The 57,252-nt window shown below is 71.8% G+C and carries 49 protein-coding genes and 3 pseudogenes (2 of these 52 cut by a window edge); 42 read left to right on the top strand and 10 right to left on the bottom strand.

Annotated features, from left to right (window positions below; genetic code table 11):
• Positions 1-2,822 carry the 5' portion of a tetratricopeptide repeat protein gene (locus tag ABZX30_RS05280; RefSeq protein ID WP_355929054.1) on the bottom strand. The gene continues 133 nt to the left of window position 1, outside the view, so the window shows 2,822 of its 2,955 coding nt (coding positions 1-2,822); the start codon lies at positions 2,820-2,822; its stop codon lies beyond the left edge, outside the window.
• Positions 2,819-4,672: an HSP90 family protein gene (locus tag ABZX30_RS05275; RefSeq protein ID WP_355929051.1), complete on the bottom strand. Its 1,854-nt coding sequence runs from the start codon at positions 4,670-4,672 to the stop codon at positions 2,819-2,821. Before ABZX30_RS05275 ends, ABZX30_RS05280 begins: the two co-directional genes overlap by 4 nt.
• Positions 4,673-4,844: 172 nt before the next feature.
• On the opposite strand from ABZX30_RS05275, the gene recG reads away from it, so the two are divergent.
• The 8 genes and pseudogenes from recG (at position 4,845) to mutM (ending at position 12,186) form a co-directional block, all read left to right on the top strand.
• Entirely contained in the window at positions 4,845-7,064 is a 2,220-nt protein-coding gene (gene recG / locus ABZX30_RS05270) for an ATP-dependent DNA helicase RecG (protein WP_355929049.1), read from the top strand.
• 106 nt (positions 7,065-7,170) lie between these two features.
• Positions 7,171-7,764: pseudogene (gene rsmD, locus ABZX30_RS05265) on the top strand (16S rRNA (guanine(966)-N(2))-methyltransferase RsmD); the annotation flags it as partial.
• Positions 7,765-7,790: 26 nt separating this feature from the next.
• Positions 7,791-8,270, top strand: a complete 480-nt coding sequence (coaD, locus tag ABZX30_RS05260) for a pantetheine-phosphate adenylyltransferase (RefSeq protein WP_355929122.1) — start codon at positions 7,791-7,793, stop codon at positions 8,268-8,270.
• Positions 8,271-8,368: 98 nt separating this feature from the next.
• Positions 8,369-9,442, top strand: coding sequence for an ATP synthase F0 subunit B (locus ABZX30_RS05255; RefSeq protein ID WP_355929046.1), 1,074 nt, complete (start codon positions 8,369-8,371; stop codon positions 9,440-9,442).
• Positions 9,443-9,575: 133 nt separating this feature from the next.
• Positions 9,576-10,226 (top strand): DUF177 domain-containing protein, encoded by a 651-nt coding sequence (locus ABZX30_RS05250; protein ID WP_355929043.1) that lies wholly within the window; start codon positions 9,576-9,578, stop codon positions 10,224-10,226.
• A 2-nt stretch (positions 10,227-10,228) separates the two neighbouring features.
• Positions 10,229-10,402, top strand: a complete 174-nt coding sequence (gene rpmF / locus ABZX30_RS05245; protein WP_007493396.1) for a 50S ribosomal protein L32 — start codon at positions 10,229-10,231, stop codon at positions 10,400-10,402.
• Positions 10,403-10,421: 19 nt separating this feature from the next.
• The gene (rnc, locus tag ABZX30_RS05240; RefSeq protein ID WP_355929041.1) at positions 10,422-11,240 is read left to right on the top strand and encodes a ribonuclease III; all 819 of its coding nucleotides are present in this window, start codon (positions 10,422-10,424) and stop codon (positions 11,238-11,240) included.
• Between the two features lie 85 nt (positions 11,241-11,325).
• A complete protein-coding gene (mutM, locus tag ABZX30_RS05235) occupies positions 11,326-12,186 on the top strand; it encodes a bifunctional DNA-formamidopyrimidine glycosylase/DNA-(apurinic or apyrimidinic site) lyase (RefSeq protein ID WP_355929119.1) in 861 nt (286 codons plus the stop codon).
• On the opposite strand, the gene ABZX30_RS05230 is transcribed toward mutM, so the two are convergent.
• Complete coding sequence (locus ABZX30_RS05230; protein ID WP_355929038.1) at positions 12,159-12,563, bottom strand: helix-turn-helix domain-containing protein; 405 nt, start codon at positions 12,561-12,563, stop codon at positions 12,159-12,161. The two genes, mutM and ABZX30_RS05230, sit on opposite strands and share 28 nt — an antisense overlap.
• A 227-nt stretch (positions 12,564-12,790) precedes the next feature.
• Positions 12,791-13,909: a CAP domain-containing protein gene (locus ABZX30_RS05225; protein WP_355929035.1), complete on the bottom strand. Its 1,119-nt coding sequence runs from the start codon at positions 13,907-13,909 to the stop codon at positions 12,791-12,793.
• A 170-nt stretch (positions 13,910-14,079) separates the two neighbouring features.
• On the opposite strand from ABZX30_RS05225, the gene ABZX30_RS05220 reads away from it, so the two are divergent.
• The 4 genes from ABZX30_RS05220 to ABZX30_RS05205 all read left to right on the top strand — a co-directional run bounded on the left by ABZX30_RS05220 (position 14,080) and on the right by ABZX30_RS05205 (position 20,665).
• Complete coding sequence (locus ABZX30_RS05220) at positions 14,080-14,361, top strand: acylphosphatase (protein ID WP_355929032.1); 282 nt, start codon at positions 14,080-14,082, stop codon at positions 14,359-14,361.
• A gap of 385 nt (positions 14,362-14,746) precedes the next feature.
• Positions 14,747-14,950: a hypothetical protein gene (locus tag ABZX30_RS05215; RefSeq protein ID WP_058922942.1), complete on the top strand. Its 204-nt coding sequence runs from the start codon at positions 14,747-14,749 to the stop codon at positions 14,948-14,950.
• Between the two features lie 242 nt (positions 14,951-15,192).
• Positions 15,193-19,017, top strand: coding sequence for an AAA family ATPase (locus ABZX30_RS05210; protein WP_355929029.1), 3,825 nt, complete (start codon positions 15,193-15,195; stop codon positions 19,015-19,017).
• A 229-nt stretch (positions 19,018-19,246) separates the two neighbouring features.
• Positions 19,247-20,665 carry a sugar porter family MFS transporter gene (locus tag ABZX30_RS05205; protein WP_355929026.1) on the top strand — a complete coding sequence of 473 codons (1,419 nt, stop codon included), beginning with the start codon at positions 19,247-19,249 and terminating at the stop codon, positions 20,663-20,665.
• A gap of 201 nt (positions 20,666-20,866) precedes the next feature.
• Here the strand turns inward: ABZX30_RS05205 and ABZX30_RS05200 are convergent, their stop codons facing one another.
• The gene (locus ABZX30_RS05200) at positions 20,867-21,838 is read right to left on the bottom strand and encodes an LLM class flavin-dependent oxidoreductase (protein ID WP_355929023.1); all 972 of its coding nucleotides are present in this window, start codon (positions 21,836-21,838) and stop codon (positions 20,867-20,869) included.
• A gap of 247 nt (positions 21,839-22,085) precedes the next feature.
• Between ABZX30_RS05200 and ftsY the strand changes: the two genes are divergently transcribed.
• The gene (gene ftsY / locus ABZX30_RS05195) at positions 22,086-23,285 is read left to right on the top strand and encodes a signal recognition particle-docking protein FtsY (protein ID WP_355929021.1); all 1,200 of its coding nucleotides are present in this window, start codon (positions 22,086-22,088) and stop codon (positions 23,283-23,285) included.
• A 172-nt stretch (positions 23,286-23,457) separates the two neighbouring features.
• Here the strand turns inward: ftsY and ABZX30_RS05190 are convergent, their stop codons facing one another.
• On the bottom strand, positions 23,458-24,111 hold the full coding sequence (locus ABZX30_RS05190) for a bifunctional DNA primase/polymerase (RefSeq protein WP_355929019.1): 654 nt from the start codon (positions 24,109-24,111) through the stop codon (positions 23,458-23,460).
• Between the two features lie 478 nt (positions 24,112-24,589).
• Between ABZX30_RS05190 and ABZX30_RS05185 the strand changes: the two genes are divergently transcribed.
• The 6 genes from ABZX30_RS05185 (at position 24,590) to ftsH (ending at position 34,437) form a co-directional block, all read left to right on the top strand.
• Entirely contained in the window at positions 24,590-26,068 is a 1,479-nt protein-coding gene (locus tag ABZX30_RS05185; protein ID WP_355929016.1) for a hypothetical protein, read from the top strand.
• A 400-nt stretch (positions 26,069-26,468) separates the two neighbouring features.
• Complete coding sequence (locus tag ABZX30_RS05180) at positions 26,469-27,809, top strand: ammonium transporter (RefSeq protein ID WP_355929013.1); 1,341 nt, start codon at positions 26,469-26,471, stop codon at positions 27,807-27,809.
• The gene (locus ABZX30_RS05175) at positions 27,806-28,144 is read left to right on the top strand and encodes a P-II family nitrogen regulator (RefSeq protein WP_030990174.1); all 339 of its coding nucleotides are present in this window, start codon (positions 27,806-27,808) and stop codon (positions 28,142-28,144) included. Before ABZX30_RS05180 ends, ABZX30_RS05175 begins: the two co-directional genes overlap by 4 nt.
• A 35-nt stretch (positions 28,145-28,179) precedes the next feature.
• Positions 28,180-30,627, top strand: coding sequence for a [protein-PII] uridylyltransferase (locus ABZX30_RS05170; protein ID WP_355929010.1), 2,448 nt, complete (start codon positions 28,180-28,182; stop codon positions 30,625-30,627).
• A 207-nt stretch (positions 30,628-30,834) separates the two neighbouring features.
• On the top strand, positions 30,835-32,388 hold the full coding sequence (ffh, locus tag ABZX30_RS05165; protein WP_355929007.1) for a signal recognition particle protein: 1,554 nt from the start codon (positions 30,835-30,837) through the stop codon (positions 32,386-32,388).
• A gap of 114 nt (positions 32,389-32,502) precedes the next feature.
• Positions 32,503-34,437 carry an ATP-dependent zinc metalloprotease FtsH gene (ftsH, locus tag ABZX30_RS05160; RefSeq protein WP_355929004.1) on the top strand — a complete coding sequence of 645 codons (1,935 nt, stop codon included), beginning with the start codon at positions 32,503-32,505 and terminating at the stop codon, positions 34,435-34,437.
• A gap of 111 nt (positions 34,438-34,548) precedes the next feature.
• On the opposite strand, the gene ABZX30_RS05155 is transcribed toward ftsH, so the two are convergent.
• Positions 34,549-35,382, bottom strand: a complete 834-nt coding sequence (locus ABZX30_RS05155) for a methyltransferase domain-containing protein (protein ID WP_355929002.1) — start codon at positions 35,380-35,382, stop codon at positions 34,549-34,551.
• A 199-nt stretch (positions 35,383-35,581) separates the two neighbouring features.
• On the opposite strand from ABZX30_RS05155, the pseudogene ABZX30_RS05150 reads away from it, so the two are divergent.
• From ABZX30_RS05150 to ABZX30_RS05065, 18 genes and pseudogenes are all read left to right on the top strand, one after another.
• Positions 35,582-35,932: pseudogene (locus ABZX30_RS05150) on the top strand (proline--tRNA ligase); the annotation flags it as partial.
• Between the two features lie 374 nt (positions 35,933-36,306).
• A complete protein-coding gene (locus ABZX30_RS05145) occupies positions 36,307-36,909 on the top strand; it encodes a hypothetical protein (protein ID WP_355928999.1) in 603 nt (200 codons plus the stop codon).
• A gap of 282 nt (positions 36,910-37,191) precedes the next feature.
• Positions 37,192-37,611, top strand: coding sequence for a 30S ribosomal protein S16 (gene rpsP, locus ABZX30_RS05140; RefSeq protein ID WP_020942484.1), 420 nt, complete (start codon positions 37,192-37,194; stop codon positions 37,609-37,611).
• 5 nt (positions 37,612-37,616) lie between these two features.
• Positions 37,617-37,856 (top strand): RNA-binding protein, encoded by a 240-nt coding sequence (locus tag ABZX30_RS05135; RefSeq protein WP_005479813.1) that lies wholly within the window; start codon positions 37,617-37,619, stop codon positions 37,854-37,856.
• 106 nt (positions 37,857-37,962) lie between these two features.
• Positions 37,963-38,505 (top strand): ribosome maturation factor RimM, encoded by a 543-nt coding sequence (rimM, locus tag ABZX30_RS05130; RefSeq protein ID WP_355928997.1) that lies wholly within the window; start codon positions 37,963-37,965, stop codon positions 38,503-38,505.
• Complete coding sequence (trmD, locus tag ABZX30_RS05125; protein ID WP_355928995.1) at positions 38,505-39,338, top strand: tRNA (guanosine(37)-N1)-methyltransferase TrmD; 834 nt, start codon at positions 38,505-38,507, stop codon at positions 39,336-39,338. The genes rimM and trmD overlap by 1 nt, the downstream gene beginning before the upstream one ends.
• Before the next feature lie 134 nt (positions 39,339-39,472).
• On the top strand, positions 39,473-39,823 hold the full coding sequence (rplS, locus tag ABZX30_RS05120; RefSeq protein WP_061925786.1) for a 50S ribosomal protein L19: 351 nt from the start codon (positions 39,473-39,475) through the stop codon (positions 39,821-39,823).
• Between the two features lie 45 nt (positions 39,824-39,868).
• On the top strand, positions 39,869-40,567 hold the full coding sequence (gene lepB, locus ABZX30_RS05115) for a signal peptidase I (protein WP_355928994.1): 699 nt from the start codon (positions 39,869-39,871) through the stop codon (positions 40,565-40,567).
• A pseudogene (gene lepB, locus ABZX30_RS05110) lies at positions 40,560-41,651 on the top strand (signal peptidase I); the annotation flags it as partial. The gene lepB (ABZX30_RS05115) and the pseudogene lepB (ABZX30_RS05110), both read left to right, overlap by 8 nt.
• Complete coding sequence (lepB, locus tag ABZX30_RS05105; protein ID WP_355928991.1) at positions 41,542-42,447, top strand: signal peptidase I; 906 nt, start codon at positions 41,542-41,544, stop codon at positions 42,445-42,447. The pseudogene lepB (ABZX30_RS05110) and the gene lepB (ABZX30_RS05105), both read left to right, overlap by 110 nt.
• Before the next feature lie 255 nt (positions 42,448-42,702).
• Positions 42,703-43,482 carry a signal peptidase I gene (gene lepB, locus ABZX30_RS05100; RefSeq protein WP_355928988.1) on the top strand — a complete coding sequence of 260 codons (780 nt, stop codon included), beginning with the start codon at positions 42,703-42,705 and terminating at the stop codon, positions 43,480-43,482.
• Complete coding sequence (locus tag ABZX30_RS05095) at positions 43,472-43,996, top strand: NUDIX hydrolase (protein ID WP_355928985.1); 525 nt, start codon at positions 43,472-43,474, stop codon at positions 43,994-43,996. The genes lepB (ABZX30_RS05100) and ABZX30_RS05095 overlap by 11 nt, the downstream gene beginning before the upstream one ends.
• A gap of 56 nt (positions 43,997-44,052) precedes the next feature.
• Positions 44,053-44,361 carry a DUF2469 domain-containing protein gene (locus ABZX30_RS05090; RefSeq protein ID WP_003965949.1) on the top strand — a complete coding sequence of 103 codons (309 nt, stop codon included), beginning with the start codon at positions 44,053-44,055 and terminating at the stop codon, positions 44,359-44,361.
• Between the two features lie 89 nt (positions 44,362-44,450).
• A complete protein-coding gene (locus tag ABZX30_RS05085) occupies positions 44,451-44,825 on the top strand; it encodes a YraN family protein (RefSeq protein ID WP_355928983.1) in 375 nt (124 codons plus the stop codon).
• Position 44,826: 1 nt separating this feature from the next.
• The gene (locus ABZX30_RS05080) at positions 44,827-46,452 is read left to right on the top strand and encodes a YifB family Mg chelatase-like AAA ATPase (protein WP_355928981.1); all 1,626 of its coding nucleotides are present in this window, start codon (positions 44,827-44,829) and stop codon (positions 46,450-46,452) included.
• Positions 46,449-47,609 carry a DNA-processing protein DprA gene (gene dprA, locus ABZX30_RS05075; protein WP_355928979.1) on the top strand — a complete coding sequence of 387 codons (1,161 nt, stop codon included), beginning with the start codon at positions 46,449-46,451 and terminating at the stop codon, positions 47,607-47,609. The genes ABZX30_RS05080 and dprA overlap by 4 nt, the downstream gene beginning before the upstream one ends.
• Before the next feature lie 311 nt (positions 47,610-47,920).
• A complete protein-coding gene (gene whiG / locus ABZX30_RS05070) occupies positions 47,921-48,763 on the top strand; it encodes an RNA polymerase sigma factor WhiG (protein ID WP_355928976.1) in 843 nt (280 codons plus the stop codon).
• A gap of 174 nt (positions 48,764-48,937) precedes the next feature.
• Positions 48,938-49,495, top strand: a complete 558-nt coding sequence (locus ABZX30_RS05065; protein WP_355929117.1) for a helix-turn-helix domain-containing protein — start codon at positions 48,938-48,940, stop codon at positions 49,493-49,495.
• Positions 49,496-49,525: 30 nt separating this feature from the next.
• Here ABZX30_RS05065 and ABZX30_RS05060 read toward each other — a convergent pair whose 3' ends face one another.
• Positions 49,526-50,113: a peptidoglycan DD-metalloendopeptidase family protein gene (locus tag ABZX30_RS05060; RefSeq protein WP_355928974.1), complete on the bottom strand. Its 588-nt coding sequence runs from the start codon at positions 50,111-50,113 to the stop codon at positions 49,526-49,528.
• A 284-nt stretch (positions 50,114-50,397) separates the two neighbouring features.
• Between ABZX30_RS05060 and rpsB the strand changes: the two genes are divergently transcribed.
• From rpsB to ABZX30_RS05035, 5 genes are all read left to right on the top strand, one after another.
• Positions 50,398-51,312, top strand: coding sequence for a 30S ribosomal protein S2 (gene rpsB / locus ABZX30_RS05055; RefSeq protein ID WP_355928972.1), 915 nt, complete (start codon positions 50,398-50,400; stop codon positions 51,310-51,312).
• A gap of 190 nt (positions 51,313-51,502) precedes the next feature.
• On the top strand, positions 51,503-52,339 hold the full coding sequence (gene tsf / locus ABZX30_RS05050; RefSeq protein WP_355928969.1) for a translation elongation factor Ts: 837 nt from the start codon (positions 51,503-51,505) through the stop codon (positions 52,337-52,339).
• A 216-nt stretch (positions 52,340-52,555) separates the two neighbouring features.
• Entirely contained in the window at positions 52,556-53,314 is a 759-nt protein-coding gene (gene pyrH / locus ABZX30_RS05045; RefSeq protein ID WP_067010707.1) for a UMP kinase, read from the top strand.
• A gap of 139 nt (positions 53,315-53,453) precedes the next feature.
• A complete protein-coding gene (frr, locus tag ABZX30_RS05040) occupies positions 53,454-54,011 on the top strand; it encodes a ribosome recycling factor (protein ID WP_067317050.1) in 558 nt (185 codons plus the stop codon).
• A complete protein-coding gene (locus ABZX30_RS05035; protein WP_355928965.1) occupies positions 54,011-55,177 on the top strand; it encodes a phosphatidate cytidylyltransferase in 1,167 nt (388 codons plus the stop codon). Before frr ends, ABZX30_RS05035 begins: the two co-directional genes overlap by 1 nt.
• Here the strand turns inward: ABZX30_RS05035 and ABZX30_RS05030 are convergent.
• Together ABZX30_RS05030 and ABZX30_RS05025 are read right to left on the bottom strand one after the other, a co-directional pair.
• On the bottom strand, positions 55,098-56,444 hold the full coding sequence (locus ABZX30_RS05030; protein WP_355928962.1) for a PP2C family protein-serine/threonine phosphatase: 1,347 nt from the start codon (positions 56,442-56,444) through the stop codon (positions 55,098-55,100). The genes ABZX30_RS05035 and ABZX30_RS05030 overlap by 80 nt on opposite strands.
• A 193-nt stretch (positions 56,445-56,637) precedes the next feature.
• A protein-coding gene (locus ABZX30_RS05025) for an IclR family transcriptional regulator (protein ID WP_355928959.1) crosses the window boundary here: on the bottom strand, positions 56,638-57,252 show its 3' portion. The gene runs 249 nt beyond the window's last position; only the last 615 of its 864 coding nucleotides appear in the window; the start codon falls outside the window, past its right edge — the gene reads right to left on this strand; it ends in the stop codon at positions 56,638-56,640.

The raw sequence follows: 57,252 nt of genomic DNA, 5'->3' as shown, positions 1-57,252 counted from the left end.
GCCGGGCGGCCCAGGTCCGCCGCCAGCCAGCCTGCGGCCAGCTCCGCGCCGGTACGGCTGTGCAGGGCGTCCGCGCCGAGCGAGGCGAACACCGCCGCCGCCCGCGTCATCTGGGCGAGCGCGTCCTCCAGTGCGGCCCGACCCGCCGATTCCCCGGCGTCCCCGTCCCCGTCCCCGTCCCCGGCGTCCTCCGGCGCCGAGCGGGCCAGCAGATCGCCGTACTGCCGGTGGGTGTGACCGAGTTCGGCGGTGAGCCGCTCCACGGCTTCCGCGTCGCCGGCCGATTCCAGCGCCCGCGCGCACTCCCGGACCGCGTCCCCCATGAGTTCCCGCGCCCCGCCGGACCCTGACCCGGTGCGCAGCGCCAGCCAGGCGCGGGCGCGCAGGCTGCGGACCAGACCGTGGACGTTGCCCAGGGAACGCCACAGGTCGCCCGCGCGCGCGTAGGCCCGGTCGGCGTCGGCGGGCAGCCCGGCCTGGCCGAGGGACTCGGCGGCGAGGTGGGCGAGGGTGGCGTGGTCCTGCTGCTCGGGCCAGTGCCGGGCGATCTCGGCGGCCTTGAGCCGGTGCTCGGCGGCCTCCCGGTGCTCACCCAGCTCGCTCAGGCAGTCCCCGAGCCACCACCGCGTCTGCACCACCGCGCCGTCGCCGTGTGTCTCGGCGGTCAGATCGGCCAGCGCCGACTCCAGCACCTCGGCGGCCTCCGCGCACCGCCCCTGCCGCAGCAGGAAGCCGCCCAGCTGGTGGCGTGCCCAGGCGCCCAGCGTGGCGCCCTCGCCCGCCTCGTCGGCCCAGTGCGCCGCCTCAAGGGCGTGCTCCGCCGCCTCCCTCGGGTCGTCCCGGCCGCCGACCACCTCCGCGAGCTGCAGGTGCAGCTGGGCCCGGCCGATCGCCTCCACATGGGGCCCGCCGTGCGCCATGGCCGCCCGCAGCGCCCGCTCGGCCTCCGCCAGGTCGCCCTGCGCGTGGGCGAAGGCGGCCACCCGGACCTCGTACTCCACCGCGAACCACGGCAGGCCCGCCTCCACGAACTGCCTGGTGGCCCGCCGGAAGAGGTTCGCCGCCGTCTCGGCGTCCCCGGAGTGCTCCGCGAGCTCCGCCAGCATCGCCCGCGCCTCGGCCGCCCGGGACGCCAGCCGCACGTCGCCCCCGACGTGTCCGTCGACGAGCGCCAGCAGTTCCCGCACCGCCCGCCCGACCGCCTCCCCGGCGTCCCGCGGTGCCTCGTGCATCCGGCGCATCAGGATCCGCGCCCGGCTCATCAGCACCGACGCCGTCTGCCGCACGCCGGTGGCGTCCTCGGCGTAGAGGGCGAGGATCCGGTCGTACGGCTCGGCGATCGCCGCGATCGCCTCGTCGATCCGGCCCGACAGGGCCTGGGCGTAGGCGGCACGCGCGCGTGCCGCGAGCGCCTCCCCGGCGTCGCCCGCCTCCGCGTACAGCTCGGCGGCCCGCTCGAACAGCGCGACGCCCTCGGGGCCCCGGCCCATCGCCTCGTGATCGACGATCTCCGCGCGGTCCCGGGCCGCCAGCGGCACGCCCTCGGCGGCCCGGGCGACCGCCGCCCACGCGTCGAGGGCGTGCGGCTGGAGGGAGTCCGACAGCCGCCGGGCCTTGGCCAGCAGTGCGGGCAGGTCCGGCTCGTCCGCGCCCGCGGCCGTGTCCGGTGCGATCGGCGCGGCCGGGCGGGACACGGCGGCCGGCGCGGCCGCGGTGCGCACGCCGAGCGGCAGCCGTTCCACCAGCGGGCGCTGAGCCATGCGCTCGCGTGTCCGGTCACCGACGTACGAGGTGCCGTTGCGCACGTCGAACCGCCCGGCCAGGTCCTGGGCCTCCGCGCGCGCGTGGGCGGCGAGATCCCGCGCGGTCCACACCTTCCCGGCCGGCCCCGGGACCCGCTGCTCGCCGAGCCCCAGCCCGGTCAGGCGGTCCATGAGCAGTGCCACCACGGCCATGAAGTCCAGGCGGCTGCGCGGATGCCCGGTGTCGGTGAAGTAGGCCGGCCGCTCGGCGAGCAGTTCCAGGCCGCGTGCCTCGTTGCCGGTGAGCGCGCAGAACTCCACATGGTCCGCGTACGCGCCGCGCATGCTCTCCATCGGCCGCACCAGCCGGAAACCGCGCAGGTGGTGGGCGCGGGCCTCGTCCACGCGGCCGAGCCGGAGCAGCGGCGTGAGGGAGGAGGCGAGGACGCTGTGCGGCTCGTGGGCGCAGCTGTACTCGCCCTCCAGGACCGGCCGCCACAGGTCGAGCGCCTCGGTGTCCCGGCCGCGCCTGACCTGCCACGTGCCCTGTCCGTGCAACTCGCAGGCGTGGCAGTCGGCCATCCGGTCCCGGTCGGCGGCCAGCCAGGCCGCGTAGGCCCGTTCGGCGCGGTCCAGGTCGCCGGTGTGCGCGGCGACGCTGAACTCGGCGCTGCGCACGGCCCGCTCGGAGTGTCCGGCCAGCCGGTAGCGGTGCTCCATCTCGCCGAGCCACTTCTCGATGGAGGCCAGCGGCACGTGCGGCTGGTCCAGCATCCCGGCCGACACCCACTTGAAGACCCAGTGCAGCGAGTGCGTCTCGTACTCGTCGAAGTCCTCGGGCCGCTCGTCCCACATGCGCAGCAGCCGCGCGAACGGGACGAACATCTTGTCCTTCTCGGAGCTGTAGTTGTAGACCTTCAGCTGGTGCCCGAGCGCCTCGATCACCGCGAGCGGGACGTCCAGCTTCTCCGCCTCGGCGAGCAACTGCTCCGCGCGCGCGTTGCGGGCCGGTCCCTCCGGCTGTTCGGAGTTCTCCGCCATGGCCCGGCGCAGCGCGTCGAAGTCCGTGATCCCGGTCATCGGTGACCGTCCTCCCCGTGTGCGGATTCCCCGTGTGTGGCCCACTCCAGGAGGCCGATGAACGCGCGGTTGAGCAGCGCGGAGTCCGCGGGCCTGAGCGGGCGCTGCGCCATCAGCAGCGCCTGCCCGTACAGCGACTCGGTCGCGGTGCCGATCAGCTCGGGATCCTTCAGGGAAGCGATCCGCCGGATCAGCGGGTTGAGGTGGTTGAGCACCAGACGCGCGCGCGGGGCGCTGCCCCGCAGTGAGCCGAGGATGCCCGCCCACAGGTCGTCGGCCTGGGACTCCGCCTCCGCGCGCGCCTGCTCGTGCCGGGCGGCCCGGTCGTCCAGGTGCAGCGCGGGAACCGAGAGGGGGTGGAAGGCACGCAGGACGACGTCGCACCCCAGCGGGCCGAGTCTCGCCCGCGCCGCGGCCAGGAAGCCGGACAGGGCCAGTTCCTCCGCCGGGTCGACCGCGTCCAGGTGGGCGGTCACGGTGTCCGCGTCCAGCTCGGCGACCACCGTCCCCGGGCGCACCGACGGCAGCGCCTCGACCAGTTCGCTGTCGTAGGTGTAACCGCCGTTGACCACGCCGACGCCCTGCGCGGAGGCGATCGGCGCGACCTGCCGGTACTCCTCGACCGTGCGCGTGAAGTGCACCACGGGGTGGCGCTGCGCGAACTCCTCCAGGGACAGCTGTCCGTCGGTCGTCTCGAACGGCAGCCAGGGCAGCATCGTGCGCAGCATGTCCCTGTCGTGCCGGGCGAGCGACTTCACCCCCAGGTGGTGCACCGAGAGGAAGGCCGACAGCCGTTCCGGATCGCCCGCCGCCAGCGCGGTCAGCCAGGACCGAATCCTTTCGCCGAGCGCTTCCCGTACGGCGGCCAGCGTCTCGTCCTCGTACAGCGACTCGCGCGAGGCCGTGGGCCTGAGACTGTCGGTGTCCAGGACGCAGCGCACGAAGAACGCCCAGTCCGGCAGCAGCTGCTCGGCCCGCTCGGTCAGCAGCATGCCCTTCAGGTGCACCCGGTGGGTGGCGCGCTGGGCGGGGCTGACCGCTGACGGCAGCACGTACGCCACCCCGCGGATCCCGGCCAGCGGCACGTCGAGCTCGATCGAGTCCAGCGGGGTGAAGCCGAAGGTCTCGTGGCAGTGCCGGGCCAGGGCCACCCGGCGGGCGGCGGGGGAGGGGTGGGGGCGGTCCCAGACGGCGGGCAGATCGGTGACCGCCTCGTCGTCCACCCGTACGTCGTAGGGCAGCAGCGAACCGAAGTCCCGTGCCAGCGTCCGGACGCGCTGCGGCGAGAGCCACTCCCCGGCGCCGGCCCGCGCGGTCAGGTGCACGGTGGTGCCCGGCTCGGGCCGGGCCTCGTGGGGCAGCGTGCGCACCGTGTAGGAGCCGTCGTCGCTCGCCGTCCACTCCACCGGCGGTGCGTCGGGCGTCCGGGCGCTGCGGCTGACCACCCGGATGCGCTCGGCGACGACGAAACAGGCCAGCAGGCCGATGCCGAACTGGCCCAGGAAGTCGGAGCGGGCCTCCTGCAGCCCCTCGGCGCGCTTGGAACTGCGGCCGATGGTCGCCAGCAGGCTGTGCACGTCCGACTCGGTGAGTCCGACGCCGGTGTCCTCCACCCGGAGGGCGGCGCCCGTCCCGGAGCCCGTGTGCAGCCGCACCCGTGCCGGGGCGCCGGGCTGCTCGGCGCGCCGCGCGGTGACGGCGTCCACCGCGTTCTGCAGGAGCTCGCGGAGGTAGACCTTGGGGCTGGAGTAGAGGTGATGGGAGAGCAGGTCCACCAGACCACGCAGGTCGACCTGGAACGTGTGAGGTGACGGGGATGCCTGGGATGACTGTGGGGTCTGGGAGTCCATCGTCGCAGCGCCACCGGCGGGGGACTTCAGGGCGGCGCGGGGTCGGGCGGTCCCTCGGGTGAGGAGGTGACCGCGGGGGGATGGCCGGAGCGCGTCATCCTAGAGCCCGAACAGCCCGCCTCACCAGGACTTTCCCAAGACGTATACGGCGTTGTCAGTGCGGTGGTGTGCAATGGATCCCGTGCCCGCACTGGAAGAACCACTGAAACAACCTCTGAAGTCAGTGCTCGGCCCCGCCACCGCGAAGGTGATGGCCGAGCACCTCGGCCTGCGCACCGTCGGCGACCTGCTGCACCACTACCCGCGCAGATACGAGGAGCGGGGCCAGCTCACCCATCTCGCCGACCTCCCCATGGACGAGCACGTCACGGTGGTCGCCCAGGTCGCCGACGCCCGTCTGCACAGCTTCGCCTCCTCAAGGGCCCCGCGCGGCAAGGGCCAGCGCCTGGAGGTGACCATCACGGACGGCAGCGGCCGGCTCCAGCTGGTCTTCTTCGGCAACGGCGTGCACAAACCCCACAAGGAGCTGCTGCCGGGCACACGCGCGATGTTCGCGGGCAAGGTGTCGGTGTTCAACCGGCGACTCCAACTGGCCCACCCGGCCTACGAGTTGCTGAAAGGTGACGGCGAGGAGACCGTCGAGACCTGGGCCGGCGCGCTCATTCCCATCTACCCGGCCACCGCCAAGCTGGAGTCCTGGAAGATCGGCAAGGCGGTCCAGACGGTGCTGCCCAGCGCGCAGGACGCCGTGGACCCGCTGCCCGGCTCCCTGCGCGAGGGCCGCGGGCTGGTCTCCCTCCCCGAGGCACTCCTGAAGATCCACCGCCCGCACACCAAGGCCGACGTCGCCGACGCCCGCGCCCGCCTCAAGTGGGACGAGGCCTTCGTCCTCCAGGTCGCCCTGGCCCGCCGCCGGCACGCCGACGCGCAGCTCCCGGCGGTCGCGCGGCGCCCGCTCCCCGACGGCCTGCTGACCGCCTTCGACGACCGTCTGCCCTTCACCCTCACCGAGGGCCAGCAAAAGGTCTCCCGGGACATCTTCGACGACCTCGCCACCGAACACCCGATGCACCGGCTGCTCCAGGGCGAGGTCGGCTCCGGCAAGACCCTGGTCGCCCTGCGCGCCATGCTCGCCGTCGTCGACGCCGGGGGCCAGGCCGCCATGCTCGCGCCCACCGAGGTCCTCGCCCAGCAGCACCACCGGTCGGTCACCGAGATGATGGGCGAGCTCGCCGAGGGGGGGATGCTGGGCGGCGTCGAGCACGCGACCAAGGTGGTGCTGCTCACCGGCTCGATGGGGGCCGCCGCCCGCCGCCAGGCGCTGCTCGACCTCGCCACCGCAGAGGCCGGGATCGTCATCGGCACGCACGCGCTGATCGAGGACAAGGTGCAGTTCCACGACCTCGGGCTGGTCGTGGTCGACGAACAGCACCGCTTCGGTGTCGAACAGCGCGACGCCCTGCGCGGCAAGGGGAAACAGCCACCGCACCTGCTCGTCATGACCGCCACGCCGATCCCGCGCACGGTCGCCATGACCGTCTTCGGCGACCTGGAGACCTCCGTCCTCGACCAGCTCCCGGCCGGCCGCTCGCCGATCGCCAGCCATGTCGTGCCGGCCGCCGACAAGCCGCACTTCCTGGCCCGCGCGTGGGAGCGGGTGCGCGAGGAAGTGGAGAACGGCCACCAGGCGTACGTGGTCTGCCCGCGCATCGGGGACGAGGAGGACGACCCCAAGAAGGGCGCGAAGAACGGCTCCCCGGAGGACGAGGCCGACAAGCGGCCCCCGCTCGCGGTCCTGGACGTGGCCGGGCACCTGGCGAAAGGCCCGCTGAAGGGCCTGAGCGTGGAGGTCCTGCACGGCCGTATGCACCCCGACGACAAGGACGCGGTGATGCGCCGCTTCGCCGCCGGGGAAGCCGACGTCCTCGTCGCCACGACCGTCATCGAGGTCGGCGTCAACGTGCCGAACGCCACCGTGATGGTGATCATGGACGCCGACCGGTTCGGCGTGTCCCAGCTCCACCAGCTGCGCGGCCGCGTCGGCCGTGGCTCGGCGCCCGGCCTGTGCCTGCTGGTCACCGAGATGCCCGAGGCGAGCCCCGCCCGCCAGCGGCTGAACGCGGTGGCGTCGACGCTCGACGGCTTCGAACTCTCCCGTCTCGACCTGGAACAGCGCCGCGAGGGCGATGTCCTCGGCCAGGCCCAGTCGGGCGCCCGCACGTCCCTGCGCGTGCTGGCCGTCATCGACGACGAGGAGATCATCACGGAGGCGAGGCAGGAGGCGGCGGCCGTCGTGGCGGCGGACCCGGAGCTGACCGGCCTCCCCGCCCTGCGGACGGCCCTGGACGCCCTCCTGGACGAGGAGAGAGAGCAGTATCTGGAAAAGGGGTGAGCCGGAGCGCCCCGGCAGGGGCGCGAGGGGCTGTACTGGACACGCGGCAACCGCCGCGCGAGCGCGACCGGCGACAATGAACCTGTAGCCGCCTACGACCAAGGAACCGAAGATGACCCGCGTGATCGCCGGCACAGCCGGCGGACGCCGCCTGGCCGTCCCGCCGGGCAACGGCACCCGCCCCACCTCGGACCGCGCACGCGAGGGACTCTTCTCCACCTGGCAGTCCCTGCTCGGCGGCCCCCTCGACGGCGAACGCGTCCTGGACCTGTACGCCGGTTCCGGCGCCGTCGGCCTGGAGGCCCTCTCCCGCGGCGCCGGCCACACCCTCCTCGTCGAGTCCGACGCGCGGGCGGCCCGCACCGTCCGGGAGAACGTGCGGAACCTCGGCCTGCCCGGCGCCGAGGTCCGGGGGGGCAAGGCCGAGCAGATCGTCCGCTCGGAGGCCCCGGCAGAGCCGTACGACCTCGTCTTCCTCGATCCGCCGTACGCGGTCACCGACGACGATCTTCGCGAGATCCTGCTCACACTCCGCACGCAGGGGTGGCTCGCGGCGGAAGCCCTCGTCACCGTGGAGCGCAGCACCAGAGGCGGCGAATTCCGCTGGCCGGACGGCTTCGAGGCGATCCGGGCCCGTCGCTACGGCGAGGGAACGTTTTGGTACGGTCGCGCCGCCTCTACGTGCGAAGACGCACGATGACCGGACCGGAGAGCGAGGGATCACAAGTGCGCCGCGCCGTATGTCCCGGGTCGTTCGACCCGATCACCAACGGACACCTCGACATCATCTCCCGCGCCTCCCGCCTCTACGACGAGGTGTACGTCGCGGTGATGATCAACAAGTCCAAGAAGGGCCTGTTCGAGATCGACGAGCGGATCGACCTGATCCGCCGGGTCACCGCCGAGTACGGGAACGTGACCGTCGAGGCCTTCCACGGCCTGCTCGTCGACTACTGCAAGGAGCGCGACATCCCGGCCATCGTCAAGGGCCTGCGCGCGGTCAGCGACTTCGACTACGAGCTGCAGATGGCCCAGATGAACAACGGCCTGTCGGGCGTCGAGACCCTTTTCGTGCCGACCAACCCCACCTACAGCTTCCTCTCCTCCTCCCTGGTCAAAGAGGTCGCCACCTGGGGCGGAGACGTCTCCCACCTGGTGCCGCCGGAGGTCTTCGAAGCGCTCGGCAGGCGGCTCAGGAAGGACTGACGGGCTGACAACCCGTCACCCGGTGTCGGACCGTCACCCCGGGGCCGTACAGTCGTCCCGTCCGTCTCCAACACAGCTGTAGAGAGTGGCGAGCACAGGTGGACGTCCAGAAGAAGCTCGACGAGATCGTCACCGCGGTGTCCGGCGCCCGGTCCATGCCCATGTCGGCCTCCTGCGTGGTCAACCGGGCCGAGCTGCTCGCGATGCTCGAAGAAGTGCGCCAGGCCCTGCCGGGCTCCCTCGCCCAGGCCCAGGAGCTGATCGGCGACCGCGAGCAGCTGGTCGAGCAGGCCCGCCTCGAGGCCGAGCGGATCATCGAGAGCGCGCACGCCGAGCGCGGCTCGCTGGTCTCCGGCACGGAGATCGCCCGCCGCTCCCAGGCCGAGGCGGACCGGATCCTGACCGAGGCCCGCAAGGAGGCCGAGGAGATCCGCGCCGAGGCCGACGACTACGTCGACTCCAAGCTCGCCAACTTCGAGGTCGTCCTCACCAAGACCCTCGGCTCGGTCGGCCGCGGCCGCGAGAAGCTGCTCGGCACCGGGCCCGGCCTCGACGAGGACGGCTACGCGGACGAGGACGCCCCCGAACGCAGCCACGACCCGGAGACCCTGCGCCGCGACGCCGACGCCTACGTCGACACCAAGCTCGGCGCCTTCGAGGCGGTCCTCGCCAAGACCCTGGAGGCCGTCGGCCGCGGCCGCCAGAAGCTGCACGGCCGCATCGCCACCGACGACCTCGGCGCCCTCGCCGACGACTCCGCCACCCGGCAGCACTCCAGCGACGCCGACTACCTCGCCGACCTCGCGGCCCTCGCCGAGCAGGACACCCGGGCCGGACAGCCCGCACAGCCCCAGCAGCAGCCGCAGTACGACCAGCAGCCCCAGCCCGACTACGGCTACCAGCAGCAGCCCGACCCGTACGGCGGCTACCCGCAGCAGCAGGGCTATGGCCAGCAGGACCCGTACGGCTACCAGCAGGCCGACCCGTACGCGTACCAAGGCCAGGGCCAGGGCTACGACCAGCAGCCCGCCTACGACCCGAACCAGGCCCAGCAGGCCCAGCAGTCCCATCAGTCCCAGCCGGGCTACGCCCTCGACGAGACGAGCCTGTTCGACACCAGCATGATCAGCGCGGAGCAGCTCAGGGCGTACGAGCAGGAGCGCGGCCTGTAGCCGAGGCCCCGATTGGGCCGTGAGCGAAAGGTCCAGTATCCTGGCTCTTCGGTCGCGTGCACGTCCGCGATCAGCGCTGCCCCGGCGACACCTCCGGGCGGCGTCCCTCTGAGCTCGAAGATCGAAAGCAGGAATGGCCTCCAACGCGCGCCTCGACCACCGCAACCCCCTCGTGTTCGACACACATGAGCTGGGTCGGCGTCCTGGTGCCCTGCAGCGCCTGACCCGCACGGTCGACGCCCCCAAGGACTTCGGTGTCCAGGGAGTCATCGGAGTGCCGGAAGGCGCCCCGGTGGAGCTCGAACTCCGGCTCGAGTCGGTCATGGAAGGGGTGCTCGTCACGGGCACCGCCCGTGCCACGGCCGAGGGGGAGTGCGTAAGGTGTCTGGAGCCGGTCGGGCTGGAGCTCGAAGCGGACTTCCAGGAACTGTTCACGTACCCTGACGCCGACGACCGGGGCCGTGTGATCGCGGAACCGGGCGACGACGCCGAGGACGACGAGGACAGGTTCTACCTCGAGGACGGACTCTTCGACCTCGAGCCTCTGCTGCGCGATGCGGTGGTGCTCGCACTGCCGATGCAGCCGGTGTGCCAGGAAGACTGCCCGGGCCTGTGCTCCGAGTGCGGAGCGCGGCTCGCGGACGACCCGGACCACCACCATGACGCCGTCGACATCCGTTGGGCGGCTTTGCAGGGACTCGCCGGTTCCACGAGGGACGGCGAGAAGGACGAGATGAGCGGCGCTGACGCGGAAGCGGGCGTCGACGAGAAGCAGGAGAAGTAGCCGTGGCTGTTCCGAAGCGGAAGATGTCGCGCAGCAACACGCGCCACCGCCGGTCGCAGTGGAAGGCTGCGGTCCCCACCCTGGTTGCGTGCGAGCGCTGCCACGAGCCCAAGCTGCAGCACATCGCGTGCCCGTCTTGCGGCACCTACAACAAGCGCCAGGTCCTCGAGGTCTGAGCGGCTGGTGAGAGGTGTGATGTCTGATCCGAAGGAGAACACTTCCCGTCAACGCGGGGGTCGTCCGGCGGACAACACGGCCTCGTCCCACACGCTTCTGGAAGGGCGGCTCGGCTACCAGGTCGAGTCCGCCCTTCTGGTGCGAGCACTGACCCACCGTTCCTACGCGTACGAGAACGGCGGTCTGCCGACGAACGAGCGGCTGGAGTTCCTCGGTGACTCCGTCCTCGGCCTCGTCGTCACGGACACGCTGTACCGCACCCACCCCGACCTGCCCGAGGGCCAGCTGGCCAAGCTCCGGGCCGCGGTGGTGAACTCGCGTGCGCTCGCGGAGGTGGGCCGTGGTCTCGATCTGGGCTCCTTCATCCGGCTCGGCCGCGGTGAAGAGGGCACGGGAGGCCGGGACAAGGCGTCCATCCTTGCCGACACCCTGGAAGCGGTGATCGGCGCGGTCTATCTCGACCAGGGCCTCGACTCGGCGTCCGAGCTGGTGCACCGGCTCTTCGACCCGCTGATCGAGAAGTCCTCCAACCTCGGAGCCGGCCTGGACTGGAAGACCAGTCTCCAGGAGCTCACCGCGACGGAGGGGCTCGGCGTGCCCGAGTACCTGGTCACGGAGACCGGCCCCGACCACGAGAAGACCTTCACTGCTGCCGCCCGCGTCGGAGGCGTCTCGTACGGCACCGGCACCGGCCGCAGCAAGAAGGAAGCGGAGCAGCAGGCGGCCGAGTCCGCGTGGCGGTCCATCCGGGCCGCGGCGGACGAGCGCGCCAAGGCGACGGCCGACGCGGTCGACATCGACGCGGGCGCCGACGACACAGCATCCGCTTCCGCCTGAGCGGCACCAGCAAGCAACAGCCGAGCGCCCGCCCCCGCCGGGGGCGGGCGCTCGGACCGTCCACCGCATGTCCACGGGGGTTGAGATGCCCGAGTTGCCCGAGGTCGAGGTCGTCCGGCGCGGCCTGGAGCGCTGGGTCGCCCACCGGGCCGTCGCCGACGCCGAGGTGCTGCACCCGCGTGCCGTGCGCCGGCACGTGGCCGGCGCGGACGACTTCGTGCACCGGCTCAAGGGGCACCGCATGGGCACGCCCAGCCGGCGCGGCAAGTATCTGTGGCTGCCCCTGGAGGACACCCGGCAGGCGGTGCTGGCGCACCTCGGGATGAGCGGGCAGCTGCTGGTGCAGCCCGAGACGGCACCCGATGAGAAGCACCTCAGGATCCGCATCCGCTTCGCCGACGGGCTCGGCACCGAACTCCGCTTCGTCGACCAGCGCACCTTCGGCGGGCTGTCGCTGCACGACACGACCCCCGACGGCCTGCCGGACGTCATCGCGCACATCGCCCGAGACCCGCTCGACCCGCTCTTCGACGACGAGGCCTTCCACCAGGCGCTGCGCCGGAAGCGGACCACCATCAAGCGCGCCCTGCTGGACCAGTCGCTGATCAGCGGTGTCGGCAACATCTACGCGGACGAGGCGCTGTGGCGTACCCGTCTGCACTACGAGCACCCCACGGGCACCCTCACCCGTCCCCGTACCGCGGAGCTCCTCGGTCATGTCCGGGACGTGATGAACGAGGCCCTCTCCGTGGGCGGCACCAGCTTCGACAGCCTGTACGTCAACGTCAACGGCGAGTCGGGCTACTTCGACCGTTCCCTTGACGCGTACGGCCGGGAGGGTCTGCCCTGCCGGCGCTGCGCGACACCCATGCGCCGCCGCCCGTGGATGAACCGGTCCAGTTACTTCTGCCCGCGCTGTCAGCGGGCGCCGCGCGTGTCGTCGTAACGCTCGCGGGCCGCCAGTACGTCGTCCATCCGGCCCTCCACACAGTGGATGAGGTCCAGCAGACGGGTCGCCACCTCGCGGCCCAGCGGCGTCAGTTCGTAGTCCACCCGGGGCGGGTTCGTCGGCTGGGCCTCGCGGTGCACCAGCCCGTCGCGCTCCAGCGCCTGCAGCGTCTGGGACAGCATCTTCTCGCTCACGCCGTCGACCCGGCGGCGCAGTTCGTTGAAGCGCAGCGAGCCGCCCTCGTGCAGCGCGCCGAGAGCGAGCGCACCCCAGCGGCCGGTGACGTGCTCCAGCGTGCCGCGCGAGGGGCACGCCTTCGCGAACACGTTGTAGGGGAGGTTCTGCCCCTCGGCGCTCTCCTGCGTGACGGTCATGCATCCAAGCGTACTCGAGGGCAGCGCTAACCGACAGGTTGCACTAGCGAAAAGTTAGTGCTTTTCCTTCGTCACTGTCCATGAACTGCTCATTCGAGGAGTACCCCTAGTGACCAGCCAGTACCCGGGGCGCCGGGTGGCCGAGACCGCTCGGGTGTTCGCGCTGGGGCGCGCGGCGGCATGACGGGGTCCGGCAGGACCCGTGGCGGGGCCGTGGTGACCGGCCTCTAGTAGCCGAAGTCCTGCGTCCACCAGGGCCCGCCGGACCCGTAGTGGATACCGACCCCCAGGGTCTTGAAGTCGCAGTTGAGGATGTTGGCCCGGTGGCCCGGGCTGTTCATCCAGGCCTCCATCACCGCGGCCGCGTCCGCCTGGCCCCGCGCTATGTTCTCGCCGCCGAGGCCGGTTATGCCGGCCTTCGCGGCGCGGTCCCACGGGGTGGCGCCGTCGGGGTCGGTGTGGTCGAAGAAGTCCCGCGCGGCCATGTCCGAGCTGAAAGACTCGGCCAGCCCGGTCAGTGAGCTGTTCGCCGCCAGCGCGCCGCAGCCGACCTTGGCCCGCTCCTCGTTGACCAGCTTCAGCACCTCCGCCTCGGCGGCCGCCTCGGCCGACACCGTCACCGGCGCGGACGTCCTCGCCGGGGCCCTGGTGGCCGTACGGCTCGGCGTGGTCCTGGGCTGGGCGGGGATCTTGGTCCGCGGCTTCTTCGAGGGTGCCTTCGACGTAGGCGCCTTCGTCGGGTCGGGGGACGCCGAGGCCGAGGCTGATGGGGAGGGGGAGGCCGGGGAGGAGGCCGGGGAGGACGGCGAATGCGAGGCGGACGGGCTCGCCGGCGAGGCCGAGCGGTGGCTGTCACGGCCGGCCGAGGACCCGCCGGCCGTGCCGTCGGTGGCCTTCGCGGAGGCGCCGCCCTGTTCGCTCGCCGTGTTGCCGGCGGAGGCGGCTGCCTGCACCTTGTCGCCGCCCGCACCGGTGCCGCCGCCGAGCCGGTAGTGGTCGAGGCCGGGCACCGCGCCGGTGGCCACCGCCACCGTGCCCAGGGCGACCGCGGCGGACATGCCGAGCAGGCCCGTGCGCAGCGGCGTCGCCACCTTCTTCTTCCGGCGGTGGCCCGGCGAGGACCCGGCCGACGGGGTGTACCCGTTCTCGGGGAAGACGACCGTGCCGGTGCTGCGGGCGTAGTCGTCGTCCGTGGCGTACAGGTACGCCTCGGCCTTCTCGTAGGTCTCGGCGTACGCCTCCGGGTTCAGGTAGGGCGCGATGCCCATGGTGGCGCGGTCACCGGTGTACGAGTCCTGCGGGTCGTGGCCACCCGTGCCGGCGGCGGAGCGTCGGTGGCGTCCCATGTCCTGGCCTTCCTCGTCCCTCGCGGTCAACCCCTCTCATACGATCCTGCGGGTCAACCCCACTCACTCGATCGAGTGAGTTTCATATGAGATGTATTGGGTGGGGACGGTACCCCATGACGCCGGAGGGCGAAGTGTCCCAGGAGACATCGGCCGGTTAGGTTGCCCCCATGAGCGAGGATGTACGGCTGGTCGCCTGGGTGCGTGGACACGTGCAGGGCGTGGGTTTCCGCTGGTTCACGCGGGCCAAGGCGCTCGAGATCGGCGGCCTGAGTGGTTTTGCTCTCAATTTGGCGGACGGACGGGTCCAGGTGGCCGCCGAGGGCTCGCGCGAGGCGTGCGAAGGGCTGCTGAGGTGGCTCCAGGGTGGCGACACGCCCGGGTGCGTCGAGGGTGTCACCGAGATCTGGGACACACCCCGCGGCGGCTACGACGGCTTCGCCGTCCGCTGAGTCCACGGACGTGAAAGCCGCGGACCGAGGCGGAGGGATGTGCCACGGGCAGCTGCCCGAGCGGAAACGGCCTGGTGGTTGCCAAGAACCGCTTGCCGTGGCAGGCTCCGCACGTAAAGATGATCGCCACGCCCCGAGGGCCCCGCAGGAGTCGCAGCGCCGCCGCTTTCCCGCCGCGCGTGGCCGGGTTGCCCGCCAATCCGGGGCGTGATCGTGTTGACCGTCAAACTTTTTGGTGAGACGCTGAAAGCCCCGCGCACCTTAGCTGTTTGGCATGTAGCAATAGCAGAGCAACACTCGAGTGTGCCAAGCACTCCGGGTGCGAATCCCTCACGACCCACCACCGCTTCGGTCGGCGGTCACTCAGTGTGGAGGACCATCCATCATGGCAAAGGCGCTTCTCGGTTACGTCGGCGGCTCCGACCCGCGACTCCTCGCCGAGATGCGACGGCTCCAGCAGCGCGTACAGGACCTGGAATCCGAGCTCGTACGGATCCAGGCGGAGAACGACGCGCTGACGGCTGCCGCTTCTCACGACAGGATCATGGAGAGCATCGACGCACACCAGGCGGAGCCTGCGCTCACCTGATCGCTGCACTGCTCCACAACAGCACACGCAGCGGTTGGGCTGCCCGTATCAACCGCTAAATTGTCAGAGTTGCAAGGGACGCTTCGGCGTCCCTTCTTTCTTGCTTGCCCCGCCGCTTGTCTGCCCCCGCGCATCCTTTCACCCTCTTCAACGTCTGATGTGCCCTGCATGTTCATGCGCGAAACCGCGGGGGCGCGGGCGTTCATGGAGTGAGACACCACCGGCGGGTAGAGTCCGGCTGCGTGCACCTCAAGGCCCTGACCCTCCGCGGGTTCAAGTCGTTCGCCTCGGCGACCACGCTCCGGTTCGAACCGGGGATCACGTGTGTCGTAGGTCCGAACGGCTCGGGCAAGTCCAACGTCGTGGACGCCCTCAGCTGGGTCATGGGTGAACAGGGCGCCAAGTCGCTGCGCGGCGGCAAGATGGAGGACGTCATCTTCGCCGGCACCACCGGCCGCCCGCCGCTCGGCCGCGCCGAGGTGTCCCTGACCATCGACAACTCCGACGGGGCGCTGCCCATCGAGTACGCCGAGGTCACCATCACGCGGATAATGTTCCGCAACGGCGGTAGCGAATACCAGATCAACGGCGACACCTGCCGCCTGCTGGACATCCAGGAACTGCTGTCCGACTCCGGCATCGGCCGCGAGATGCACGTCATCGTCGGCCAGGGCCAGCTCGACTCCGTCCTGCACGCCGACCCCATGGGCCGCCGCGCCTTCATCGAGGAGGCGGCCGGCGTCCTCAAGCACCGCAAGCGCAAGGAGAAGGCGCTGCGGAAGCTCGACGCGATGCAGGCCAACCTCGCGCGCGTGCAGGACCTGACGGACGAGCTGCGCCGCCAGCTCAAACCGCTGGGCCGCCAGGCGGCGGTCGCCCGCCGCGCGGCGGTGATCCAGGCGGACCTGAGGGACGCGCGCCTGCGCCTCCTGGCCGACGACCTCGTACGGCTGCGCGAGGCCCTGCGGGCCGAGATCGCCGACGAGGCCGCGCTCAAGGAACGCAAGGAGGCCGCCGAGCAGGAGCTGAAGAAGGCCCTGCAGCGCGAGGCCCTGCTCGAGGACGAGGTGCGCCGGCTGACGCCGCGCCTTCAGCGCGCCCAGCAGACCTGGTACGAGCTCTCCCAGCTCGCCGAGCGGGTGCGCGGCACCGTCTCGCTGGCCGACGCCCGGGTCAAGAGCGCCACCTCGGCACCGCCCGAGGAGCGGCGCGGCCGGGACCCCGAGGACATGGAACGCGAGGCCGCCCGGATCCGCGAGCAGGAGGCCGAACTGGAGGCGGCCCTGGAGGCGGCCCAGCGCGCCCTCGACGACACCGTCGCCCACCGGGCCGAGCTGGAGCGCGAGCTGGCCGTCGAGGAACGCCGCCTCAAGGACGTGGCCCGGGCCATCGCCGACCGCCGTGAGGGCCTGGCCCGGCTCAGCGGGCAGGTGAACGCGGCCCGCTCACGCGCCGCCTCCGCCCAGGCCGAGATCGACCGGCTCGCCGCCGCACGGGACGAGGCCCAGGAACGGGCGGTGCGCGCGCAGGAGGAGTACGAGGCGCTCAAGGCCGAGGTCGACGGCCTCGACGCCGGGGACGTGGAACTGGCCGAGCGGCACGAGGCCGCCAAGCGGCAGCTGGCGCAGACGGAGGCCGCCCTGTCCGCCGCCCGCGAGGCGGCCACCGCGGCGGAGCGCAGCCGCGCCGCCACCCAGGCCCGTCACGAGGCGCTGGCGCTGGGCCTGCGCCGCAAGGACGGCACGGGCGCGTTGCTCGCCGCGAAGGACCGGCTCACCGGCCTGCTGGGCCCGGCCGCGGAACTGCTGACGGTGACGCCCGGCTACGAGGTCCCGCTGGCCGCCGCCTTCGGCACCGCCGCCGACGCCCTCGCCGTGACGACCCCGTCCGCCGCGGCCGCCGCGATCCGCCTGCTGCGCAAACAGGACGCGGGCCGGGCGGCACTGCTCCTGGCGGCAGTACCGGCGGAGCCGGACGCGGACCCGGCCGCGGACCCGGCCGCCGGCGGCCGGGCGGTCGGTGCGGCCTCCGGTGGTCCGGGTGCCCGTGCCGGTGGCGTCGCGCCGCCGGGCGAGGGCTCCGGCTTCCCGGGCCGGACTGGCGGTGAGGCGGAGGCGACGGAAGGCGCGGAGGGCTCCGGCGACCGGGGCGCCCCCGCCGGAGGCCGGGTTCACGCGGAGTCGGCGGGCGGTGCGCCGGCCGCGCCCGGCCCGGACGGGCCGCCCCCTCGCCCCGGCACCCCGGAAGGACCGGGCGGTCCCGCCGGACCCCTCTTCGCCGCCGACCTCGTTCGGGGTCCCGCCGAGCTCATGCCCGCGGTGCGCCGGCTGCTGCGCGGGGTCGTCGTCGTGGGCACGCTCGAGGACGCCGAGGATCTGGTGTGCGCCCGCCCCGGCCTGACCGCCGTGACCGCCGAAGGCGATCTGCTGGGCGCGCACTTCGCGCAGGGCGGGTCCGCCGGTGCGCCCAGTCTCCTGGAGGTGCAGGCCGCCGTGGACGAGGCCGCCGCCGAGCTGGAGGAGCTGGCGGTGCGCTGCGAGGAGCTGGCCGAGAGGCAGCGGGCGGCGGCCGAACGGCGCAAGGAGTGCGCCGCGCTCGTGGAGGAACTGGCGGAGCGGCGCCGGGCGGCCGACCGGGAGAAGTCGTCCGTCGCCCAGCAGCTCGGCCGCCTCGCCGGGCAGGCACGCGGCGCCGCGGGGGAGGCCGAGCGGTCCACCGCGGCCGCCTCCCGCGCCCAGGAGGCGCTCGACAAGGCCGTCCTGGAGGCGGAGGAACTCGCCGAGCGGCTCGCCGTGGCCGAGGAGATGCCGGTCGAGGAGGAACCGGACACATCGGTACGGGACCGTCTCGCCGCCGACGGCGCCAACGCCCGCCAGACCGAGATGGAGGCCCGCCTCCAGGCCCGTACGCACGAGGAGCGGGTCAAGGGGCTGGCGGGACGGGCCGACTCGCTCGACCGGGCCGCCCGCGCGGAACGCGAGGCCCGCGCGCGGGCCGAGCAGCGGCGGGCCCGGCTGCGGCACGAGGCCGCTGTCGCCGAAGCCGTCGCCTCCGGCGCGCGCCAGTTGCTCGCCCACGTCGAGGTGTCCCTGGGCCGGGCCGAGCAGGAGCGTGCCGCCGCCGAGGCCGCCAAGGCGCTGCGCGAGCGGGAACTGACGGCCGCCCGGCACGCGGGACGCGAACTGAAGTCGCAACTCGACACGTTGACTGATTCAGTTCACCGAGGCGAGGTACTAGGAGCAGAGAAGCGGCTGCGGATCGAGCAGCTGGAGACCAAGGCTCTGGAGGAACTCGGTGTCGAACCGGCGGGGCTCGTGGCCGAGTACGGCCCGCGGCAGCCCGTGCCGCCCTCGCCCCCCGCCGACGGCGAGCGGCTGCCCGAGGACCCGGAGCACCCGCGCAACCGGCCGAGGCCGTTCGTTCGCGCCGAGCAGGAGAAGCGGCTCAAGGCCGCCGAGCGGGCCTACCAGCAGCTCGGCAAGGTCAACCCGCTGGCCTTGGAGGAGTTCGCGGCGCTGGAGGAGCGGCACAAGTTCCTCAGCGAGCAGCTCGAGGACCTGAAGAAGACCCGCGCCGACCTGCTGCAGGTGGTCAAGGAGGTCGACGAGCGCGTCGAGCAGGTCTTCACGGAGGCCTACCGGGACACGGCCCGCGAGTTCGAGGGCGTGTTCGGCCGCTTGTTCCCCGGCGGTGAGGGCCGGCTGGTCCTGACCGACCCCGACAACATGCTCACCACGGGCGTGGACGTCGAGGCGCGTCCGCCGGGCAAGAAGGTCAAGCGGCTGTCGCTGCTCTCCGGTGGTGAGCGGTCGCTGACCGCCGTGGCACTCCTCGTGTCGATCTTCAAGGCGCGGCCCAGCCCGTTCTACGTCATGGACGAGGTCGAGGCGGCCCTCGACGACACCAACCTCCAGCGGCTGATCCGGATCATGCAGGAGCTCCAGGAGGCCTCGCAGCTGATCGTGATCACGCACCAGAAGCGCACGATGGAGGTCGCCGACGCGCTGTACGGCGTCTCCATGCAGGGCGACGGCGTGTCGAAGGTCATCTCGCAGCGCCTCCGCTGACCTCTCCGGCAGCGCTCACGGTGGCGCCACCGGTTGCAGTCGCCCCACATTCCCTTCAATTAATGAACACATGCTACCGATGTGTATCTCGAAGCTCACATCGGTGGGCCTATTGACTTCGAAACTTGAAGGCATAGTCTCTGCAACGTTGTTTTTACCTTCAGATCTCGCCTGGAAGGGCTCACCCCCCACGCCGGCAGCGTTGCCGGCGGCCCGAGGAGTTGTACACGTGACCAGCACAGCGCAGGCACCCCATTCAGGAGCCAGGACGGCTCACCCCGATCATCTCGGGCACGTCATCTTCATCGCGGCGGCGGCCGCGATGGGCGGCTTCCTCTTCGGCTACGACAGTTCCGTGATCAACGGCGCGGTCGAGGCCGTCCGCGACCGCTACGACATCGGCTCCGCGGCCCTGGCCCAGGTCATCGCCATCGCCCTCATCGGCTGTGCCATCGGCGCCGCGACCGCCGGCCGCATAGCCGACCGGATCGGCCGGATCCGCTGCATGCAGATCGCCGCCGTCCTGTTCACGATCAGCGCCGTCGGCTCCGCCCTGCCCTTCGCGCTGTGGGACCTCGCCCTGTGGCGCGTCGTCGGCGGCTTCGCCATCGGCATGGCCTCCGTCATCGGCCCCGCCTACATCGCCGAGGTCGCACCGCCCGCCTACCGCGGCCGGCTCGGCTCCTTTCAGCAGGCCGCGATCGTCGTCGGCATCGCCATCTCCCAGCTGGTCAACTGGGGCCTGCTCAACGCCGCCGGCGGCGACCAGCGCGGCAAGCTGATGGGCCTGGAGGCCTGGCAGGTCATGCTCGGCGTCATGGTGATCCCCGCCGCGCTGTACGGCCTGCTCTCCTTCGCGATCCCCGAGTCCCCGCGCTTTCTGATCTCCGTCGGCAAGCACGACCGCGCCCGCGCGATCCTCACCGAGGTCGAAGGGGAGAACCTCGACCTGGACGCCCGGGTCGCCGAGATCGAGCACGCCATGAACCGCGAGGAGAAGTCGAGCTTCCGCGACCTGCTCGGCGGCGGCTTCTTCTTCAAGCCGATCGTCTGGGTCGGCATCGGCCTGTCGGTCTTCCAGCAGTTCGTCGGCATCAACGTCGCGTTCTACTACTCCTCGACGCTGTGGCAGTCGGTCGGCGTCGACCCGACGGACTCGTTCTTCTACTCCTTCACGACGTCGATCATCAACATCGTCGGCACCGTGATCGCGATGATCTTCGTGGACCGTGTCGGCCGCAAGCCGCTCGCGGTCATCGGCTCCATCGGCATGGTCGTCGGCCTCGCCCTGGAGGCCTGGGCCTTCTCCTACGACCTCGTCGACGGCAAGCTGCCGGCCGCCCAGGGCTGGACCGCGCTGGTCGCCGCCCACGTGTTCGTCCTCTTCTTCGCCCTCTCCTGGGGTGTGGTCGTCTGGGTCATGCTCGGCGAGATGTTCCCGAACAAGATCCGCGCCGCCGCCCTGGGCGTGGCCGCCGCCGCGCAGTGGATCGCCAACTGGGCCATCACCGCGAGCTTCCCGTCGCTGGCCGACTGGAACCTCTCCGTGACCTACGTCATCTACACGGCCTGCGCCGCGCTCTCCATCCCGTTCGTCCTCAAGTTCGTCAAGGAGACGAAGGGCAAGTCCCTGGAGGAGATGGGCTGACCCGTCACAGGGCCCGCGAACTCGAGGAGAAGGGCCAAGTCCCCGCTGCCCCTCTCCTCGTATCCTCCGCCGCCCCCGGCCCGGCCACTGCCCGGGCCGGGGGCGGCGGTGCCGTGTGTCCCCCGGTCACCGGAGGGGAACGCACACGGACCCAGCGGAGCGTCGCCGCCCCCCGGCCCGGCCACCGGTTGTTCCCGCAGGTCAGTCCCCCAGCGCCGGAAGCACCTGCTCCGCGAACAGCCGCAGGCTGCGCCACCCCTCCGCCACCGGCATCCCGCCCGCCAGCGGGTGCAGGACCAGGTTGTCCAGCCCCGCCGACACACACTCCTGCGGCGTGAGGATCCGGTAGACGCCCTCGGCGCGCAGGTCCTCCACCGTCGTGGCGGCCGACCGCACCGCCGAGCGGACGTCCCCGGACTGCCAGGACGCGTACGTCCGCGCCTCGTGCAGGAAGTGCTCCCCGTACCGAGCCCACGCCCGGTCCGGGTCCTCGGCGATGTGCAGCAGCGGCGTCTCGGCGGCGGGCATCATCGTCCAGCCCTCCGTGCCGTACTCGGTGAGCTTCTCCTTGTAGTACGCCTCCAGCTCGGGCAGGTGCGCGCTCGGGAAGAACGGCAGGCCGAGCCGCGCGGCCCGGCGGGCGGCGGCCTTCGAGGAACCGCCGACCAGGAGCAGCGGGTGCGGTGCGGTGACCGGGCGCGGGGTGACGCGTACGGTACGCCCCCGGTACGTGAACTCCTCGCCCGTCCAGGCCCTGATCAGGGTCTCGAGCAGCTCGTCCTGGAGCCGGCCGCGCCGCTTGAAGTCCACGCCGAACAGGGCGTACTCCTCGGGCCGGTACCCGATCCCGGCCACCGTCACCAGCCGGCCGCCGCTCAGCAGGTCCAGTACGGCGATCTCCTCCGCCAGCCGCAGCGGGTCGTGCAGCGGGCCGATGACCGCCGACACCGTGACCGCGATCCGCCGGGTCGCCCCGAACACCGCGCCCGCGAAGACGAAGGGCGACGGCAGCCAGTTGTCCTCGGCCCCGTGGTGCTCCTCCGTCTGCACGGTGGTGACGCCCCGCTCGTCGGCGTACGCGGCCATCTCCAGGGCCGCCCGGTAGCGGGCGCCGAGAGCGGCGGGGGAGGCGCCGGGTGCGACGAGGTTGAAGCGTACGACCGAGACGGGCACGGGGGTCCCCCTTCACCGGGTGGGCGGGGCCGGTGCGGGGACGATAGCTGACGGAGCGTCAGGTATCCAGGGGTCCGCATGCCGCGACGCGTCGCCCGCTGTCCGCGTCGAGGGCGTGCCGCGACCCACGTCATAGGCTGTTCCCGCGCCATCGACACCAGCCGGGTGGGGACCGGCCCGGCCGGGCCCGTGGTCCCGCGCGTACAACAAACGGCCCAGTGGTAGGCCACGCCATACTGGACAGGTTATGGAAACCATCATCCTTGTTGTAGTCATCGCCGTGGTGGTGCTCGCCGTGCTCGGCGGGCTCGTCGTCGGCAGCCGGCGGAAGAAGCCGCTGCCCCCGCCGCGCACCACGCCCGACATCACCGCGCCCCCGGCCGAACCGCACGTCGGCGAGGAGGCCGAGACACCGCGCGAGGAACCGCGCCGGACGATCGAGGAGGTGGACCTCCCGGGCGGCCCGGCGCCGGTCGTCGTGGAGGAGCCCCCCGCCGTCGAGGCTCCCGCGATCGAGATCCCGGAGCCCACCGCCGGCCGCCTGGTGCGGCTGCGCGCCCGTCTCTCCCGCTCGCAGAACGCCCTCGGCAAGGGGCTGCTGACCCTGCTCTCCCGCGAGCACCTCGACGACGAGACCTGGGAGGAGGTCGAGGACACGCTGCTCACCGCCGACGTCGGCGTGCAGCCCACCCAGGAGTTGGTCGAACGACTGCGCGAGCGGGTCAGGGTGCTCGGCACCCGCACCCCGGCGGAGCTGCGCGGGCTGCTGCGCGAGGAACTGGTCAAGCTGGTCGGCACCGACTTCGACCGCACGGTCAGGACGGAACCCGAGGACCGCAAGCCCGGCATCGTGATGGTCGTGGGCGTCAACGGCACCGGCAAGACCACTACCACCGGCAAGCTCGCCCGGGTCCTGGTGGCCGACGGCCGCACCGTCGTCCTCGGCGCCGCCGACACCTTCCGGGCCGCCGCCGCCGACCAGCTGCAGACCTGGGGCGAGCGCGTGGGCGCCTACACCGTGCGCGGCCCCGAGGGCGGCGACCCCGCCTCCGTCGCCTTCGACGCGGTCAAGGAGGGCAAGGAGATGGGGGTCGACGTCGTCCTCATCGACACCGCCGGCCGGCTGCACACCAAGACCGGTCTCATGGACGAGCTCGGCAAGGTCAAGCGCGTGGTCGAGAAGCACGCGCCGCTCGACGAGGTGCTGCTCGTCCTCGACGCCACCACCGGCCAGAACGGTCTGGTGCAGGCCCGCGTCTTCGCCGAGGTCGTCGACATCACCGGCATCGTGCTGACCAAGCTGGACGGCACCGCCAAGGGCGGCATCGTGGTCGCGGTCCAGCGTGAGCTGGGCGTGCCGGTCAAGCTGATCGGTCTCGGCGAGGGCGCGGACGACCTGGCGCCGTTCGAGCCGGAGGCGTTCGTCGACGCCCTCATCGGAGAGTGACACCGCCCGCCCGCCGCCGTCGGCACGTGGCCCACGAAGCGCCCGCACCCCGGAACACAGCCGGGGACGGGCGCTTCGCCGTGTGAGCCGGCGCGAACCGTTCCGACCCCGCCGGTGTGATCCCGCCGGTGTGATCCCGCGCGGCCGAGCCGGCGTCGGGAAGGAATGCGCTTCAGGCCCGTGACCGGTGCGCCACGTACGCCAGCGTCCCGAGCAGCGGCCGGGCCTCCGGAGGCCTCGCCGCGTCCAGCGCGGGCGGCCGCAGCCAGCGCACCGGGCCGAGGCCGGCCCGGTCGGAGGGCGGCGCGGTGATGTACGTACCGGGGCCGAGGCCGCGCAGGTCGAGGGCGGAGGGGTCGTCCCAGCCCATCCGGTACAGCAGCGCGGGGAGCTTCGCGGCGGCGCCCGGGGCGACGAAGAAGTGGGCGCGGCCGTCCGGGGTCGCGGTGACCGGGCCGAGAGGGATGCCCATGCGCTCCAGGCGGGCCAGCGCCCGGCGGCCGGCCGGTTCGGCGACCTCGATCACGTCGAACGCCCGCCCGACCGGCAGCATCACGGCGGCGCCCGGGAACTCGGCCCAGGCCCTGGTCGCCGCGTCCAGCGTGGCCCCGGCGGAGAGCCGCGGCGCGAACGTGAGGGGATGCGCGCCCGGCGCTGGGCAGTCGGCGCGGCCGCAGGAGCAGGCGCCCGCCGATGCCCGTGCGCCCGGCACCACGTCCCAGCCCCACAGCCCCGTGAACTCGGCGACGGCGGTGCACTCCGACGAGCGGCCGCGCCGACGTGCGCCGGAGCGGATCTCGCGGATGCCGCCGATCGTGAACTCCATGCCCCCTCCAACTGGTCCAGCGCGCCGGTGGTTACGCGACGGAATGAGACGAAAACGGAAAGTGACCTCTGAGGCCCGCCTTCCCCTTTTCGCGCCTGTTGCAGACGGCGTCCCGCCGACTGTGGACGGCGCCTGGAAGCACTCAGGGTCGTACGTCCGGCCGCGTGCGCCCTTGGGCGCATCGCCTCACCACTTCCGGCCGTCCAGTGTCAAGTCAATCGCGCCCAGCCGATCGTGAGTTCATTCGAAGGGGTGGCGAATGGTGGCGTTTCCGGGATCGCCATGGCTGGGGCAGTGATCGTGGGACTACGGTGTGTGCACGAGTCCTGGGTTCACATGCACTCGTTGGTATGCCGGAGGTAAGTCGGCGCCTCGTTCGACGAATGAGAACCGCCGGGCGGGGAGCCGTATTTACCGGCATTCTGATAAGGCTTGGCGCCGGTCGGCGGCAAGTGGTCTCAGGGATGGGGGCGTTCCAGTGGGCGGCAACGGCGGTAGCGGGACGAACGCTGACAAGCGCCCTAATGAGCTGCTCGGCTCCTGGTTCGTGCGCAGCGGCTGGTCCAAGGGGGAGCTCGCCCGCCAAGTCAACCGCCGGGCAAGGCAGTTGGGCGCCAACCACATCTCCACGGACACCTCGCGGGTGCGCCGCTGGCTGGACGGTGAGAACCCGCGCGAGCCGATCCCCAGGATCCTCTCCGAGCTGTTCTCCGAGCGGTTCGGCTGCGTCGTCTCCGTCGAGGACCTCGGTCTGCGCACCGTCTGTCCGTCACCTTCCGTGTCCGGCGTCGACCTGCCCTGGACGGGCCCGCAGGCGGTGGCCCTGCTCAGCGAGTTCTCGCGCAGCGACCTGATGCTGGCGCGGCGCGGCTTCCTCGGCACCTCGCTGGCCCTGTCCGCGGGCCCGTCGCTCATCGAGCCGATGCAGCGCTGGCTCGTCCCCTCGCCGTCCACGCCCGTCCCGCAGCGGAGCGAGCCCGCCGCCGAGCCCCGCCGCCCGGGCCGCCTGTCCAAGCCGGAGCTGGACCTGCTGCAGACCACCACGGTGATGTTCCGGCAGTGGGACGCGCAGTGCGGCGGCGGCCTGCGCCGCAAGGCGGTCGTCGGCCAGCTGCACGAGGTCACCGACCTCCTCCAGGAACCCCAGCCCGAGGCCACCGGCCGCAAGCTCTTCCAGGTCGCCGCCGAGCTCGCCGAACTGGCGGGCTGGATGTCGTACGACGTCGGGCTGCAGCCCACCGCGCAGAAGTACTTCGTCCTCGCCCTGCACGCCGCCAAGGAGGCCGGCGACAAGCCGCTCGGCTCCTACATCCTCTCCAGCATGAGCCGCCAGATGATCCACCTCGGCCGGCCCGACGACGCTCTGGAACTGATCCACCTCGCCCAGTACGGCAGCCGCGACTGCGCGAGCCCGCGCACCCAGGCCATGCTGTATGCGATGGAGGCCCGCGCCTACGCCACCATGGGCCAGCCCGGCAAGTGCAAGCGCGCGGTGCGGATGGCCGAGGACACCTTCACCGAGGCCGACGAGTGGGACGATCCCGACCCCGACTGGATCCGCTTCTTCTCCGAGGCCGAGCTGTTAGCGGAGAACTCCCACTCCTACCGGGACCTCGCCTACGTCGCGGGCCGCAGCCCCGCCTACGCCTCCCTGGCCGAGCCCCTGATGCAGCGGGCCGTGGAGCTGTTCGCCAAGGACCACGAGCACCAGCGGTCGTACGCGCTGAACCTCATCGGCATGGCCACCGTGCACCTGCTGCGCCGCGAGCCCGAGCGGAGCGCGGTGCTGGCCTCGCAGGCCATGCAGGTCGCCAAGAAGGTCCGCTCCGAGCGGGTGAACACCCGCATCCGCAAGACCGTCGACACCGCCGTCCGCGACTTCGGCGACCTCACCGAGATCGTCGAGCTCGGCGACCAGCTCGCCGTCGACCTCCCGGAGACCGCCGAAGCGGTCTGACCCCGCAGAACCCCGGCCGCGGCCGGCCCTCCCGAACGGTCCGACTCGGCTCCCCCACGCCAGGTCATCGGAAGGCCGTCCGCGGCCGGTCGACGCTTCTCGCGCCCGAGCCGTCACCGCTTGCGCGGACATGGTCGTCCGCCACGCGGGTGCCGCCGTCGAGGGTCGCGGTCCCACGCGCCGAAGGTTGCGCCACGATAACGATCGGCGCGGGCGGCATCCGGCACTTCACCGACGTGTAACACGCAGGGCGCCTTCGTCACCCCGGCGAAACAACGAGGGGCTTCCACCGAAACCGCGCTGCGCGAATCTCATGGCGCATAACCGGCCCACCCCTCACTGACCGGACCGCTCAAGGCTTCGCCCGCACGGGGCCGTACCAATCGACGAGGAGACGCCGATGGCACCAGCCATCACGCTTGCCGCGGAGGCACCCAAGCTGTCCTCCGCGAACACAGGCTTCATGCTCATTGCTTCCGCCCTGGTGCTGATCATGACACCGGGCCTCGCCTTCTTCTACGGAGGCATGGTCCGCGTCAAGAGCACCCTCAACATGCTCATGATGAGCTTCATCAGCATGGGCATCGTCACGATCCTGTGGGTGCTCTACGGCTTCTCGATGTCGTTCGGTACGGACCACGGCTCGCTGATCGGCTGGACCGGCGACTACCTCGGCTGGACCGGCATCGACAAGATGGACCTCTGGCCCGGCTACACCATCCCGGTGTTCGTCTTCGCCGTGTTCCAGATGATGTTCGCGATCATCACGCCCGCCCTGATAAGCGGCGCCCTCGCCGACCGCGTGAAGTTCTCGGCCTGGGCCCTCTTCCTCGTCCTGTGGGCCACGATCGTGTACTTCCCGGTCGCCCACTGGGTCTGGGGCACGGGCGGCTGGGCCTTCGAGCTCGGTGTGATCGACTTCGCCGGTGGTACGGCGGTCCACATCAACGCGGGTGCCGCGGCGCTCGGCGTGATCCTCGTCATCGGCAAGCGCGTCGGCTTCAAGAAGGACCCGATGCGTCCGCACAGCCTCCCGCTGGTCATGCTCGGCGCCGGTCTGCTCTGGTTCGGCTGGTTCGGCTTCAACGCCGGCTCCTGGCTCGGCAACGACGACGGCGTCGGCCCGCTGATGTTCGTCAACACCCAGATCGCCACCGGCGCGGCCATGCTGGCCTGGCTCGCCTACGAGAAGATCCGCCACGGCGCGTTCACCACCCTGGGCGCCGCCTCCGGCGCGGTCGCCGGTCTGGTCGCCATCACCCCGTCCGGCGGTGCCGTCTCCCCGCTGGGCGCCATCGCCGTCGGCGCCATCGCCGGTGTCGCCTGCGCCGCGGCCGTCGGCCTGAAGTTCAGGTTCGGCTACGACGACTCCCTCGACGTCGTCGGCGTCCACATGGTCGGCGGCATCGTCGGTTCGCTGCTCATCGGCTTCTTCGCCAGCGGCAAGGGCCAGTCCGACGTCAAGGGCCTCTTCTACGGCGGCGGCCTGGACCAGTTCTGGAAGCAGTGCGCCGGTGTCTTCGCGGTGCTCGCCTACTCCCTGGTCGCCTCCGCGATCCTCGCCTTCCTCCTCGACAAGACCATCGGCATGCGCGTCACGGAGGACGAGGAGGTGTCCGGGATCGACCAGGCCGAGCACGCCGAGACCGCATACGACTTCAGCGGCGCCGGCGGCGGCGTCGCCGGATCCGTCACCGCTTCGGCCCTGGCCGCCGCGCAGAGCAAGAAGGTGGACGCATGAAGCTCATCACCGCCGTCGTCAAGCCCCACCGGCTCGACGAGATCAAGGAAGCCCTCCAGGCCTTCGGCGTCCACGGACTGACGGTCACCGAGGCGAGCGGCTACGGTCGTCAGCGGGGCCACACCGAGGTCTACCGCGGTGCCGAGTACACCGTCGACCTGGTGCCCAAGATCCGCATCGAGGTGCTGGCCGAGGACGACGACGCCGAACAGCTGATCGAGGTCATCGTGAAGGCGGCCCGCACCGGCAAGATCGGTGACGGCAAGGTCTGGTCCCTGCCGGTCGAGACGGCCGTACGGGTACGGACCGGCGAGCGCGGCCCGGACGCGCTGTAGAACAGAAGCATCTGCATACGGTCAGGAGCGGCTGGGTGACGAGTACGGACATGCGGAACGAAGCGGATGACCCGGGACCCAGCGGCTACGCGGCGGCCCGGCTGCGCCTCCTCGGTGAGGGGGCGCGGTCCGGGCCGCCGCGCCGTGCCGCCCTCGCCGAGCTGACCGACGACTGGCTGTCGGGGCTGTTCACCGCGGCGTCCGGCGGACTCAGGGGCGTCTCCCTCGTCGCCGTCGGCGGGTACGGGCGCGCCGAGCTGTCCCCGCGCAGCGACCTGGACCTGCTCCTGCTGCACGACGGCGCCGACACCGAGGCGGTGGCCGCCCTCGCCGACCGGCTCTGGTACCCGGTCTGGGACCTCGGGCTCGCCCTCGACCACTCCGTGCGCACCCCGGCCGAGGCCCGCAGGACGGCCGGCGAGGACCTCAAGGTCCAGCTCGGCCTGCTCGACGCCCGCCACCTCGCCGGTGACCTCGGCCTCACCGCCGGGCTGCGCACGACAGTGCTCGCCGACTGGCGCAACCAGGCGCCGAAACGTCTCCCCGAGCTCCAGGAACTGTGCGCCGAGCGCGCGGAACGCCAGGGCGAACTGCAGTACCTGCTGGAGCCCGACCTCAAGGAGGCGAGGGGCGGTCTGCGCGACGCCACCGCCCTGCGCGCGGTCGCCGCCTCCTGGCTGGCCGACGCCCCGCGCGAGGGCCTCGCGGACGCCCGGCGGCGCCTGCTGGACGTACGGGACGCCCTGCACCTGGCCACGGGCCGGGCCACCGACCGGCTGGCGCTTCAGGAGCAGGACCAGGTGGCCGCCGAGCTCGGGCTGCTCGACGCCGACACCCTGCTGCGCCAGGTGTACGAGGCCGCACGGATCATCTCGTACGCGAGCGACGTCACCTGGCGCGAAGTGGGACGCGTGCTGCGGGCGCGCGCCGTGCGGCCGCGGCTGCGCGCCATCCTGGGCGGTGGCAAGCCGGTCGCCGAGCGGTCTCCGCTGGCCGAGGGGGTCGTGGAACAGGACGGCGAGGTGGTGCTCGCCCGCGCCGCGCGCCCCGAACGCGACCCCGTGCTCCCGCTGCGTGCCGCGGCCGCCGCCGCCCAGGCCGGCCTCCCGCTCTCCCTGCACGCGGTACGGCGCATGGCCGCCCAGGCGCGCCCGCTGCCCACGCCCTGGCCCGCCGAGGCACGCGAGCAGCTGGTCACCCTGCTCGGCTCCGGCCGCCCGACGGTCGAGGTCTGGGAGGCACTGGAGGCGGAAGGCCTGATCACCCGGCTCCTGCCCGACTGGGAGCGGGTCCGCTGCCGTCCGCAGCGCAACGCCGTGCACATCTGGACCGTCGACCGGCACCTGATCGAGACCGCCGTCCGCGCCTCCGAGATGGCCCGCCGCGTCAGCCGCCCCGACCTGCTCCTCGTCGCCGCGCTGCTGCACGACATCGGCAAGGGCTGGCCGGGGGACCACTGCGTGGCCGGCGAGATCATCGCCAAGGACGTCGCGACCCGGATCGGCTTCGACCGCACCGACGTGGCCGTGCTGTCCGCCCTCGTACGCCACCATCTCCTGCTGGTCGAGACCGCCACCCGGCGCGACCTGGAGGACCCGGCCACCGTCCGCTCGGTCGCCGACGCCGTCGGCACCCAGAGCACGCTGGAACTGCTGCACGCGCTCACCGAGGCCGACGCGCTGGCCACCGGTCCGGCCGCCTGGTCCTCCTGGCGCGGTTCCCTCGTCGCCGACCTGGTCAAGCGGGTCTGTGCCGTCCTCGCCGGGGACGCCCCCGACGAACCCGAGGCCGCCGCGCCCACCGCCGAGCAGGAGCGGCTCGCCGTCGAGGCCTTCCGCACCGGCGGGCCGGTCCTCGCACTGCGCGCCCAGACCGAGCCGCCGGGCGAGGAACCGCCCGGCGAACCCGAGCCCCTCGGCGTGGAGCTCCTGATCGCGGTGCCGGACCAGCCCGGCGTCCTGCCCGCCGTAGCCGGCGTCCTCGCCATGCACCGCCTGACCGTCCGCACCGCGGAACTGCGCGCCCTGGAGCTGCCCGACGGCTTCGCGGAGGGCTCGGTGCTGCTGCTGAACTGGCGGGTGGCCGCGGAGTACGGCTCCCTGCCCCAGGCGGCCCGGCTGCGCGCCGATCTCGTACGGGCCCTCGACGGCACCCTCGGCATCGCCACCCGCCTGGCCGAACGCGACGCCGCCTACCCCCGCCGCCGCGGCTGGGTGGCCCCGCCCCCGCGGGTCACGGTCGCCCCGGCCGCCTCCCACCACGCCACGGTGATCGAGGTCCGCGCCCAGGACGCCCCGGGACTGCTCTTCCGGATCGGGCGGGCGCTGGAGGAGGCGGGCGTGCGGGTGCGCAGCGCGCATGTGTCGACCCTGGGGTCCAACGCCGTCGACGCCTTCTACGTCACCGCGCCCAAGGGGGCGCCCCTGCCGGGAGAGGAGGCGGCCTCGGTGGCGCGGATGCTGGAGGACACGCTGCGGGCGTGACCCGGCGGGCGTGTCGTACGTTCACCGGCCGTGGCCCCCGTCGTTGCGGGGATGATCCGGGCCGGCCTTCCGAGGCGGCACGCCTCCCCGCCGCCGCGGGGTTCCGTCTTCGCCCGCCGAATCCGGCGGGCGAGGACGAGTTTCCTGCGCGGCCGGATACCCTTGAAGACGCTCAGACCGCCCCCGACTCCGAGGACCGAAGCCGCCGTGTTCGATACTCTCTCCGACCGCCTCAGCGCGACTTTCAAAAACCTCCGCGGCAAAGGCAGGCTGAGCGAGGCGGACATCGACGCCACGGCCCGCGAGATCCGCATCGCGCTCCTCGAAGCCGACGTGGCCCTGCCCGTCGTCCGCACGTTCATCAAGAACGTCAAGGAGCGTGCCCTCGGCGTCGAGGTCTCCCGCGCGCTGAACCCGGCCCAGCAAGTCCTCAAGATCGTCAACGATGAGTTGATCACGATCTTGGGTGGTGAGACCCGGCGCCTGCGTTTCGCCAAGCAGCCGCCCACCGTGATCATGCTCGCCGGCCTCCAGGGTGCCGGTAAGACCACGCTCGCGGGCAAGCTCGGCAAGTGGCTGAAGGAGCAGGGCCACTCGCCCCTGCTGGTCGCCGCCGACCTCCAGCGGCCGAACGCCGTGAACCAGCTCAGCGTGGTCGCCGAGCGGGCCGGCGTCGCGGTGTACGCGCCGGAGCCGGGCAACGGTGTCGGCGATCCGGTGAAGGTCGCCGAGGACTCCATCGAGCACGCCCGGCAGAAGGTCCACGACATCGTGATCGTGGACACCGCCGGCCGCCTGGGCATCGACCAGGAGATGATGCAGCAGGCCGCGGACATCCGGGACGCCGTAAGCCCTGACGAGATCCTCTTCGTCGTCGACGCCATGATCGGTCAGGACGCGGTCAACACCGCGGAGGCCTTCCGGGACGGCGTCGGCTTCGACGGCGTGGTGCTCTCCAAGCTCGACGGCGACGCCCGCGGTGGTGCGGCCCTGTCGATCCGCCAGATCACCGGCAAGCCGATCATGTTCGCCTCGAACGGCGAGAAGCTCGAGGACTTCGACGCCTTCCACCCGGACCGGATGGCCTCCCGCATCCTCGACATGGGTGACCTGCTCACCCTGATCGAGCAGGCGGAGAAGACGTTCAGCCAGGAAGAGGCCGAGAAGATGGCCTCCAAGCTGGCGTCCAAGAAGGGCCAGGACTTCACCCTGGACGACTTCCTGGCCCAGATGGAGCAGGTCAGGAAGATGGGCAGCATCAGCAAGCTGCTCGGCATGCTGCCCGGCATGGGCCAGATCAAGGACCAGATCAACAACATCGACGAGCGGGACGTGGACCGCACGGCCGCGATCATCAAGTCGATGACCCCGGGCGAGCGCCAGGACCCGACGATCATCAACGGCTCGCGCCGCGCCCGTATCGCCAAGGGTTCCGGAGTCGAGGTCAGCGCGGTGAAGAACCTCGTCGAGCGGTTCTTCGAGGCCCGCAAGATGATGTCCCGCATGGCCCAGGGCGGCGGCATGCCGGGCATGCCGGGGATCCCGGGCATGGGCGGCGGCCCCGGCCGGGCCAGGAAGCAGCCGAAGAAGGCCAAGGGCAAGCAGCGCTCCGGCAACCCGATGAAGCGCAAGGAGCAGGAGCAGCAGGCGGCCGCCCGTCGCGCCGCCGGCGCCCCGGGCGCGGGCGCCTTCGGCCTGCCGGGCCAGCAGGCCGGGCAGGACTTCGAACTGCCCGACGAGTTCAAGAAGTTCATGGGCTGACACACGTTCATGGGCTGACCCGCGCCCACGCCGTACGGCACCGAGGGCGCCCCTCCCCCGGAGGAGGCGCCCTCAGCACGTGCCATGGCCCGCTGTGTGCCGTAACGTCCAGATATGAGCAATGCCGCGCCACCCCCCAGGGCCCCCGACCGCCCGTGGCGCACCGAGGGCACACCGGACGAGACGCCGCGGCGGCCCGGTGGCAGAAGACCGCGTGGTCGGTGGTGGGGACTGGCCGTCACCGCGGTCGTCGTCTTCCTGCTGGCGTACGTGGGGCTGAACTACCTCGGCCAGGGCAACGAGCCGACGATCTCGTACACGGAGTTCAGCCGGCAGGTCGGCGCGGGCAACGTCGCCAAGATCTACTCCAAGGGCGACGCGATCCAGGGGCAGCTCAAGAGCGCCCGGGGCAACCCCGAGGGCGGCGGGCAGTACACCACGTTCAGGACGCAGCGCCCGGCCTTCGCGAACGACAACCTCTGGCAGAGCCTGAGCCGGCACGGCGTCACGGTGACCGCACAGCCGGTGGTGCAGCAGCGCAGCCTGCTGTCCAACCTGCTGCTCTCCCTCGCGCCGCTGGTGGTGCTGGCCGCGGTGTGGATCTTCTTCGCACGGCGGCTGGGGGCGGGCGGCCTGGGGGGCGCCGGGGGCATGCTCGGCCGCAAGACACCGCCCAAGCCGGTCGAACTCCGGCCCGGCACCCAGCGCACCACGTTCGCCGACGTGGCCGGCATCGACGAGGTCAAGGGCGAGCTGGACGACGTCGTCGACTTCCTGGAGCACCCGGACGTCTACCGCAGGATGGGCGCGAAGATGCCGCGCGGCGTGCTCCTCGCGGGACCGCCCGGCACCGGCAAGACCCTGCTGGCGCGGGCCGTGGCGGGTGAGGCGGGCGTGCCGTTCTTCTCCGCCTCCGCCTCGGAGTTCATCGAGATGATCGTGGGAGTCGGCGCCTCCCGCGTCCGCGAGCTGTTCGGCGAGGCGCGCAAGGTGGCCCCGTCGATCATCTTCATCGACGAGATCGACACCATCGGGCGGGCCCGGGGCGCCGGCGCCTCGGTGAGCGGCCACGACGAGCGCGAGCAGACGCTGAACCAGATCCTCACCGAGATGGACGGCTTCTCCGGATCGGAGGGCGTGGTCGTCATCGCGGCGACGAACCGCGCCGACATCCTGGACCCGGCGCTCACCCGGCCCGGCCGCTTCGACCGGGTGGTCAACGTCTCCCCGCCGGACCGCGGGGGACGCGAGGCCATCCTGCGGATCCACACCCGCGGGATACCGCTCGCCCCGGACGTGGACCTGGCCCAGGTGGCCCGCACCACACCGGGCATGACGGGTGCGGATCTGGCCAATCTCGCCAACGAGGCCGCCCTGCTCGCGGTCAAGCGCAAGCAGGAACAGGTGACGCAGCCGGACCTGTCCGAGGCCCTGGAGAAGGTGCAGCTGGGCGCCGAACGCACCCTGATCATGCCCGAGGAGGACCGCCGCCGCACCGCCTACCACGAGAGCGGCCACGCCCTGCTGGGCATGCTGCAACCCGGCGCCGACCCCGTCCGCAAGGTCACCATCGTGCCGCGCGGACGGGCGCTCGGAGTGACCATGTCGACCCCCGAGGTGGAGCGGTACGCGCACTCCGAGGAGTACCTGCGCGGCCGCATCATCGGCGCCCTGGGCGGTATGGCGGCGGAAGAGGTGGTCTACGGGGTCGTCACCACGGGGGCGGAGAGCGACCTCGAACAGGTCACCAACATCGCGCGCGGGATGGTGGCCCGCTGGGGGATGAGCGAGCGCGTCGGCCGCCTCTCCGCCCTCCCGAGCGACGCCCAGCAGGCGTACGGGCTCGCCGCCGCCCCGCACACCCTCGACGTGATCGACGGCGAGATGCGGCGGATCGTCGACGAGTGCTACGAGGAGGCGTGCCGGAAGCTGCTCGACCACCGCGGGCGGCTGGACGCCCTCGCCCAGGCGCTGCTGGAGCACGAGACGCTGGAGGAGGCGGACGCCTACCGGATCGCCGGGATCACCCGCCTGGCGAAGGACGAGTGACGACATGGCGATCGTCGAAGGGCTATCGCCGAAGGACGGGCGGGCGAAGCACGGGTGGCGAAGGACGGGCGACGGGGGCCGGGTGGCGAAGGACGGGCGACGGGAGCCGGCCTAGGGGACGCGGGCGATCAGGTACCGGAAGATGTTCGGCATCCACACGGTGCCGTCCCCCCGCCGGTACGGGTGCAGCGCCTCCGCCAGTTCCTTGTCCACCCGCTCCCGGTCCGTCGCGGCGATCACGCTGTCGAGCAGGCCCGTCGACATGAGGCCGCGGGCGGCGCTGTCGAGGTCGGCGTATCCGAAGGGGCAGGCGACCCGGCCCGAGCCGTCCGGCTTCAGCCCGGCCCGCTGGGCGACCTCCTCGAGGTCGTCGCGCAGGGCGGGGAGCCAGCGGGCCGGCCGGGTGACCGCCCGCAGCACCGTCGCCGTGGCGCAGCGCTCCGGCGGGCCCCAGCCGGCCAGCACCACGGGCGTCCCGCGCGCGCAGAGCGGGCTCGCCGCGGCCAGCAGTTCGCCCAGGTCCGCGGAGCCGGTCGCCAGGGAGCCCACGGGGTCCAAGGCGGTGACGAGGTTGTAGGCGGGGGCGTCCGCGTCGGCCGCGTCCCGGAGCGAGCCGGCGACGATCCGGGTGCGGGCACGCGCGCGCGTGGTCCAGCCGTCCGGCTGCAGGCGTTGCCGTGCGAGGGCGAGCCGTTCGGGGGAGGAGTCGACACCGACGACCACGGCCCCTCTGGAGGCGGCCATCAGCAGGGCGAGTCCGGAGCCGCAGCCCAGGCCCAGCAGCCGTGTGCCCGGGCCCACTTCAAGTCGCTCGTAGACGGCCTCGTAGAGCGGGACCAGCATCCGCTCCTGAATCTCGGACCAGTCACGCGCGCGTGCGCACGGGTTCACATGGGGTGCCGGCCCCGCGTGCAACAGGTGTTGTCGCACGAGCGTAGGTGTCATAGGTAAGCGCCCCCATCCGCAGAGAGTTGCCGCTGTGCCCGGTTGCGTGGCCCCCGTGCCGTGCGCTCGCACTTTCCACGTATGTCAGGTAACTCCCGGCTCGCGGTGTCGTCCAGTGCCGGTGGGCCCCTCCTTGTGCCTTCCCTGCGCCAGTGGCGAGAATTCACATCCTCGCAACGTGAGCCCGTAGCATCTCGCCATGGCCAAGGCACCCGTTCTCACGCCGCGGGCGGACGACTTCCCGCGGTGGTACCAGGATCTGATCAACAAGGCCGAACTGGCCGACAACGGTCCGGTGCGCGGCACCATGGTCATCCGACCGTACGGGTACGGGCTGTGGGAGCGGACGCAGGCGGAGATGGACGCCCGCATCAAGGGCACGGGCGCCCAGAACGCGTACTTCCCGCTGCTCATCCCGCAGTCGTACCTCACCAGGGAGGCCGACCACGTCGAGGGGTTCGCGCCCGAACTCGCGGTGGTCACGCACGGCGGCGGCAAGGAGCTCGAGGAGCCGGCGGTGGTCCGGCCGACCTCCGAGATGATCATCAACCCCGGCGCGTCCTCGTCGTCCGGCACCGACCCGTCCTCGGCGACCGGACACCGTACGGTCACCGCGTGCTCGGCCAGTTCGGCCTCGCCTTTCGCGCCGAGCGCCGCCCACGGGATGAGGCCCTTCCGGCGGGAGAGCGACCGAAACGTCTCTTGCGCCGCCGCGGATCACGGGCGGCCCGGAGCGGGGACATCATGGACGAACCGGGTCGTACGTCAGGCTACGCACCGGCTTGGGCGGAGCTGTGCTGCTTCTCCGCAGATCAGCGCACCCGCCCTCGTCAGGACGCATCAGCGGCAACTGACGGGTACGTGCAAATTATTTGGGATGCCCCGGAATCGGAACACAGCGGCACCCCGGCTCGTTGTCATTACGTGAGCACGACACAGACACCACCTGTTCTCGCCGCAGAGCTGGCACAGGCGTGGGCCGACATTCAGCGGTACCACCCCGAGCTGCCGGACCTTGCCGCGCCAGAGTCCCTGATCGGAGAGTCGTCGTCCGCCTGCGGTCACGAGCTCTCCTTCGAGCGACTGCTGCACGAAGCAGTCCACGGCATCGCCGCCGCGCGCGGAATCCGCGACACCTCCCGCGCCGGCCGCTACCACAACCGCCGATTCCTCGCGATCGCCGAGGAGCTGGGCCTGGACCACCCCGACGAGCCGCACCCCAGCAGCGGTTTCTCGCTGGTCACGCTCAACCCCGAGGCGAAGCGGCGCTATCGGCCCACCATCGAGCGCCTGCAGCGCGCCCTGAAGGCCCACACGGCGGCCACATCCGCCGACACTGCCCGTACGTTCCGCGGTCCGGCCGCCCGTCACGGCTCCTCCGGCGGCGGCGTCCGCGTCAAGGCGGTCTGCGACTGCGGCCGCAACGTCCGGGTGGTGCCCTCGGTCCTGGCCCAGGCCCCGATCGTGTGCGGCGGCTGCGGCAAGCCGTTCCGGATCCCCGAGGTCGTGGGGGTCGCGGCGGGCTGAGGCCACGGCTGCTCGTGGCAGCCGTGACCCGGCCCTCGCGCCGGACGAGCACCCGACGTACCTCACCTCCGCGCCGGGTGCCGCTCTGGCATGCCCGGGCGCACCCTCCCCCCTCGGCCGAGAGCGACCCGCCGGGTATGGCACAATGGCTAGCTGTACTCGACAGCCGCACAGGACCCCTCTCTCCTCCGGCTGACGCGTCCGTCGGGCACTCGGGTACCGCAACCCCACGCGGCAGTTCCGCCGTGCCCAACCACGTCAAATCCAGGAGAACCCACTCCCGTGGCAGTCAAGATCAAGCTGAAGCGTCTGGGCAAGATCCGTTCGCCTCACTACCGCATCGTCGTCGCCGACTCCCGTACCCGCCGTGACGGCCGGGCCATCGAGGAGATCGGCAAGTACCACCCGACCTACAACCCGTCGGTCATCGAGGTGGACGCCGACCGCGTGGCGTACTGGCTGGGTGTCGGCGCGCAGCCGACCGAGCCCGTGCTCGCCATCCTGAAGAAGACCGGCGACTGGCAGAAGTTCAAGGGCGAGCCCGCCCCGGCGCCGCTGCTCGTCGCCGAGCCGAAGGCCACGCGTCCGTCGTTCGAGGCTCTCGGTGGTGACGACGAGGGCAAGGGTGAGGCGATCACCCAGAAGAAGAAGGCTGAGAAGAAGGACGAGGCCGCGGCTGAGTCCGAGTCGACCGAGGCCTGAGCAGCATGCTCGAAGAGGCGCTTGAGCACCTCGTGAAGGGCATCGTCGACAACCCTGACGATGTGCAGGTCGCCTCGCGCGACCTGCGTCGCGGGCGCGTGCTCGAGGTCCGGGTGCACCCCGACGACCTCGGCAAGGTGATCGGCCGCAACGGCCGCACCGCGCGAGCCCTGCGCACCGTCGTGGGTGCCATCGGCGGCCGCGGTGTCCGCGTCGACCTCGTCGACGTGGACCACGTCCGCTGACGTTTCGCAGCACCGGCTCGGGCCGGGGAGGGCCTTCGGGCCGTCCCCGGCCCGCAGTCGTATGAGCCGTCCGCCGGCTCGTCGTTCCGACAGGAGAGCAAGCACAGTGCAGCTGGTAGTCGCACGGATCGGCCGCGCCCACGGCATCAAGGGCGAGGTCACCGTCGAGGTCCGTACCGACGAGCCGGAACTCCGGCTCGGACCCGGTGCCGTACTGACCACGGACCCCGCCTCCGCGGGGCCGCTCACCATCGCGGCCGGCCGGGTGCACAGCGGCCGGCTCCTCCTGCGCTTCGAGGGCGTCGCCGACCGCAACGCCGCCGAGGCGCTGCGCAACACCCTCCTGATCGCCGAGGTCGATCCGGAGGAGCTCCCCGAGGAGGAGGACGAGTACTACGACCACCAGCTCATCGACCTCGACGTGGTGACCGAGGACGGGACGGAGGTCGGCCGGATCACCGAGATCTCGCACCTGCCGACACAGGACCTGTTCATCGTGGAGCGCCCGGACGGGACCGAGGTCATGATCCCGTTCGTCGCGGAGATCGTCACCGAGATCGACCTGGAGGAGCAGCGCGCGGTCATCGCACCGCCCCCGGGGCTGATCGACGACCGCGCGGAGATCGCCTCGTCGCGGGAAGAGGCGTAATGCGCCTCGACGTCGTCACGATCTTCCCCGAGTACCTGGAACCGCTGAACGTCTCCCTCGTCGGCAAGGCACGCGCGCGTGGGCAGCTGGACGTGCGGATCCACGACCTGCGTGCGTGGACGTACGACCGCCACAACACGGTCGACGACACGCCGTACGGCGGCGGCCCCGGCATGGTCATGAAGACCGAGCCCTGGGGCGACGCCCTCGACTCCGTCCTGGCCGACGGCTACGAGACGGGCTCCCGCGCCCCCGCGCTGATCGTCCCCACCCCCAGCGGCCGCCCCTTCACCCAGGAGCTGGCCGTCGAACTGTCCGAACGCCCCTGGCTGGTCTTCACCCCGGCCCGCTACGAGGGCATCGACCGGCGCGTCATCGACGAGTACGCCACCCGGATGCCGGTGTACGAGGTGTCCATCGGCGACTACGTCCTGGCCGGCGGCGAGGCGGCCGTACTCGTCGTCACGGAGGCCGTGGCACGGCTGCTGCCCGGCGTCCTCGGCAACGCCGAGTCCCATCGGGACGACTCCTTCGCGCCCGGCGCGATGGCGAGCCTCCTGGAGGGCCCCGTCTACACCAAGCCGCCCCTGTGGCGCGGCCGCGACATCCCGGACGTGCTGCTCAGCGGCCACCACGGCAGGATCGCTCGCTGGCGCCGGGACGAGGCCCTGCGGCGTACGACGGCGAACCGGCCCGACCTCATCGAGCGCTGCGATCCCAAGGCCTTCGACAAGAAGGACCGCGAGATGCTCTCCATCCTGGGCTGGTCCCCGGACCCGGACGGCGAGCCGTACGGCCGATTTTGGCGCAGGACAGCAGGCGTGGAAGAATAGGCCGCTGTTGTGCGTCCGTCCGGCGCGCGCCCCTGCCACAGGGGGAGACGACGCCCGCCCCGACCGCGCAGCACCCCCTGTGAACACCTAGCTCCCGTTGATGACCTGTGGCATCAGCGAAGAAAGCAGACGAAATGTCTCACCTGCTCGACACCGTCGACTCCGCGTCGCTGCGCAGCGACATCCCGGCCTTCCGCCCGGGTGACACCGTCAACGTCCACGTCCGCGTCATCGAGGGCAACCGCTCCCGTGTGCAGCAGTTCAAGGGCGTTGTGATCCGCCGCCAGGGCTCCGGTGTCCGCGAGACCTTCACGGTCCGCAAGGTCTCCTTCTCCGTCGGCGTCGAGCGCACCTTCCCGGTGCACACCCCGATCGTGGAGAAGATCGAGCTCGTCACCCGCGGTGACGTGCGCCGCGCCAAGCTGTACTACCTGCGCGAGCTGCGCGGCAAGGCCGCGAAGATCAAGGAGAAGCGCGAGAGCTGAGCGCCTCCCGGACGTCACAGCGAGGCCGGATAGCATCTGGCCCCGATGGACACCGAAGCACAGCCCGCCGAGCGCGACCGCTCCTCCCGCCCCGAAGACACCAGGGGTACGGAGGGACGGTCGCGCTTCGCGTTGGTGTCGCGGATCACCGACCGGCTGCCGGGCGGGTGGCTCAGCCTCACCGTCTTCGTCTGCCTGGTGTTTTTGCTCGTCCTCAACGCTTTCGTGGTCCAGCCATTCCAGATTCCCAGCGGATCCATGGAACAGGGATTGAGGATCGGGGACCGCGTTCTCGTAAACAAGTTGGCATACCGTTTCGGTGCCCAGCCGCGGCGCGGCGATGTGGTTGTGTTCGACGGCACCGGGTATTTCGGGGACGGCGACTACGTCAAGCGCGTTGTAGGTGTGGGGGGAGACCACGTTGTCTGCTGCGACAAGGAGGGGCGGATCCAAGTGAACGGCCGGTCGGTCGACGAGACGGCGTTCCTCTACCCCGGGGACGGCCCGTCCGCCGTCCCCTTCGACGTCGCGGTGCCCGACGGCACGCTCTTCCTCCTCGGCGACCACCGCAGTGACTCCCGCGACTCCCGTGACCACCTGGGCTCGCCCGGCGGGGGCATGGTTCCCGTCGGGGAGGTGATCGGCCGGGCCGACTGGATCGTGTGGCCGTCCGGCCGTCTCAGCCACCTGAAGCGTCCCGCCGCCTACGCGCGCGTGCCCGCCGCGGAGGGCGCCCATGGGTAACCGCGGCAAACCGCGCGGTGTGCCCAGCGGCCCCGCCGACAACCTGCTGCCCACCGGCTCCCGCCGCGCCGCCGCTCCGTCCGGCGGGCGCACGCGCGCGGAGCGGCGCAAGCTGCAGCGCAAGGTCAAGCGCAAGCGCAGGCGCAACGCCGTCCGGGAGATCCCCCTCCTGGTCGGCGTGGCCGTGCTGATAGCGCTCGTGCTCAAGACCTTCCTCGTCCAGGCGTTCGTGATCCCCTCGGGCTCCATGGAGCAGACGATCCAGATCGGCGACCGCGTCCTGGTCGACAAGTTCACCCCGTGGTTCGGCTCCAAGCCGCAGCGCGGCGACGTCGTCGTGTTCCACGATCCGGGCGGCTGGCTCAAGGACGAGCAGACCTCCTCGACCAAGGACGACCCCATCGTCGTCAAACAGGTCAAGGAGGGCCTCACCTTCATCGGCCTGCTCCCCTCCTCCAACGAGAAGGACCTGATCAAGCGGGTCATCGCGGTCGGCGGCGACCACGTCAAGTGCTGTGATGCCCAGGGCCGGGTGACCGTCAACGGTGTGCCCCTGACCGAACAGGACTACCTGTACCCGGGCAACGCCCCCTCCCTGATGCAGTTCGACATCACCGTCCCCAAGGGGCGGCTGTGGGTCATGGGCGACCACCGGGGCAACTCGGCCGACTCCCGTTACCACCAGAACACGCCGTACAAGGGGACCGTCTCCGAGGACTCGGTGGTGGGCCGGGCCATGTGGATCGGCTGGCCCCTCGGCCACTGGACGCGCCTGGAGGAACCAAAAACCTTCTCCGGTGTCTCCGACCCCGTGTCGGGGGTGGCTGCGGCTCCTCCGCTGTCGCATAGGGTTGCTCACGACGGTCCGAAGGCAATGACCAAGCTCCCGACCCCTGCGGAACTCCCGCTCGTTATGGGAGTGGTGGGCCTGCACCGGCTATGGGGCAGGCGGCGGCAGAGAGTGAGGAGTTGGCGTGGGGGATGTAGCGGTTGGCTCGCGGTTCGGGCACGACGGCGAGGAGCATCGCGAGCAACCCGTGGAAGACAATGTCCCCGCCGCGGACGGCGCGATGACCTCCGGGAACGCCTCTGGAGCGGACGGGGACGGTACGGCATCGCCCTCGGGGTCGAATGGCGACGGCACGGCGTCCGGAGGCCCGTCCCAGCCGAACGAGGACGGCGGCGGGCCGGGCGGCTCGGCGCCCCGGCCGAACAAGCCCCGCTCCTTCTGGAAGGAGCTGCCGATCCTGATCGGCATTGCGCTGGTGCTGGCACTGCTGATCAAGACCTTCCTCGTGCAGGCGTTCTCGATCCCGTCCGACTCGATGCAGAACACCCTCCAGCAGGGTGACCGCGTCCTGGTCGACAAGCTGACCCCGTGGTTCGGCTCCGAGCCGGAACGCGGTGAGGTCGTTGTCTTCCACGACCCCGGCAACTGGCTGAGGGGTGAGCCGACGCCCGAACAGAATGTCGTCCAGAAAGCGCTCAGCTGGATCGGCCTGATGCCGTCGGCGGAGGAGAAGGACCTGATCAAGCGCGTGATCGGGGTCGGTGGAGACACGGTCGAGTGCCAGGGGACCGGTCCTCTGACGGTCAACGGCAAGGCGCTGAACGAGCCGTACGTCTACCCCGGCAACACACCCTGCACCGACGACGACTCGGGCGGCCGGTTCAAGGTCAAGGTGCCCAAGGGCTACCTCTGGGTCATGGGCGACCACCGGCAGGACTCGCGTGACTCGCGCTACAACCAGGACGAGTACCACGGCATGGTCCCGGTCAAGGACGTCGTCGGACGCGCCATCGTGAAGGCCTGGCCGATCAACCGCTGGGGCACGCTGCCCGTGCCCGACACCTTCGACCAGAGCGGGCTGAACCCCTGACGCGCCCGCCGCCGCGCACGGCGGGGCCCCGGGGGCGGACGGAGAGGTCTTGGGTCCAAGGGGTCGTCGCCACACCACTTGGTTCCAGGTGGTGAGTAGATCACGAAGACGCTCGGCCGGGGTATCCCGGCCGAGCGTCTTGCGTGGGCGGCGATTGGGGCTACTGGGGCTCCTGGAGCTGCGGTACGGCCTGACGCCCAGGGCCGGGAAGAGGGGGCTGCCCCTGTTCGGTACCGCCGGGTAGGGTGCGGGTCCATGGGTGGCGAGAGCGCGACGCGTACGGTCCCGCACAGCGGCGGGAGCACAGGAGCGGCAGAGGTGGGCAGCCGGCTCGGGCAGCGGCTGTCCGGAGCGGTCGTGGCGCTGGGCCTGGTGCTGTTCCTCGGAGGGTTCGCCTGGGTGGCGCTGGTCTACCGGCCGTACACGGTGCCCACCAGTTCGATGGCGCCGACGATCGACGCGGGGGACCGGGTGCTCGCTCAGCGCGTCGACGGCGGTGAGCTCCGGCGCGGCGACGTCGTGGTCTTCGTCGACAAGACCTGGGTGACGAACTCCAAGGTGGTCAAGCGCGTGGTCGCGGTCGGCGGCGACACCGTCTCCTGCTGCACCGACGGCAAGCTGACCGTCAACGGCAAGCAGATCGACGAGCCCTACCTGCCCAGGGGCAGCCTGGCCGAGACCAAGGACTTCCCCACCGTGAAGGTGCCGCAGGGCCGGCTCTTCCTCCTCGGCGACGAGCGCCAGGGCTCCCTGGACTCCACCGCCCACCTCGCCGACGCGGCCGGCGGCACGGTCGCCCGCAGCGCCGTCTCCGCCCGCGTCGACGCCGTCGTCTGGCCCATGAACGGCATGCTCAAGCGCCCCACCGGCTTCGAGGCCCTCGGGGACATCTCCCGGCCCGGCCCGCTGCGCACGATCGTCCTGCTGATCGGCGGCGGCGCCGTGCTCATCCTGGGCGGAGCGGCCTACGGCCCGGTCGCCAAGCGGCTGGGGGGCCGCTCCCGGGCCCGCACGGAGCCCGTCGGTGCCCGCTGAGACCGCGCAGCCGGGCTCGGAATCCCCCGACGCCTCCCTGCGCAAGGTGTCCCGGGTGATCCTGCTCGACCCCGACGACCGCATCCTGCTCCTGCACGGTCACGAGCCGGACGACCCGGCCGACGACTGGTGGTTCACCCCCGGCGGCGGACTGGAGGACGGTGAGACGCGCGAAGAGGCCGCGCTCAGGGAACTCGCCGAGGAGACCGGCATCACCGAGGTCGAACTCGGCCCGGTGCTGTGGCGGCGCGTGTGCTCCTTCCCGTTCGCCGGCCGCCGCTGGGACCAGGACGAGTGGTACTACCTGGCCCGTACGTCCCAGACCGCGACCCGCGCGGCGGCCCTCACCGAACTGGAGCGGCGCAGCGTCGTGGGAGCACGCTGGTGGACGTGCCGGGAACTGACCCGGGCACATGAGACGGTGTATCCGACCAGACTCGCCGAGCTCCTTCGCAGGCTGCTCGACGAAGGTCCCCCGGCCAGGCCCGTGACCCTTGCCCCGGAAATCGTCTAGGGGCCCGCGGGACTGGCGCACAATGGTGGGATCGCACGGCTGAAGGGGAACATGCCATGAGCGCCGAGGACCTCGAGAAGTACGAGACCGAGATGGAGCTGAAGCTCTACCGGGAGTACCGCGATGTCGTCGGTCTGTTCAAATACGTGATCGAGACCGAACGGCGCTTCTATCTCACCAACGACTACGAGATGCAGGTGCACTCGGTCCAGGGTGAGGTTTTCTTCGAGGTGTCCATGGCGGACGCCTGGGTCTGGGACATGTATCGACCGGCCCGCTTCGTGAAGCAGGTCCGCGTGCTCACGTTCAAGGACGTGAACATCGAGGAGCTCAACAAGAGTGACCTGGAGCTCCCGGGCGGGTGACGGAGTTGTCCACAGTCGCGAACTCGTCCACCAAGATCCAATAGCTGGCGGAGCCGCCCTCATCGTTGGCACCGAAAGGTGGTGCCGACATGAGGACACGCAACGCACAACGCAGTGCGACGGGCAAGTACGGCGAGGACCTGGCCGCGCGGCGGCTGGGCGAGGCCGGCCTGACCGTCCTGGAGCGCAACTGGCGCTGCGGCAGGACGGGAGAGATCGACATCGTGGCCAGGGACGGAGACGTCCTGGTCGTCTGCGAGGTGAAGACCCGCCGGAACGCCGCCTTCGAGCACCCCTCGGCCGCGGTCACACCGGCCAAGGCCGAGCGCCTGCGCGCACTGGCCGAGCGCTGGGCGCAGGCGCACGGGGGCGCCCCACCGGGAGGCGTCCGCATCGACCTCGTCGGCGTGCTGCTCCCCGACCGCGGGGCACCCGTGGTCGAGCACGTACGGGGAGTGGCCTGACATGGGATTCGCGCGTACGTGCTCCGTGGCGCTGGTGGGCGTCGACGGCGTGGTGGTCGAGGTGCAGGCCGACCTGGAACCGGGCGTCGCGGCGTTCACCCTGGTCGGCCTGCCCGACAAGAGCCTGACGGAGAGCCGGGACCGGGTGCGGGCGGCGGTCGTCAACTCCGGCGGCGAGTGGCCGCAGAAGAAACTCACGGTGGGCCTCAGCCCGGCCTCGGTGCCCAAGGCCGGCAGCGGCTTCGACCTGGCCGTCGCCTGCGCGGTGCTCGGCGCCGCCGAGCGGATCGACCCCCGGGTCCTCTCCGACATCGTGATGATCGGGGAACTGGGACTGGACGGCCGCGTCCGCCCGGTCCGGGGCATCCTGCCCGCCGTGCTGGCCGCGGCCGACGCCGGGTACGAGCAGGTGGTCGTCCCGGAGTGTGCCGCCGCGGAGGCCTCCCTGGTGCCCGGTGTCTCGGTGCTCGGCATCCGCAGCCTGCGGCAGCTGATCGCCGTCCTGGCGGACGAACCCGTACCCGAGGAGGCCCCGGAGGACCCGGGACGCCCCGACCCCCTCCTGGCCGGACTGCGCGTGCCCGGCACCTCGGCGGCCACCGGGATGCACGGCATCGGCGCCGACCGGCACGAGCCCGGTCACGACCTCGCCGACGTCGTGGGCCAGACCTCGGCGCGCACGGCGCTGGAGGTGGCCGCGGCCGGCGGACACCACCTGTTCCTGGAGGGACCGCCCGGCGCGGGCAAGACCATGCTCGCCGAGCGGCTGCCCGCCGTCCTGCCCCGGCTCGGCCGGCAGGACTCACTGGAGGTGACGGCCGTGCACTCGGTGGCCGGACTCCTGCCGCCGGGCAAACCCCTCATCGACGTCGCCCCCTACTGCGCCCCGCACCACTCGGCCACCATGCAGTCCCTCGTCGGCGGCGGTCCGGGCATGGCCAGGCCCGGTGCCGTCTCGCTCGCCCACCGGGGAGTGCTCTTCCTCGACGAGGCGCCGGAGTTCCACGGCCACACCCTCGACGCGCTGCGGCAGCCCCTCGAGTCCGGGCACGTCGTGATCGCACGCAGCGCGGGCGTGGTGCGGTTCCCGGCGAGATTCCTGATGGTGCTCGCGGCCAACCCCTGCCCCTGCGGACGTTTCTCGCGGCGCGACACGCTGTGCGAATGCCCGCCCTGGGCGATCCGCCGCTATCAGGCCCGGCTCTCCGGCCCGCTGCTCGACCGGGTCGACCTGCGGGTCGAGGTCGACCCCGTCACCAGGGCCGAGCTGACCGAGCCCGGCGCGCGCGGCGAGTCCACGGCCACGGTCGCCGACCGGATCCGGGCGGCCAGGGAACGGGCCGCCGTGCGCCTGGCCGGAACCCCGTGGCGGACCAACAGCGAGGTCCCGGGCCGGGAGCTGCGCAGCCGCTGGCGGGCGGCGGGCGGCGCCATGGACGATGCCGAACGGAGCCTGGAGCGGGGCGTGCTGACCGCCCGCGGGATCGACCGTGTGCTGCGGGTCGCCTGGACGGTGGCGGACCTCGTCGGCCACGACCGGCCCGACGCCGCGGACGTCGCCCTGGCCCTGCAACTGCGCACGGGCGTGCCGCGGGGCGTGCCGATGGCCATCGGAGCGCCGACGTGAGCCCGGCGGACGATCCGCACGGCGCGCGGCTGTGCCGGGTCTTCCTCTCCCGGGTCCTGGAACCCGGCGACGAGACCGGTGGCCGCTGGGTGCGGGAGTACGGGGTGCGAGAGGTCGCCCGGCGGCTGCGGGAGGGCGGTGAGCCGCTGCCGGGAGTGAGCGGCACGCGCTGGGCGGGGCTGCGGGCCCGTGCCGGGCGGGCCGGGCCCGAGCGGGACCTCGAGGTCGCTCAGGCGGCCGGCGTGCGCTTCGTGTGCCCCGGGGACACCGAGTGGCCGGCCCAGCTCGACGACCTCCAGGACGCCCGGCCCCTGGGGCTGTGGGTGCGCGGCCCGGCCGGCCTGCGAATGTGGGCGCTCAGATCGGTCGCCGTCGTGGGCGCCCGGGCTTGCACCGAGTACGGCGCGCATGCGGCGGCCACGCTCTCCGCCGGGCTCGCCGAACGCGGCTGGGTGGTGGTCTCCGGTGGCGCCTACGGTGTCGACGGCGCCGCCCACCGGGGCGCGCTCGGCGCGGGCGGCGCCACCGTCGCCGTCCTGGCCTGCGGCGTCGACCGGCCCTACCCGCGCGGACACGCCCGGCTGATCGGCAGGATCGCGGAACAGGGGCTCGTGATCGGCGAGCTGCCGCCCGGTGACCATCCGACGCCGAGCCGGTTCATCCTGCGCAACCGGGTGATCGCGGCGCTGACCAGGGGCACCGTGGTCGTGGAAGCCGCCTACCGCAGCGGAGCCCTGGTCACGGCGCGGGCGGCGCAGCGCCTGGGGCGGCTCACCATGGGCGTGCCCGGGCCCGTCACCAGCGCCCTCTCGGCGGGGGTGCACGAGCTGCTGCGCGGGGAGGCGGTGCTCGTCACCGACGCGGCGGAGGTCGTCGAGCTGGTCGGGGACATCGGCGAGCTGGCCCCGGTGCGGCGCGGCCCGGTACTCCCGCGCGACCTGCTGGAGCCCGGCGCCCGGCGTGTCCTCGCCGCGCTGCCCGCCCACCGGCCGGCCCCGCCCGGGGAGATCGCGTGCGGCGCGCAGACCACGCGGGACGAGGCGATCGCCAGGCTGTACGAACTCCGGGCACTTGGTTACGTCGAACGACACGGCGATGGCTGGAAGTTGACACGCCAGGCGATCTCTCCGGTCGAGGACGGTCCCCCTCGATGTTGACCGAGCGTGTTCGTCCGTCCGGGGGAATCCCCGACGCCCTTGGGTTTCCGCGGAGTTGGCGCACTCCATCGGTCACCCAGAGCGAGGTGTCCGGTGTACCGGGAGGCGTCACCGCGGGTGCCCCCACGGGGGGTGAGGCTCGCTGTTCGCGCACCGCGACACCTCAGTCACGCTACGCTCACGAAGACTCCTGCGCAGACCACTGCAACTCGACACCAGACCGGCACCTCACCCAGTCAGCCCTTCCTTCACCACTCCACTCGGTAACAGCACTTCACGGCACTTCACGGCAGAACGGCACAAGGCGACGAATGCCCCAGCACACCTCCGGGTCCGACCGGGCGGCGATCCCTCCAGCCGCCCGCGACGGTGGCAGCGTGCGGCCGCCCGCTCCCTCGACGCTCGACGAGCTGTGGCGGTCCTACAAGGCGACGGGGGACGAGCGGTTGCGGGAGCAGCTGATCCTGCACTACTCGCCGCTGGTGAAATACGTGGCGGGGCGGGTGAGCGTCGGTCTGCCGCCCAATGTGGAGCAGGCCGACTTCGTGTCCTCGGGGGTCTTCGGGCTGATCGACGCGATCGAGAAGTTCGACATCGACCGGGAGATCAAGTTCGAGACGTACGCGATCACCCGGATCCGCGGCGCCATGATCGACGAACTGCGCGCCCTGGACTGGATCCCTCGGTCGGTGCGGCAGAAGGCGCGGAACGTCGAACGGGCGTACGCCACGCTGGAGGCACGGCTCAGACGCACCCCCACCGAGCCGGAGGTGGCCGCAGAGCTGGGCATCGAGGTGGACGAACTCCACGCGGTCTTCAGCCAGTTGTCGCTGGCCAACGTGGTGGCGCTGGAGGAGATGCTGCACGCCGGGGGCGAGGGCGGCGAGCGGCTGAGCCTGATGGACACGCTGGAGGACACCGCCGCGGACAACCCGGTGGAGGTGGCCGAGGACCGGGAGCTGCGACGGTTCCTGGCGCGGGCGATCAACACGCTGCCCGAGCGGGAGAAGACCGTGGTCACGCTGTACTACTACGAGGGGCTCACGCTCGCCGAGATCGGCAACGTGCTCGGGGTCACCGAGAGCCGCGTCAGCCAGATCCACACCAAGTCGGTACTGCAGTTGCGGGCGAAGCTGGCGAGCTTCGGGCGCTAGGGCCTGTCTGACAATTCCCGTCGTCGCCCGGAGCGCGGCAGACGGGAATTGTCAGACAGGCCCTAGGCAGACCCCGCGACGCCGGATGATCCACATGGCGGGGCCCGAGTCTCCTCCCGTTGGCCGGGGCGCGTCCGTAAAGTGGTCGACGTGCCAAGGATTCGAGCGGCCTCCGTGGCCGAGCACCGGTCGATGCAGCGAGCCGCCCTGCTGGACGCGGCACGGTCCCTGCTGTCCGAGGGCGGGACGGAGGCGCTGACCTTCCCGGCCCTCGCCGAACGGACGGGGCTGGCGCGGTCGTCCGTGTACGAGTACTTCCGGTCGCGGGCCGCCGTGGTCGAGGAGCTGTGCGAGGCCGACTTCCCGGTGTGGGCGGCCGAGGTGTCGGCGGCGATGGAGCGGGCGGAGACACCCGAGGGCAAGGTCGAGGCGTACGTGCGCCGGCAGTTGGCCCTGGTGGGGGACCGGCGGCACCGGGCCGTCGTGGCGTTCTCGGCGAGCGAGCTGGACGCGGGGGCGCGGGAGAAGATCCGGGCGGCGCACGGCGGGCTCGTCGCGATGATCGTCGGGGCGCTCGAGGAGATGGGGCACGCACAGCCCCGGCTGGCGGCCATGCTGCTCCAGGGCGTCGTGGACGCGGCGGTACGGCGGATCGAGCTCGGCGCGGCGGAGGACCCCGGGGCGATCACGGACGCCGCGGTGGGAATGGCGCTGCGGGGTGTGCGGGGCTGAGCCGCCCGGCGCGGTGCCGACCGCCTGTGGCTACGCCGGCTGTGCGGGCAGCGGGACGCCCAGCACCGGCAGCAGCCTCGACGGGCCCCTGCGCAGCAGCCACGGTGGGAGCAGGGACAGCGGGTCCAGATAGGTGCCGCCCCTGAGCAGGCCCCAGTGCAGGCAGCCGCCCGCGCAGTGGCCGCCCGTCGCCTCCGTGCTGCCGACCACCTCGCCCGCCGCCACCTCGTCCCCCGTCCGGACCGACGGCGTCACCGGCTCGTACGTCGTCCGCAGGCCGGTGCCGGTCAGCTCCACGGACACCACGCCCCGTCCCGCCACCCGTCCCGCGAAGGACACCCGGCCCGCCGCCACCGCCCGCACCGGAGCAGCGGCCGGGGCCGCCAGGTCCACGCCCCGGTGGCCGCGTCCGTACACCGTCGCCGGAGGTTCCCAGCCGCGTACCACCGCCGGGCGCGTGCCCACCGGCCAGGCGCGGCCGATCGCCGGCACCGGTTCCTGCGGGGCCGCAGGGGCCGGGGGAGCCGGGGCTTCGGCCCAGGCCAGGGACGTCAGGACGGTCACCGTCAGGGTCGCCGGCAGGAGCAGGCCCAGGCCCGCACGTCGTTGCGCTCGCATGGGGGAAACCGTCCCGCGTCCCCGCCGGGCGTGGCCGGGACGTGTGGACAACTCACCGGTTGTGGACAGCGGCGTCACCCGGTGCCCCGCCGGTCCCGTACACTTCTTGTGGCGATCCGGGTCACCGGGTCGACTTCGCACGCCCCGATACGAGGCGCGGCCGGCGACGGTCCGTTCGTATCAGCGCCCCTCGGTCCTCATGTGGCAACGGCGCGTCGCGGGCGTCAGGCGCGGGAGCCGTCCGGCATCCGCGGCACAACCGAGAAATTCAAGGAGATACGGCCATGGCCGTCGTCACGATGCGGGAGCTGCTGGAGAGCGGCGTCCACTTCGGTCACCAGACCCGTCGTTGGAACCCGAAGATGAAGCGCTTCATCTTCACCGAGCGCAACGGCATCTACATCATCGACCTGCTCCAGTCGCTGTCGTACATCGACCGCGCCTACGAGTTCGTCAAGGAGACCGTGGCCCACGGCGGCACGGTCATGTTCGTCGGCACGAAGAAGCAGGCGCAGGAGGCCATCGCCGAGCAGGCCACCCGCGTCGGCATGCCCTACGTCAACCAGCGCTGGCTGGGCGGCATGCTCACCAACTTCTCCACCGTCTACAAGCGTCTGCAGCGCCTGAAGGAGCTGGAGCAGATCGACTTCGAGGACGTCGCGTCCTCCGGTCTGACCAAGAAGGAGCTGCTGGTCCTCTCCCGCGAGAAGGCCAAGCTGGAGAAGACCCTCGGTGGTATCCGCGAGATGCAGAAGGTGCCCAGCGCCGTCTGGATCGTGGACACCAAGAAGGAGCACATCGCGGTCGGTGAGGCCCGCAAGCTCAACATCCCGGTCGTCGCCATCCTCGACACCAACTGCGACCCCGACGAGGTCGACTACAAGATCCCGGGCAACGACGACGCGATCCGCTCCGTCACCCTGCTCACCCGTGTGATCGCCGACGCCGTCGCCGAGGGCCTCATCTCCCGTTCCCGCGTCGCCACCGGCGACAAGGGCGAGAAGGCCGCCGGCGAGCCGCTCGCCGAGTGGGAGCGCGACCTGCTCGAGGGAGACAAGAAGGCCGAGTCCCAGGAGGAGGCCCCGGCCGCCGTCGAGACCCCCGCCGCCGAGGCTCCGGCTGCCGAGGCTCCGGCCGCGGAGGCCGCCGAGGCCGCCGAGACCGCCGAGGCCCCGGCCGCCGAGGGCGAGCAGGCCTGACCTCAGCGTTGACGGCGGGGGCGGTACTGCATCCGACAGCGCCTCCGGCGCGGTGAAGTCCGCCCCCGCCGTTCACCCGTAGGTCAGCACCGAGTCCGCGGTCCGCGTTACGCATGTGGATCGCAGACCGTGCAGATCTCCGATCTCCCAAGACTTCGAGCCCAAGACTTCGAGAAAGACTCACAGACTCATGGCGAACTACACCGCCGCCGACGTCAAGCAGCTCCGTGAGCTCACCGGCGCCGGCATGATGGACTGCAAGAAGGCGCTGGACGAGGCCGAGGGCAACGTCGAGAAGGCCGTCGAGGCGCTCCGTATCAAGGGCCAGAAGGGCGTCGCCAAGCGCGAGGGCCGCTCCGCCGAGAACGGCGCCGTGGTCTCCATCATCGCCGACGACAACTCCTCCGGTGTCCTGGTCGAGCTCAAGTGCGAGACCGACTTCGTCGCCAAGGGTGACAAGTTCCAGGCCGTCGCCACCGCGATCGCCGAGCACGTCGCCAAGACCTCCCCGGCCGACCTCGAGGCCCTGCTCGCCTCCGAGATCGAGGCCGGCAAGACCGTCCAGGCGTTCGTGGACGAGGCCAACGCCAACCTCGGCGAGAAGATCGTCCTGGACCGCTTCGCGCAGTTCTCCGACGGCTACGTCACCGCTTACATGCACCGCACGATGCCCGACCTGCCCCCGCAGATCGGTGTCCTCGTCGAGCTCGACAAGCCGAACGCCGAGGTCGCCAAGGGCGTCGCCCAGCACATCGCCGCCTTCGCGCCGAAGTACCTCTCCAAGGAGGACGTGCCGGCCGAGGTCGTCGAGTCCGAGCGCCGTATCGCCGAGGAGACCACCCGCGCCGAGGGCAAGCCCGAGGCCGCGATCGCCAAGATCGTCGAGGGTCGCCTGAACGGCTTCTTCAAGGACGCCACGCTGCTCGGCCAGCCGTACGCCCTGGACAACAAGAAGCCCGTCCAGAAGATCCTGGACGAGGCCGGTGTCACCCTGAAGCGCTTCACGCGCATCAAGGTCGGCATCTGAGTCCGTACCGTGATCGACGCGCGACCCACGGAGAAATCCTCGGGGAAATCTCGATAGGGTCGACAGCAGTCGTCCGCGCACACCGCCACACCCAGGCATGTGGCGGACGGCAGCAGATCTGACGAGGAGGCCATTGCCGCGCATGGGAGCGAAAAGCGAACCCAACCGGCAGTGGCCTTCTTCGCATGTGCACCACGTAACAGAGGCGGGATCCCGATGACCACCAAGGCCCAGAAGAGCGACGACGGCAAAGTACGCGGCCGGTTTCTGCTGAAGCTGTCCGGAGAGGCCTTCTCCGGTGGCGGAGGCCTGGGCGTCGACCCCGATGTGGTGCACAAGATCGCCCGCGAGATCGCGGCCGTCGTGCGCGACGGCGCCGAGATCGCGGTCGTCATCGGCGGCGGCAACTTCTTCCGCGGCGCCGAACTCCAGCAGCGCGGCATGGACCGCGCCCGCTCGGACTACATGGGCATGCTCGGCACGGTGATGAACTGCCTCGCCCTCCAGGACTTCCTGGAGAAGGAGGGCATCGACAGCCGGGTCCAGACCGCCATCACCATGGGCCAGGTCGCCGAGCCGTACATCCCGCTGCGCGCCGTGCGCCACCTGGAGAAGGGCCGCGTGGTCATCTTCGGCGCCGGTATGGGCATGCCGTACTTCTCCACCGACACCACCGCCGCCCAGCGCGCCCTGGAGATCGACGCCGAGGCGCTGCTCATGGGCAAGAACGGCGTGGACGGGGTCTACGACTCCGACCCCAAGACCAACCCTGACGCCGTGAAGTTCGACGCCCTCGGCTACGGCGAGGTCATCACCCGCGACCTCAAGGTCGCCGACGCCACCGCGATCACCCTGTGCCGTGACAACAAGCTGCCGATCCTCGTGTTCGAGCTGCTGGCCGAGGGGAATATCGCACGGGCCGTCAAGGGTGAGAAGATCGGCACGCTGGTGGGTGATCAGGGCAGCCGGGCCTGACCGGACCGCCCCGGGACCTGACCGAGGGATGGACAATGTCCTGCCGGTCGGGAACCGTGCAGGAAGAAGACGCGACGCAGCCGGCCGCCGCCGACAAGGAACCGCAGCCGGGCCTACTCAAGACACGCAGGAGCAAGTGGTGATCGAAGAGACCCTCCTCGAGGCCGAGGAGAAGATGGAGAAGGCCGTCGTGGTCGCCAAGGAGGACTTCGCCGCGATCCGCACCGGCCGTGCGCACCCGGCCATGTTCAACAAGATCGTGGCCGACTACTACGGCGCGCCGACGCCGATCAACCAGCTGGCTTCGTTCTCCGTGCCGGAGCCGCGCATGGCGGTCGTGACCCCGTTCGACAAGAGCGCGCTGCGCAACATCGAGCAGGCGATCCGCGACTCCGACCTGGGCGTCAACCCGAGCAACGACGGCAACATCATCCGCGTGGTGTTCCCCGAGCTCACCGAGGAGCGCCGCCGCGACTACATCAAGGTCGCCAAGGGCAAGGCCGAGGACGCCAAGGTGTCCATCCGCTCCGTCCGCCGCAAGGCCAAGGACGCCATCGACAAGCTGATCAAGGACGGCGAGGTCGGCGAGGACGAGGGCCGCCGTGCGGAGAAGGAACTCGACGACACCACCGCCAAGTACGTCGCCCAGGTGGACGAGCTCCTCAAGCACAAGGAAGCGGAGCTGCTCGAGGTCTGATGAACGACTCTTCCTGGGGCGCTCCGCCACGAGCCGGGTCACAGGCCGGGTACTGGGGGCCCACTGACCAGGGACCGGTCCAGGGGCTCGCCCCGGCGGGTCCCGCGTACGATGCGCATGACGTGCAGCAGACTCGCCCCATGCCGGCCGTGCCCGACGGCCCCGCTCATGGCGGAGACCAGGACGACCGGGGGGCCGCTCGGCTGAGCGGCCCCTTGTTCCGCGACGAGCCACCGCAGGCCCGCTCCTCCGGGCCGTACGACATACCGCGGACGTCGCCCGACGGGGCGGCCCCGCAGAATCCGGAGCCCATGCCCGACGCCTCGCAGCCGGCACCCGCGCCGCAGAAGAAGAGTGCGGGCCGGGACCTGAGCGCGGCCATAGGGGTCGGCGTCGGGCTCGGCGTGGTGATCGTCGCGTCCTTGTTCATCGTCAAGGCCGTGTTCGTCGGTGTCGTAGCGGTCGCCGTCGTCGTGGGCCTGTGGGAACTGACCAGCCGGCTCCAGGAGCGCAAAGGCATCAAGGCGCCCCTCGTCCCGCTGGCGGTCGGCGGTGCGGCGATGGTGGTCGCCGGGTACGTCCGGGGCGCCGAGGGCGCCTGGGTGGCGACGGCGCTGACCGCGCTGGCGGCACTGGTCTGGCGGATGACCGAACCACCGGAGGGTTACCTCAAGGACGTCACGGCGGGCGTCTTCGCCGCCTTCTACGTCCCGTTCCTGGCCACGTTCGTCGCGATGATGCTCACCGCCGACGACGGTCCGTGGCGCGTGCTGACCTTCCTCCTGCTGACGGTGGTCAGCGACACCGGCGCGTACGCCGTCGGCTGGCGCTTCGGCAAGCACCGGCTCGCCCCGCGGATCAGCCCCGGCAAGACCCGCGAGGGCCTGCTCGGCGCGGTGCTGTTCGCCATGGTCGCGGGCGCGCTGTGCATGCAGTTCCTGATCGACGGCGGCGCCTGGTGGCAGGGCCTTGTGCTCGGCCTCGCCGTCGCGGCCAGCGCCACCCTCGGCGACCTCGGCGAGTCCATGATCAAGCGTGACCTGGGTATCAAGGACATGGGCACGCTGCTGCCCGGTCACGGCGGCATCATGGACCGGCTGGACTCGCTGCTGCCGACGGCACCGGTGGTGTGGCTGCTGCTGGTGCTGTTCGTCGGCGGCGGCTGAGAGGCGTACGACGCGGGGCCCGCCGCCACAGCGTGGCGGGCCCTCTCCTTGTCCAGTCGCCGTCCTCGCCCCGGCCGGCCGCGGCGGTCCCGCGGGCATCCGCCCGCTCGCCCGCGTGGGCCTCGGCGGGGACACGGGCGGGGACACGCCGGACGGCCACCATGGCGACGTCGTCGCTGAGCCGGGGCCCGCCCACGTACGCGCGCAGGTCGGCGCGGACGGTGTCCAGCAGCTCCTGGGGCGACAGACCCGTCCAGCTCCTGACCCGTTCGGCGAGCGGGTAGAAGTCGCCGGACGCGTTCCGGGCCTCGGTCACGCCGTCCGTGTAGAGCAGCAGGGTGGCCCCGGGCGGGACGTCGGCCGTGTCCACGACCACCTGGCCGCCGTTGAGCTCCTCCAGGCCCAGCGGTGGCACCGGCACCGTGGGCTCCAGAGAGGTGACGGTCCCGTCCTCGAGGAGCAGCAGCGGCGGCGGGTGCCCCAGGTTCGCCAGCCGCACGGGGCCGTCCTCGGGCAGGTCCAGCAGGACCGCCGTGGCGAACGACTCCTCGCCGTACTGGCTGCCCGAGCAGGATCCCGTGCGCGCGACGGCGGAAAGGTCCCGGATCTCCTCACCGAACGCCGCGCTCAGTTCGCGTACCATTTCTGTCAGCGGACTCCGGTGCCGGGCCGACCGGCGGAAGCTGTTCAGCACGCAGCTGACCATCTCCAGCGAGGCCAGTCCCTTGCCCTGGACGTCACCGAGCAGGACGTGCGTGCGCTCACCGTGGTGTGCGACCGCGTAGAGGTCCCCGCCGATGGCGGCCTCCTCGTCCGCCGCCTGGTACAGCGACGCCACCTCGAAGGAGCCGACCCGCTCCGGCAGCGGATGCAGCAGCACCCGCTGGGTGACCTCGGCCACCCAGCGGGACCTGGCCAGCTGGCGCTCCTTGCGCGTCCGCGCGGCGCTCGCCGCCAGGGCGGCCAAACTGATCAGCGTGATGGTGCCGAGCTGCGCGGGGAAGTTGTCGGTGCCGAGCTGCTGGTTCGCCACGGAGGCCAGTACCACACAGGGAAGCGTCACGACGATCACCAGCAGCACACCGGCCGGGGCGCAGAAGACTGCCGCGAGCGCGGGCGCCGACACCATCATCGGAGCCATCCGGATGCCCGACGGCGTCGCCACGTCCACCCCCAGCAGCAGTACCGGGAGCAGCGCCACCGCCACCGTCAGCAGCAGGGGGTGACGGGACAGGGCGACGACACGCTCGCCGTTGACATCGTGCACTCCGGCCACCTCCAGCCGTACGCCCCCGGTTCCCCGTGCCTCGGCCCTCCCAGGGAAGCGGGCCCGGCGCCGCGTCACTAGGGCCGATCGGTCCACCGGCGAGCAAATTATCGGAATACTTTCCTTTTCGGAACCCATCGGGTGTTCGGATGCGCGCCGGCCGAGTCCTCGGAGCCCCGGCCGGCCGGGACCGTCACCTGGCGGAGCGTGCCGCGGTGCCGGGCTGCTGAACGCCCGGCCGGAGCGGCGGGAGGGGTGCGCCGGCGGAGGTTCCCGCCGGACCGCTCCCGCTCTCGTATCCCAGGGCGCGGGACAGTTCCAGGGCGCAGCGGGCGGTGAGCCGTCCGGCCGCGTCGAGCCGCTGCCCCATCCTTCCCTTGGGCGCGCCCATGTTGATCGCCGCGATCACGCGGCCGCCGTGGTCGCGGACCGGTGCGGACACGCCGACCAGTCCGGCCTCGAACTCCTCGTCGGCCATGGCGTAGCCGCAGGAGCGGATGGCCTGGATCTCCTCCAGCAGGTCGTCGATGGTGCGGATGCGCTGGCTGGCGGGCATGCCGGCGAACTGCTCCTCGGGGAACCACGCGCGCAGCACCGGTTCCTCCCAGTCCGACACCAGGACCCGGCCGGCCGAGGTGTGCAGGGCCGGGACCATGACCCCTTCCCACCCCAGACTGCGGAAGGCGTTCGGTGACGACTCGCTGACCAGGGTCAGGACGCCGTTGCCGCGCAGCACGCAGAGATGGACGGTCTCGTGCAGCTGCGCGACGAGCCGGCGGAGGAAGGACGCGGAGACATATGCCAGCCT

The organism is Streptomyces sp. NPDC004542 (genome assembly GCF_040610035.1).
Taxonomy (GTDB): Bacteria; Actinomycetota; Actinomycetes; order Streptomycetales; family Streptomycetaceae; genus Streptomyces.
This window is presented reverse-complemented; position numbering and strand designations above follow the sequence as displayed.

What these genes read in the sequence shown, in the direction of transcription:
- rplS (WP_061925786.1), top strand. Translation starts at nt 39,473, where the DNA reads ATGTCTCACCTGCTCGACACCGTCGACTCCGCGTCGCTGCGCAGCGAC.
- ftsY (WP_355929021.1), top strand. Translation starts at nt 22,086, where the DNA reads ATGGAAACCATCATCCTTGTTGTAGTCATCGCCGTGGTGGTGCTCGCC.
- rnc (WP_355929041.1), top strand. Translation starts at nt 10,422, where the DNA reads ATGTCTGATCCGAAGGAGAACACTTCCCGTCAACGCGGGGGTCGTCCG.
- ABZX30_RS05085 (WP_355928983.1), top strand. Translation starts at nt 44,451, where the DNA reads ATGAGGACACGCAACGCACAACGCAGTGCGACGGGCAAGTACGGCGAG.
- ABZX30_RS05035 (WP_355928965.1), top strand. Translation starts at nt 54,011, where the DNA reads ATGAACGACTCTTCCTGGGGCGCTCCGCCACGAGCCGGGTCACAGGCC.
- lepB (WP_355928994.1), top strand. Translation starts at nt 39,869, where the DNA reads ATGGACACCGAAGCACAGCCCGCCGAGCGCGACCGCTCCTCCCGCCCC.
- mutM (WP_355929119.1), top strand. Translation starts at nt 11,326, where the DNA reads ATGCCCGAGTTGCCCGAGGTCGAGGTCGTCCGGCGCGGCCTGGAGCGC.
- pyrH (WP_067010707.1), top strand. Translation starts at nt 52,556, where the DNA reads ATGACCACCAAGGCCCAGAAGAGCGACGACGGCAAAGTACGCGGCCGG.
- ABZX30_RS05180 (WP_355929013.1), top strand. Translation starts at nt 26,469, where the DNA reads ATGGCACCAGCCATCACGCTTGCCGCGGAGGCACCCAAGCTGTCCTCC.
- trmD (WP_355928995.1), top strand. Translation starts at nt 38,505, where the DNA reads ATGCGCCTCGACGTCGTCACGATCTTCCCCGAGTACCTGGAACCGCTG.
- ABZX30_RS05215 (WP_058922942.1), top strand. Translation starts at nt 14,747, where the DNA reads ATGGCAAAGGCGCTTCTCGGTTACGTCGGCGGCTCCGACCCGCGACTC.
- ABZX30_RS05250 (WP_355929043.1), top strand. Translation starts at nt 9,576, where the DNA reads ATGGCCTCCAACGCGCGCCTCGACCACCGCAACCCCCTCGTGTTCGAC.
- ABZX30_RS05230 (WP_355929038.1), bottom strand. Translation starts at nt 12,563, where the DNA reads ATGACCGTCACGCAGGAGAGCGCCGAGGGGCAGAACCTCCCCTACAAC.
- ABZX30_RS05155 (WP_355929002.1), bottom strand. Translation starts at nt 35,382, where the DNA reads ATGACACCTACGCTCGTGCGACAACACCTGTTGCACGCGGGGCCGGCA.
- ABZX30_RS05080 (WP_355928981.1), top strand. Translation starts at nt 44,827, where the DNA reads ATGGGATTCGCGCGTACGTGCTCCGTGGCGCTGGTGGGCGTCGACGGC.
- ABZX30_RS05275 (WP_355929051.1), bottom strand. Translation starts at nt 4,672, where the DNA reads ATGGACTCCCAGACCCCACAGTCATCCCAGGCATCCCCGTCACCTCAC.
- ABZX30_RS05220 (WP_355929032.1), top strand. Translation starts at nt 14,080, where the DNA reads ATGAGCGAGGATGTACGGCTGGTCGCCTGGGTGCGTGGACACGTGCAG.
- ftsH (WP_355929004.1), top strand. Translation starts at nt 32,503, where the DNA reads ATGAGCAATGCCGCGCCACCCCCCAGGGCCCCCGACCGCCCGTGGCGC.
- rpsB (WP_355928972.1), top strand. Translation starts at nt 50,398, where the DNA reads ATGGCCGTCGTCACGATGCGGGAGCTGCTGGAGAGCGGCGTCCACTTC.
- ABZX30_RS05060 (WP_355928974.1), bottom strand. Translation starts at nt 50,113, where the DNA reads ATGCGAGCGCAACGACGTGCGGGCCTGGGCCTGCTCCTGCCGGCGACC.
- ABZX30_RS05090 (WP_003965949.1), top strand. Translation starts at nt 44,053, where the DNA reads ATGAGCGCCGAGGACCTCGAGAAGTACGAGACCGAGATGGAGCTGAAG.
- lepB (WP_355928988.1), top strand. Translation starts at nt 42,703, where the DNA reads ATGGGTGGCGAGAGCGCGACGCGTACGGTCCCGCACAGCGGCGGGAGC.
- recG (WP_355929049.1), top strand. Translation starts at nt 4,845, where the DNA reads ATGGATCCCGTGCCCGCACTGGAAGAACCACTGAAACAACCTCTGAAG.
- ABZX30_RS05190 (WP_355929019.1), bottom strand. Translation starts at nt 24,111, where the DNA reads ATGGAGTTCACGATCGGCGGCATCCGCGAGATCCGCTCCGGCGCACGT.
- ABZX30_RS05225 (WP_355929035.1), bottom strand. Translation starts at nt 13,909, where the DNA reads ATGGGACGCCACCGACGCTCCGCCGCCGGCACGGGTGGCCACGACCCG.
- whiG (WP_355928976.1), top strand. Translation starts at nt 47,921, where the DNA reads ATGCCCCAGCACACCTCCGGGTCCGACCGGGCGGCGATCCCTCCAGCC.
- ABZX30_RS05175 (WP_030990174.1), top strand. Translation starts at nt 27,806, where the DNA reads ATGAAGCTCATCACCGCCGTCGTCAAGCCCCACCGGCTCGACGAGATC.
- tsf (WP_355928969.1), top strand. Translation starts at nt 51,503, where the DNA reads ATGGCGAACTACACCGCCGCCGACGTCAAGCAGCTCCGTGAGCTCACC.
- ABZX30_RS05135 (WP_005479813.1), top strand. Translation starts at nt 37,617, where the DNA reads ATGCTCGAAGAGGCGCTTGAGCACCTCGTGAAGGGCATCGTCGACAAC.